44 protein-coding genes, 1 tRNA gene and 5 pseudogenes (1 of these 50 running past the window's edge) are annotated in these 57671 nt (G+C 36.4%); 21 read left to right on the forward strand and 29 right to left on the reverse strand.

Annotation, left to right across the window (positions count from 1 at the left end; translation table 11 throughout):
• Nucleotides 1–179: 179 nt before the first annotated feature.
• A complete protein-coding gene (locus ACFINX_RS06810; RefSeq protein WP_375668538.1) occupies nucleotides 180–1316 on the reverse strand; it encodes a tyrosine-type recombinase/integrase in 1137 nt (378 codons plus the stop codon).
• 194 nt (nucleotides 1317–1510) lie between these two features.
• On the opposite strand from ACFINX_RS06810, the gene ACFINX_RS06815 reads away from it, so the two are divergent.
• The 3 genes and pseudogenes from ACFINX_RS06815 to ACFINX_RS06825 all read left to right on the forward strand — a co-directional run bounded on the left by ACFINX_RS06815 (nucleotide 1511) and on the right by ACFINX_RS06825 (nucleotide 3631).
• A complete protein-coding gene (locus ACFINX_RS06815) occupies nucleotides 1511–2197 on the forward strand; it encodes a phage antirepressor KilAC domain-containing protein (protein ID WP_375668548.1) in 687 nt (228 codons plus the stop codon).
• Nucleotides 2198–2339: 142 nt separating this feature from the next.
• A complete protein-coding gene (locus ACFINX_RS06820; RefSeq protein ID WP_015857131.1) occupies nucleotides 2340–2588 on the forward strand; it encodes a hypothetical protein in 249 nt (82 codons plus the stop codon).
• Nucleotides 2589–2590: 2 nt separating this feature from the next.
• Nucleotides 2591–3631: pseudogene (locus ACFINX_RS06825) on the forward strand (tyrosine-type recombinase/integrase).
• An 82-nt stretch (nucleotides 3632–3713) separates the two neighbouring features.
• On the opposite strand, the gene ACFINX_RS06830 reads toward ACFINX_RS06825, so the two are convergent.
• Nucleotides 3714–3788: transfer RNA gene (locus tag ACFINX_RS06830), tRNA-Gln, on the reverse strand.
• Nucleotides 3789–4660: 872 nt separating this feature from the next.
• On the opposite strand from ACFINX_RS06830, the gene ACFINX_RS06835 reads away from it, so the two are divergent.
• Nucleotides 4661–5263, forward strand: coding sequence for a superoxide dismutase (locus ACFINX_RS06835; RefSeq protein ID WP_375668539.1), 603 nt, complete (start codon nucleotides 4661–4663; stop codon nucleotides 5261–5263).
• Nucleotides 5264–5345: 82 nt separating this feature from the next.
• Here the strand turns inward: ACFINX_RS06835 and ACFINX_RS06840 are convergent, their stop codons facing one another.
• Nucleotides 5346–7439, reverse strand: a complete 2094-nt coding sequence (locus ACFINX_RS06840; protein ID WP_375638056.1) for a S9 family peptidase — start codon at nucleotides 7437–7439, stop codon at nucleotides 5346–5348.
• Between the two features lie 855 nt (nucleotides 7440–8294).
• On the opposite strand from ACFINX_RS06840, the gene ACFINX_RS06845 reads away from it, so the two are divergent.
• Entirely contained in the window at nucleotides 8295–8732 is a 438-nt protein-coding gene (locus tag ACFINX_RS06845; protein ID WP_012754848.1) for a MucR family transcriptional regulator, read from the forward strand.
• A gap of 98 nt (nucleotides 8733–8830) precedes the next feature.
• Here ACFINX_RS06845 and ACFINX_RS06850 read toward each other — a convergent pair whose 3' ends face one another.
• Nucleotides 8831–9241 carry a SufE family protein gene (locus ACFINX_RS06850; RefSeq protein WP_375611146.1) on the reverse strand — a complete coding sequence of 137 codons (411 nt, stop codon included), beginning with the start codon at nucleotides 9239–9241 and terminating at the stop codon, nucleotides 8831–8833.
• A gap of 108 nt (nucleotides 9242–9349) precedes the next feature.
• Nucleotides 9350–9725, reverse strand: a pseudogene (locus ACFINX_RS06855) (DUF5330 domain-containing protein).
• 1050 nt (nucleotides 9726–10775) lie between these two features.
• Here ACFINX_RS06855 and ACFINX_RS06860 point away from each other — a divergent pair.
• Nucleotides 10776–11609: a peptidoglycan-binding domain-containing protein gene (locus ACFINX_RS06860; RefSeq protein ID WP_375668540.1), complete on the forward strand. Its 834-nt coding sequence runs from the start codon at nucleotides 10776–10778 to the stop codon at nucleotides 11607–11609.
• 906 nt (nucleotides 11610–12515) lie between these two features.
• Here the strand turns inward: ACFINX_RS06860 and ACFINX_RS06865 are convergent.
• From ACFINX_RS06865 to ACFINX_RS06880, 4 genes are all read right to left on the reverse strand, one after another.
• On the reverse strand, nucleotides 12516–12644 hold the full coding sequence (locus ACFINX_RS06865; protein WP_375668541.1) for a hypothetical protein: 129 nt from the start codon (nucleotides 12642–12644) through the stop codon (nucleotides 12516–12518).
• Nucleotides 12645–13366: 722 nt separating this feature from the next.
• Nucleotides 13367–16033, reverse strand: coding sequence for a pyruvate, phosphate dikinase (gene ppdK, locus ACFINX_RS06870; protein ID WP_375668542.1), 2667 nt, complete (start codon nucleotides 16031–16033; stop codon nucleotides 13367–13369).
• Between the two features lie 174 nt (nucleotides 16034–16207).
• Nucleotides 16208–16864, reverse strand: a complete 657-nt coding sequence (locus tag ACFINX_RS06875; protein ID WP_375611143.1) for a DsbA family protein — start codon at nucleotides 16862–16864, stop codon at nucleotides 16208–16210.
• A gap of 82 nt (nucleotides 16865–16946) precedes the next feature.
• Complete coding sequence (locus ACFINX_RS06880; RefSeq protein WP_375638055.1) at nucleotides 16947–17447, reverse strand: DUF721 domain-containing protein; 501 nt, start codon at nucleotides 17445–17447, stop codon at nucleotides 16947–16949.
• 203 nt (nucleotides 17448–17650) lie between these two features.
• On the opposite strand from ACFINX_RS06880, the gene mutY reads away from it, so the two are divergent.
• Nucleotides 17651–18709: an A/G-specific adenine glycosylase gene (mutY, locus tag ACFINX_RS06885; RefSeq protein ID WP_375620664.1), complete on the forward strand. Its 1059-nt coding sequence runs from the start codon at nucleotides 17651–17653 to the stop codon at nucleotides 18707–18709.
• Between the two features lie 755 nt (nucleotides 18710–19464).
• Here mutY and ACFINX_RS06890 read toward each other — a convergent pair.
• Nucleotides 19465–20553, reverse strand: a complete 1089-nt coding sequence (locus ACFINX_RS06890; protein ID WP_375613050.1) for a site-specific DNA-methyltransferase — start codon at nucleotides 20551–20553, stop codon at nucleotides 19465–19467.
• Between the two features lie 372 nt (nucleotides 20554–20925).
• Between ACFINX_RS06890 and ACFINX_RS06895 the strand changes: the two genes are divergently transcribed.
• The 7 genes from ACFINX_RS06895 (at nucleotide 20926) to ACFINX_RS06925 (ending at nucleotide 31773) form a co-directional block, all read left to right on the forward strand.
• The gene (locus ACFINX_RS06895) at nucleotides 20926–21621 is read left to right on the forward strand and encodes an HAD family hydrolase (protein WP_375620663.1); all 696 of its coding nucleotides are present in this window, start codon (nucleotides 20926–20928) and stop codon (nucleotides 21619–21621) included.
• A gap of 1995 nt (nucleotides 21622–23616) precedes the next feature.
• Nucleotides 23617–23973 carry a hypothetical protein gene (locus ACFINX_RS06900; RefSeq protein WP_375668543.1) on the forward strand — a complete coding sequence of 119 codons (357 nt, stop codon included), beginning with the start codon at nucleotides 23617–23619 and terminating at the stop codon, nucleotides 23971–23973.
• A 189-nt stretch (nucleotides 23974–24162) separates the two neighbouring features.
• The gene (locus ACFINX_RS06905) at nucleotides 24163–24525 is read left to right on the forward strand and encodes a hypothetical protein (RefSeq protein ID WP_375628296.1); all 363 of its coding nucleotides are present in this window, start codon (nucleotides 24163–24165) and stop codon (nucleotides 24523–24525) included.
• Between the two features lie 209 nt (nucleotides 24526–24734).
• The gene (locus tag ACFINX_RS06910; protein ID WP_375613017.1) at nucleotides 24735–25097 is read left to right on the forward strand and encodes a hypothetical protein; all 363 of its coding nucleotides are present in this window, start codon (nucleotides 24735–24737) and stop codon (nucleotides 25095–25097) included.
• A gap of 637 nt (nucleotides 25098–25734) precedes the next feature.
• Nucleotides 25735–27132 (forward strand): threonine synthase, encoded by a 1398-nt coding sequence (thrC, locus tag ACFINX_RS06915; RefSeq protein ID WP_375668544.1) that lies wholly within the window; start codon nucleotides 25735–25737, stop codon nucleotides 27130–27132.
• 83 nt (nucleotides 27133–27215) lie between these two features.
• Nucleotides 27216–28490 (forward strand): M16 family metallopeptidase, encoded by a 1275-nt coding sequence (locus ACFINX_RS06920; protein ID WP_375611135.1) that lies wholly within the window; start codon nucleotides 27216–27218, stop codon nucleotides 28488–28490.
• 397 nt (nucleotides 28491–28887) lie between these two features.
• Nucleotides 28888–31773, forward strand: coding sequence for an EAL domain-containing protein (locus tag ACFINX_RS06925; RefSeq protein ID WP_375620659.1), 2886 nt, complete (start codon nucleotides 28888–28890; stop codon nucleotides 31771–31773).
• Between the two features lie 42 nt (nucleotides 31774–31815).
• On the opposite strand, the gene ACFINX_RS06930 is transcribed toward ACFINX_RS06925, so the two are convergent.
• On the reverse strand, nucleotides 31816–32400 hold the full coding sequence (locus tag ACFINX_RS06930; protein ID WP_375613019.1) for a YqgE/AlgH family protein: 585 nt from the start codon (nucleotides 32398–32400) through the stop codon (nucleotides 31816–31818).
• Nucleotides 32401–32471: 71 nt separating this feature from the next.
• Here ACFINX_RS06930 and ACFINX_RS06935 point away from each other — a divergent pair, with 71 nt between their 5' ends.
• Entirely contained in the window at nucleotides 32472–33350 is an 879-nt protein-coding gene (locus tag ACFINX_RS06935; protein WP_375628302.1) for a protein-disulfide reductase DsbD domain-containing protein, read from the forward strand.
• Between the two features lie 26 nt (nucleotides 33351–33376).
• Here ACFINX_RS06935 and rnhA read toward each other — a convergent pair whose 3' ends face one another.
• From rnhA to cyoE, 4 genes are all read right to left on the reverse strand, one after another.
• Entirely contained in the window at nucleotides 33377–33844 is a 468-nt protein-coding gene (gene rnhA, locus ACFINX_RS06940) for a ribonuclease HI (RefSeq protein ID WP_375613021.1), read from the reverse strand.
• A 5-nt stretch (nucleotides 33845–33849) separates the two neighbouring features.
• Nucleotides 33850–34809 carry a homoserine kinase gene (locus ACFINX_RS06945; protein ID WP_375613022.1) on the reverse strand — a complete coding sequence of 320 codons (960 nt, stop codon included), beginning with the start codon at nucleotides 34807–34809 and terminating at the stop codon, nucleotides 33850–33852.
• Complete coding sequence (ispH, locus tag ACFINX_RS06950) at nucleotides 34809–35864, reverse strand: 4-hydroxy-3-methylbut-2-enyl diphosphate reductase (RefSeq protein WP_375611130.1); 1056 nt, start codon at nucleotides 35862–35864, stop codon at nucleotides 34809–34811. Before ispH ends, ACFINX_RS06945 begins: the two co-directional genes overlap by 1 nt.
• Nucleotides 35865–36046: 182 nt before the next feature.
• Entirely contained in the window at nucleotides 36047–36982 is a 936-nt protein-coding gene (gene cyoE, locus ACFINX_RS06955) for a heme o synthase (RefSeq protein ID WP_375613023.1), read from the reverse strand.
• A gap of 344 nt (nucleotides 36983–37326) precedes the next feature.
• Here cyoE and ACFINX_RS06960 point away from each other — a divergent pair, with 344 nt between their 5' ends.
• Nucleotides 37327–37866: an invasion associated locus B family protein gene (locus tag ACFINX_RS06960; RefSeq protein WP_375628307.1), complete on the forward strand. Its 540-nt coding sequence runs from the start codon at nucleotides 37327–37329 to the stop codon at nucleotides 37864–37866.
• 110 nt (nucleotides 37867–37976) lie between these two features.
• Nucleotides 37977–39401: a metalloprotease TldD gene (gene tldD / locus ACFINX_RS06965; protein ID WP_375668545.1), complete on the forward strand. Its 1425-nt coding sequence runs from the start codon at nucleotides 37977–37979 to the stop codon at nucleotides 39399–39401.
• 558 nt (nucleotides 39402–39959) lie between these two features.
• Here tldD and ACFINX_RS06970 read toward each other — a convergent pair.
• From ACFINX_RS06970 to ACFINX_RS07005, 8 genes are all read right to left on the reverse strand, one after another.
• Nucleotides 39960–41213: a class I SAM-dependent RNA methyltransferase gene (locus ACFINX_RS06970; RefSeq protein WP_375638051.1), complete on the reverse strand. Its 1254-nt coding sequence runs from the start codon at nucleotides 41211–41213 to the stop codon at nucleotides 39960–39962.
• Nucleotides 41210–41953: a TlyA family RNA methyltransferase gene (locus tag ACFINX_RS06975; RefSeq protein ID WP_375613026.1), complete on the reverse strand. Its 744-nt coding sequence runs from the start codon at nucleotides 41951–41953 to the stop codon at nucleotides 41210–41212. Before ACFINX_RS06975 ends, ACFINX_RS06970 begins: the two co-directional genes overlap by 4 nt.
• 16 nt (nucleotides 41954–41969) lie before the next feature.
• The gene (dxs, locus tag ACFINX_RS06980; protein WP_375631585.1) at nucleotides 41970–43877 is read right to left on the reverse strand and encodes a 1-deoxy-D-xylulose-5-phosphate synthase; all 1908 of its coding nucleotides are present in this window, start codon (nucleotides 43875–43877) and stop codon (nucleotides 41970–41972) included.
• A 240-nt stretch (nucleotides 43878–44117) separates the two neighbouring features.
• A complete protein-coding gene (locus tag ACFINX_RS06985) occupies nucleotides 44118–44372 on the reverse strand; it encodes an exodeoxyribonuclease VII small subunit (RefSeq protein WP_375611123.1) in 255 nt (84 codons plus the stop codon).
• Between the two features lie 7 nt (nucleotides 44373–44379).
• Nucleotides 44380–45483 carry a 3,4-dihydroxy-2-butanone-4-phosphate synthase gene (ribB, locus tag ACFINX_RS06990; RefSeq protein ID WP_375668546.1) on the reverse strand — a complete coding sequence of 368 codons (1104 nt, stop codon included), beginning with the start codon at nucleotides 45481–45483 and terminating at the stop codon, nucleotides 44380–44382.
• A gap of 15 nt (nucleotides 45484–45498) precedes the next feature.
• Nucleotides 45499–46587: a chorismate synthase gene (gene aroC / locus ACFINX_RS06995; RefSeq protein ID WP_375613029.1), complete on the reverse strand. Its 1089-nt coding sequence runs from the start codon at nucleotides 46585–46587 to the stop codon at nucleotides 45499–45501.
• A gap of 148 nt (nucleotides 46588–46735) precedes the next feature.
• Nucleotides 46736–47554: an enoyl-ACP reductase FabI gene (gene fabI / locus ACFINX_RS07000; protein WP_273787904.1), complete on the reverse strand. Its 819-nt coding sequence runs from the start codon at nucleotides 47552–47554 to the stop codon at nucleotides 46736–46738.
• 127 nt (nucleotides 47555–47681) lie between these two features.
• On the reverse strand, nucleotides 47682–48587 hold the full coding sequence (locus tag ACFINX_RS07005; protein WP_375668547.1) for a DnaJ C-terminal domain-containing protein: 906 nt from the start codon (nucleotides 48585–48587) through the stop codon (nucleotides 47682–47684).
• Between the two features lie 326 nt (nucleotides 48588–48913).
• Here ACFINX_RS07005 and pdxH point away from each other — a divergent pair, with 326 nt between their 5' ends.
• Nucleotides 48914–49537, forward strand: coding sequence for a pyridoxamine 5'-phosphate oxidase (gene pdxH, locus ACFINX_RS07010; protein WP_375611119.1), 624 nt, complete (start codon nucleotides 48914–48916; stop codon nucleotides 49535–49537).
• Nucleotides 49538–49774: 237 nt separating this feature from the next.
• On the opposite strand, the gene ubiA is transcribed toward pdxH, so the two are convergent.
• Entirely contained in the window at nucleotides 49775–50779 is a 1005-nt protein-coding gene (ubiA, locus tag ACFINX_RS07015; protein WP_375611118.1) for a 4-hydroxybenzoate octaprenyltransferase, read from the reverse strand.
• A gap of 90 nt (nucleotides 50780–50869) precedes the next feature.
• Here ubiA and purD point away from each other — a divergent pair, with 90 nt between their 5' ends.
• Nucleotides 50870–52144, forward strand: a complete 1275-nt coding sequence (gene purD / locus ACFINX_RS07020; protein WP_375638048.1) for a phosphoribosylamine--glycine ligase — start codon at nucleotides 50870–50872, stop codon at nucleotides 52142–52144.
• A 1086-nt stretch (nucleotides 52145–53230) separates the two neighbouring features.
• Here the strand turns inward: purD and ACFINX_RS07025 are convergent.
• The 3 genes from ACFINX_RS07025 to ACFINX_RS07035 all read right to left on the reverse strand — a co-directional run bounded on the left by ACFINX_RS07025 (nucleotide 53231) and on the right by ACFINX_RS07035 (nucleotide 56277).
• Complete coding sequence (locus ACFINX_RS07025) at nucleotides 53231–53758, reverse strand: DUF6101 family protein (protein WP_375638047.1); 528 nt, start codon at nucleotides 53756–53758, stop codon at nucleotides 53231–53233.
• 144 nt (nucleotides 53759–53902) lie between these two features.
• A complete protein-coding gene (locus ACFINX_RS07030) occupies nucleotides 53903–55312 on the reverse strand; it encodes an FAD-binding oxidoreductase (protein WP_375611115.1) in 1410 nt (469 codons plus the stop codon).
• Between the two features lie 2 nt (nucleotides 55313–55314).
• Nucleotides 55315–56277: an L-threonylcarbamoyladenylate synthase gene (locus tag ACFINX_RS07035; RefSeq protein ID WP_375611114.1), complete on the reverse strand. Its 963-nt coding sequence runs from the start codon at nucleotides 56275–56277 to the stop codon at nucleotides 55315–55317.
• A 277-nt stretch (nucleotides 56278–56554) separates the two neighbouring features.
• Here ACFINX_RS07035 and ACFINX_RS07040 point away from each other — a divergent pair.
• Together ACFINX_RS07040 and ACFINX_RS07045 are read left to right on the forward strand one after the other, a co-directional pair.
• Nucleotides 56555–56835 (forward strand): annotated as a pseudogene (locus ACFINX_RS07040) (type II toxin-antitoxin system RelB/DinJ family antitoxin).
• A 9-nt stretch (nucleotides 56836–56844) separates the two neighbouring features.
• Nucleotides 56845–57117, forward strand: coding sequence for a type II toxin-antitoxin system YafQ family toxin (locus ACFINX_RS07045; RefSeq protein WP_375668549.1), 273 nt, complete (start codon nucleotides 56845–56847; stop codon nucleotides 57115–57117).
• A 60-nt stretch (nucleotides 57118–57177) separates the two neighbouring features.
• On the opposite strand, the pseudogene ACFINX_RS07050 reads toward ACFINX_RS07045, so the two are convergent.
• Nucleotides 57178–57395: pseudogene (locus tag ACFINX_RS07050) on the reverse strand (hypothetical protein).
• A gap of 146 nt (nucleotides 57396–57541) precedes the next feature.
• Nucleotides 57542–57671 (reverse strand): annotated as a pseudogene (locus ACFINX_RS07055) (hypothetical protein) (it continues 72 nt past the right edge of the window).

Genomic DNA, 57671 nt, shown 5'->3' on the forward strand with positions numbered 1-57671 from the left:
AACAAATCATAACTATTTATTAACCACATTTTGGTTCATTTAGAAAGATGTTTTATTCATAGAAAACAATATTTTATTATACAATTTCTGATGTGATACGTTATGAGTCTTATTGAGAGAGAATGAGAGAGAAGAGAGCTAAAGTTATCCACAGATCATGGGGTTATTCACCCCATATCTTAAGATTGACCCGTGACATATGCCGCCCATTTATCCATATAGACACGGCGCTGTTCTAGATAGTCAGTGCGACGATAGGCACGTTCTACTTGCCCTCCGACTGTATGACTTAGAATTGTTTCAGCAAGCCAATCGCGTAAACTAGAACGAAAACCATGCGGGCAGGCTTCAAGTCCAGTCTGTTGCATATATTGTGACATGTTATTCTCACCGAGAGGACTACGATTTCTAATAGAAAAAAAGAAATCATTGCGAGAGAACAAGCGCGCTTGTTTTAAGATTTCTAATGCCTCTGATGATAAGGGCACACGAAATTCTGTTGTAGCATCACGCAAACCTTTCATATTTTCAGCAGGGATAGTCCAGATATCTCCATCAACTTGATCTTTATGAATATGACACAAAGGATTGGTACGAACCCCTGTCAGAATAAGCAAACGCAAAGCTAGTTGTGTTAAGGTTGATGCTTCGCAAAGTGTTTTATAAAAGGTAGGGACCTCTCTCCAATCCATAGCTGGTAAATTTTGTGTTTTATGACGTTGTTTACCTAAGAGCGCGCGTGCTTTTTCTGTTGCTTGTAAATCAACATCTAACCCTAATGCAGCCGCATGTTTGAGACAAAGATTAAGACGGGTAAGAGCTCTATTAGCTGTTCCAGCTTTTGAATGCCAAATAGGGGCAAGAACATTGCGTATCTCTGTTTGTGTAATCTCAGAAACAGGCAGACAGCCTAATTTAGGGAGAATATGTAGGCGTAAAGGTGCAAACCAATTCCCATCTTTACCATCCCCTTTTAACTCAGATTTCCGACTTTCAAAAGTATCTAAAGCAATATCTTTTAAGTAATGAAGATTGCTTATTGCCTCACGCTTTTGTTTATCGCGTTCTTTAATAGGGTCACGACCTTCGTGCAAAACAGAACGCCATTGATTTGCTAATTCACGGGCTTTTTTTAAAGAAACATTTTGCAACGCACCCAAGCCCATTTCACGGCGCCGACCATGAATGGTATAGCGATAAATCCATTGAGCACCTCCATCTTTACGCTTATGAAGTAACAAGCCGGCACCATCATTATATTTGCCAGCTCCCAATGTTGCGACAGATCTTGCGTTAAGACGGTTCATAAGAGCCATTTTTTAGTCCTTTCTTGTATAAATTTTACCCACACACCAGCCCCGCTTTTGACGTGCAAGCAAGTGATATGAATTGATTCAATCTGAGAGGGTTTAGAATAAGAAAATCTTACTATATTCAGTCCTCTCATTCAATATGCAAAACAGTGAATTATCATTATAAATCAATGTGTTGAACAGTAAATGCACGTGATCTGCATGCATTCTTAGAGGCAAAACGTGACTTTTCCAATTGGATTAAGGACCGTATTACCAGATACAATTTTATAGAAGGACAAGATTTTATAAAAACACAAGATTTGCGGTCACCAAATTTGGCGAGCGCAAAATCTAGAGCTGTTATCGCAATTAATTACCATCTCACTTTGGAAATGGCAAAAGAACTTTCCATGGTAGAGCGTAATGAAAAAGGTAAACAAGCCCGTCAATATTTTATTGAATGTGAACGGCGTGCAAAGAAACCTTTAGACCTTGCAAACGCGTTAGAAGACCCTCTCTTTGTGAAAAAACTGCTTTTAGAAAGCGTCACACAATTAGAGACTTTAAAAAGTGAAGTGAGTACCCTTAAACCAAAGGCAATGGCTCTTGAAAGCTTACAGCGTCATAATGGACTCTTCAGTCTTACAGAAGCCGCTAAAATACTCGAGATGCAACCAAAACAGTTCATTCTCTTCTTACAGAAAAAAGGTTGGGTTTACAGACGAGCAGCAGGTGGAAATTTGCTTCCTTATCAAGACAGAATCCAAAAGCAACTTATGGATTGTCCAACTATCACACTTCAAACCGCAAATGGAATAGAAAAGGTCATTCCTTGCGCAAAAGTCACAGCAAAAGGAATTGGTGTGCTGTCTCAAGAGCTTAAAAGACAAAGCATGCATTAAGAGCAACAATTATGGAAAAGAAATACGAACGACTAATCTTATAGTATCTCTATAAGCCGTTTCTAACACCGAAAAACCAACTTTTAAACACCAGCGTGATTCACGCCACGGGGGAATTACATCTCAATGAAGGGGAATAAACATGCCACACCGCCCACCTACTATCACGCAACCAGCTATTGCTCGTGCTTTAAGAGAAGCTAAAAAACAAGGATGTGAACTCATAGAAATCAAACCTACAGGGGAATTATTAATTCATATCAATAAAACCATAACACCAACAACGACAGATAATACTTATAGCATTGACGATTTTCCACCACTTGAAAACGAGCAAGAAGACTACGAGACCAGCAAAAGTTGCCCCTCTGTCGACGGTATAAAGTTTTAGCCATGCCAAAACGCCGTCCGCCGCATCTTGTTCGTGAACGTACACGCCATGGTAAAGTTATATGGTATGTACGTATTGGTCATGGACCACGGTTTCGGATTGAAGGAACCTATGGAACGCAAGAGTTTGTTGATAATTATACGCTGGCTATTAAACAAGCTCAAAATGGCTCCTCCAAAACAAAGAGGCGTACCAGACTCACAGAAGGGTCTTTCGATTGGTTGTTGCATCAGTATTTACAAAGCATGCAATGGCATAATCAATCAGAATCTACTAAAAAAGTTAAATATCGAATTCTGAATAATGTTTCTAAACATATCGGTGATCGTGCATATAAAAGCATAAACAAACAACACATTCTTGAAGCCGTAGATAGAAGGCGAGAGACCCCCGCGGCGGCAAAACATTTTTTGACCTCTTTAAACGGTCTCTTTAATTGGGCGGTTGATAATGCCCTTTTAAATAGAAATCCTGCTTTTAATATAAAGCCGCCAAAATCCTTTAACGCAGAAGGGTTCATACCATGGTTAGAAGAAGATATTGACAAATATTATCATCGCTGGATGCTAGGAACGCATGAACATGTATGGATTGACGTCCTTTTGTATACAGGTTTACGTCGTGGTGATGCCGTTCGTATCGGCTGAAAAGATATCACAACAGATAATATTATTCATTTAAAAACAGAAAAGAGCCAATTTAAAACAGATGTTTTTCTCCCGATTTTGCCAGAACTCGCAGAAACACTTAAAATTTGACCTATTGGAGATGAAACATTTATCTGCGGTAAAGAAGGTAAAAAACTGACCAAAGAAAGTTTTGGTAATCTGTTTCGTAAAGCTTGTAATGCAGCAGGTATTAAAAAATCAGCGCATGGATTGCGAAAATTAGCAGCAACACGTGCAGCAAATGCTGGTGCGACAGTTTCGCAAATGAAAGCGCTTTTTGGCTGGACAGAAGATAAAATGGCATCCCTTTATACCAAAACAGCCAATAGAAAACGACTTGCAATAGAAGCAATCAAAAAACTTCAAAAAAGTTAGGGATAGGTGGAAAATAAGTTAAAAGAATCAACGGAATCAAAATTCCCGAACTTTTATATAACCTATTGATTTAATTAAATATTGGCTGGGGTACCTGGATTCGAACCAGGGAATGCCGGTACCAAAAACCGGTGCCTTACCGCTTGGCTATACCCCAAAAAAACACGCTTTATAGCAACTCTTGCACCTTATAGCGATTCCTGTGATTGAACGCAATATTTGAAAATCAAAGACCTTACTTTTTTATCATAAAATTTCTGAGTCTTGTATGGCATTGCCATCGATACAAATTCGTAGCAGAAACTGATATACAGTTGTGATTTTAATATAAGTAGGAACCATTTATCCATCAATTATTTTACTCTTTGTATTGATTTTCTAGGAACAGAAAATGAAAATCTTGCAGTTTACTCATGTATCTAATAAATTTGCATATGATTTACTTTTCTTGATATATTAAAATCCCATCTTGCTCAATTAAAAAAAACTGTCTCCACATTGGCAACCGGTAAGTGTATGATAGTGCTGCTGTGCTCTTGCATTAAGCATAAAGATGGTAATGTCCACTAATTTTTACATTATATTATTCATGGGTAGCACCATAAAATAAAATCAAGCACATTGAAAAATATTTCCTAAAAAATAACACTTATTATTCTGTTGAAAACATTATGATACACCCATAAACTGGAAGAGTTTTGCAAAAATTAAAAACATTTTATATGGTATTTGAAAAAATAGAGATACAAAAACAAGGAATAATAGCTATTTCCATTTACTTTTTATTCAAAAGATAATGATATTTATTACCCACTCATAGATGTAAAAAATCTTCAGAAGCAATCTTTATGTAGACCAATATCCTTTTTGATTGATGAATATACATTTCCTAAAAGCTTCTTTTACAAAAAGAGAGACATTAAAACTATTTCATACAAACTAGGTATTCAACATTTGCTTTTAAATGCGGTAAATGGCAAATTAGGCTTATGAAATAAGCTTAACAATTAGAATCGAGGAGATTTTTAAATGGCTTTTGAATTGCCCCCGTTGCCTTATGATTACGATGCCCTTTCGCCTTATATGTCACGCGAAACGCTTGAATATCATCATGATAAGCATCACCTTGCTTATCTTACCAACACCAATAATTTTGTGAAAGAGTTAGGCTTAGAAAATGAAAGCCTTGAAGATATTGTTAAAAAAAGTTTTGGAAAAAATATTGGTTTGTTTAATAATGCAGCACAGTATTACAATCATAACCATTTTTGGCTTTGGATGAAAAAAGATGGTGGTGGTCAAAAACTTCCTGAAAAGTTAGCAAAAGCTATTGACGCTGATCTAGGTGGTTACGATAAATTCCGCGCTGATTTTATTGCTGCTGCTGGTGCCCAATTTGGTGCTGGATGGGCGTGGGTTGCTGTTAAAGATGGCAAGCTTGAAATTATGAAAACACCTAATGGTGAAAATCCCTTAGTGCACAATGCTCACCCTATTTTGGGTGTCGATGTGTGGGAACATTCCTATTACATTGATTATCGCAATGCTCGACCGAAGTACCTCGAATCCTTTGTAGACCATTTAATTAATTGGGACTATGTTTTGAAACTTTATGAAGAATGTGAATTTTAAACTGTCTCAATAATTTTTTAGTGTATGAAAGTCTCTATAATCCAATAAATTATCGGAGACTTTCATACAGAGATATTATGGATTAGCAAAAGTCTTTTCCTGCTATCTTTAGAATATATGCATAGATATAGGCAACTTCTTCTAGCTTTGAAAAACGTCCAGCTGCACCAGCGTGCCCTGAATCCATATTAATACGTAATAAAATTGCATTATCGTCTGTTTTTAGGTCTCGTAATTTTGCCACCCATTTTGCAGGCTCCCAGTAAGTTACACGAGGATCTGTTAATCCTGCCATCACAAGTATAGGGGGATAGTTTTGAGCTTTGACATTATCGTAAGGGGAATAGGAAGCAATAAGCTTATAATCTTCTTCTGATTCAAGAGGATTCCCCCATTCGGCCCATTCTGGAGGAGTGAGTGGCAATGAAGCATCTAACATTGTCGCTAAGACATCAACAAAAGGCACATTTGCTACGATCCCAGCAAAATCCTGTGGAGCTATATTGGCAATGGCTCCCATCAACATCCCCCCTGCTGAACCACCATGAGCAATCAGCCGGTCGTGAGAAGTAAATTTATTGTTTACAAGATAACGCCCACAAGCAATAAAATCTGTAAATGTATTGTGCTTAAAGAGATGCTTTCCTTTCTCATACCATTCTACTCCCTTTTCTTTTCCTCCGCGAATATGAGCAATGGCATAAATAAAACCTCTGTTCACTAGAGAAAGTACATTACTATTGAAACTGGCAGGAATAGAAATCCCATAAGCACCATAACCGTAAAGCAGACAAGGCGCACCACCATCAAGGGGAGTGTTTTTGTGGTAAAAAAGTGAAATAGGAATCTTCTCACCATCGTCTGCTATTGCTGTAATACGTCGTGTTACATATGCATCTTTATTATGCCCAGAGGGAATTATTTGCGTTTTTAAAAGCATTCGTTTACAATTTTTCATCTCATAATCAAACACTTGATCAGGTGTTGTCATAGACGAATAGGAAAAACGAATAGTTGGACTGTTATATTCTGCAACTCCTTGCAGACCTAAAGAATAAGCCTCTTCAGTAAAAGCGATGGAATTAACTTGTTTAGTGGTACGTTCCATTACTTTTATACGTGGAAGCCCCTCAAAACGTTCGATCCAGACAAGAAAATCTTGATAAGCATCATGGGATAATATTAGGCACCCAAGCTGATGTGGGATAAACTCAGACCAATTTTCTGATTGTGGAGATGTATATGGCGCTACCATAATTTTGAAATCTTTTGCATTATCTAAATTGGTTAGAATATAAAAGACATCACCACCCTCTGTAAGTAAATATTCAATACCTTTTTGTCGTTTCCGTACACATTGGGGAACAGTAAAAGGCGCCTCAGCAGGAATTAACCAGATCTCGGATGTTTCATGATCATGAATATTAATATAAATAACATCATTAAGCTTAGAACCGCTTACATCTAAGAAAAAACCTGGATTGTCTTCACGAAAAATAAGCTTATCTTGTGATTGATCTGTGTTTAATTGGTGATAATAGAGCTCTGAAGGTCGGTGGTTTTTATCCATCTTAGTATAGAAAAAACCTTCAGACCTAGCATCCCATACAATTTGACCAGATGTATCAGTAATTATGTCCGTACAGTCAGATAATGTCTCAAAATTACGAATTTTAGCTGTATAGAACTCTGATCCTTTGTCATCATAGGTCCATACCACATGTGTATGGTCAGGAGATTCTTGAACTGAACCAAATTTAAAATATTCTTTGCCTTCTGCCAAGACATCACCATTAAGGTACACGTTTTTTTCTCCGCCATTCCTTGGTGTCCGAAAATAATGTGGTTGTTGGCCTCCGGTAACATAAGAGAATCCGTAAGCAAAAGGGCCATGTTTTATAGGAACAGAACTATCATTCTCTTGGATCCTGTTTTTCATTTCGGTAAAAAGCAAATCTCGTAATGGTTTTGTATCAGCCATTTGAGCTGATTGATAAGCATTTTCTTTTTCAAGATAATGTCGAATATTGGGATCAAGACAGTTAGGATCTTTAAAAACATCTTGCCAGTTAGACGCACGTAGCCAATGATAGGGATCATCACGAAAAATACCATGATATATTTCCTTATGAGTGATTCTAGATGCTTTGGGAGGAATTGCAAAAGTGCGAGTCATACACAATCCTATATTAAAATATGTTAATAGCTTCGTTTATATGTTAGAATCACAATGATTGATGCAAGTGTAAAAACCTATAAGTTCTATTCACTTGCAAAAATAGCACCATGATAATTTTTAAAACTAATACCTTTCTGTTCATTACATATCACAGCTATTGTTTTCTAGGGATATAACACCACTTTTATAATGAAAGTGACTGGTAAAACAATTAAACTATTAGAAAAAGAATTGATTTTTTTTGAAACAGTATAATCGCATAATTTTACAGAAAGGAATAAATATATCTAAAATATTATTATTACTGTATAAAAAATAAAAATGTCCTATCTCCTTTTAATGAATAGTTTTATATTATAAATAATACTATTATGTCATATTTATAATATATCATGTTTTTTATTATTAAATTTTATAAATATAAATAATAAAAACAAATTTAAAACTTATTAAACATAAACTTACTAAACTATAAGTATTCAAAACAAAATATAATAATTTATATATTATATTTTTATAATTAGTAATTTTATTTTTACGTTCTCAAAAAAAATAAATAAATTTTATCATATATTTTTTTATATTTGTGATGTATTATATATTATGTATGATATGTTATAGGGTAAAAATATATTTTAGCATGTAATAATTTCGTTTTTCTTATTGTATATTATGACAAAAAATAGGTATTTATTTGATTTTTTTGTGTTTTGGCAATTTTATAGAATAATTGAATTGACAAAAAAGATTTTTGTACAATATGAAACTCATGTGCATGAGATCTTTATATCATGAGTATATGCACTATATCTCGATTTTGAATTACTCAATTTTAAATTAAAGGAAACAAGAATGGAACATCGTGCAGTCTTAGAGACTGAAAGCAATTTAGTTATTACATTGGTTGCTGATATTGTTGCTGCCTACGTGAGTAATAATTCTATTCGACCGACTGAAGTGCCAAGTTTAATTGCTGATGTCCATGCTGCTTTTCGTAAAGCAGGGAATCTAGAGTTAACAGAAGTCGAAGTTGAAAAACAAAGGCCTGCCGTTAATCCGAAGCGTTCAGTATTTCCTGATTATCTCATTTGCCTTGAAGATGGAAAGAAGTTTAAATCTCTAAAGCGTCATCTCATGACACATTATGGAATGTTGCCAGAGGAATATCGTGAAAAATGGCAGTTAGATAGTTCTTACCCTATGGTGGCGCCTAATTATGCAAAAACACGATCGGCTTTGGCCAAAGAAATGGGGCTTGGACGCAAAAGCAAACGGAAAAAAACTAAATAATCTTATTTTGCGAAAAAATGGTTTCGTGTATAAAGTTGATTTTAGTATACATGTTTTGTGTGAAGCTTTTGTATATATAGCAATTTCTACCAAGGGGATTACATATAGCTTTCGTTACGAATCCGTTTAATCATTGATTTCAAACCATTTGATCGTTGTGGTGTAAGATTTTCATTTAAACCAAGTTTTTCAAAGAGCTCTTGAGCATCAGAATTGCGAATTTCAGAAGCTTTTTTGCCTGAATAAAAAGCAAGAAGTATGTAAATGAGTCCACGCACAATATGAGCATCGGAATCACCTTGAAACGTCAATATTGGATCTTTTGAGTTATTACGTGAAGATAGAAGCCACACTTGGCTAACACAACCAGGAACTTTGTGAGCATCGTTTCGAGCGCTTTCTGGAAAAGGTGGCAATTCATAGCCAAGCTCGATGACATAACGATAACGATCTTCCCAATTATCCAAAAGCGAAAAGTTCTCTATAATATTACCGATTGTTTCCGCCATTATTTTAGTCCTGTTTCGTTTGAATAATCATTCTTGAATACACTTATAAAAAATAAATATTTATTCTTCCTAACATAAATAACACGAAGAACGTTAAAAATCCTTATTTCAAGATAACATTGCATGGTTTTGTAAGAACTCTTGTATTTCGATTTTGTAAGAAACATTAGGGGAAGTCTCTGATATCATTTTTGTTTCCTAATATGTTCCCTAAATATTCATAAGCAGCTCTTGCACCGTAATATGCGCGCTCACCAAGTGAACTTAAAAAGGATTTTCCTACTTTGCAGGTTTTTATATTACGGTCACAAAATGCGCCTAAGTCATTTAAGGCTTCCTTAAAAGCAACAATCACATCGCTCGTTGTTGTCTCATTATTTTGGGGGCTAGAAGAATGGTTACTGCTTGGATCTGCTACAAAAAATGAAATAATGACAAAAATAAAAAATAAAAAAAATGATAATTTGATTAAAAAACGTATCATGGACAATCAATGTACCGCAGTGGTAAATACAATAAAAGAAGCATTTTATACACTGTTGCTTTATAAACAATTTATAAAATGTGCTTTTTATAAAATTGAGTATTCATGTATTGGATCTATATCATTGGCTTTTTTATAAATATGGCACAATTCCGCTGTATAAAATGGGATACATTGTCTATTCAGTAAAAAATTAACATCAAAATTATACACTTACAAGCTGGTCATGTTAATGAACATACTATGATAAAAAATGAGAGAGATAATCGTGTTGTGTACATAATTATTTTAAATAATAGTCCACCATCTTAGCTTAGTTGAAAAAGCTAAAAAGAGTAAACTCTGTTATTCTGACTCTAGTGTCGATAAAATATTTATATTATCTATAAAATTTTTACTGGAATGTTATGAAAATAGTCAACCTGTCAATAAAAACATCAAAAAATAACTGCATCTCTTATGATTACATCTCAAGCCAGTTTTTTCTATAACATTGTAAACATCAATTTAATTAATACTTATGAAAATTATTTAATAGAAGGAATTTATACCAAAATATAATAATATTAAGAGATAATTATTATTACCAAACCGTTTATGGATAAGTAACCATCTATATGTAAATTATAAAGAATAGATAATGATTGTCATCTTTTTAGCGTTATAGGCAAATATTTTCAATTTTATTTTAAATAATAGGCAAACATATGCCCCAAAATGAAGAATAACGTGGCATTATTGTTTAGATAATTATATGTGATAATGCAGTTTGCAAATACCAAAATGATCTTGAATGCTAATCATTTGGTGCTCTCTTTATACACATTAAAGATTTGTATAAAATAAAATGAATAAACGTTGATAAGAACTCTTGTTGATTTATCAACTTATAAATTGATATAATGAAGCCGCTCATTTTAGGAGCTTGAAAGGAAAAATCAATAATGTCAATGCACTTCTCTCTGGCTGGAAGTAAAAACTGATTCATATTCGTTTCCTAATTTATATTTGTTTCTTTGTAAAAAATAAACGCAACTGAAAATAAAAGTAATGGCAACAAAACGAAAGACCTACCGAAAAAAAACTGTAAAACACCGTAAATACTATAGTAGTATTGTTATAACACTTCTTCTTATAATTTTTCATTTTATTTTTTGGAGTGCAAAAACTCTTTATTTCTATACACGAAAAAATACTTTATTTTTTGTTGGATCTTTTCTTTTTAGCATTAGTTTTTTATTTATTTCATTTAATGCTTTATTTTCGCAAATGACAACGCATCAAAATATTTTAACTCAAATGAAATTTTCCTCTGTTCAAAGTATAGGTAAGAGCTCTACTTTATCGGAAAAAGAAGAAAAATCACAAGAACTCTCCCGTGTAACTTCTGTACATTCTCAAAGTCATAAGCACACAAATTCACCTTTACCCTCTCAATCAGCAAGCATGCTGGAAAAGCAAAAAGAACTAGCAAAATTAGGACTTTATGATGGACCATTAGATGGACTGGAAGGACCTAAAACACGCCGAGCCATCACTTTATGGAAACAGCAAACTGCTCAGAGAATGCAAAAGAATGTTCTATCTAATCCCGCAGCAGATGAAATCGCGATATTAATTAAGCAAAGCGAAATAGAAACAAACAATACAAAAAATATGACACACTTAAAAGAAGCTATTTTAGAGCCTTCTGTTGAAGATATTATACAAGTGCAAAAAGCTTTACATATTTTTGGGAATGAGGAGGTTATTGTCACAGGAATAGAAGATCAAAAGACGATAGAAGCCTTAAAACAGTTTCAAAAAACATTTGATCTTCCTGTAACAGGTAAAATTAATCACACAATTTTAATGAAAATGCGTGAAATTGGTTTATTAAATTGAAGCTAATCATAATAATCTCTTAATTTATAATGATAATTCATCTTTCGTTTGTTTAATGCTCCCCTCAAACATTCCTTCATCTCAAGCCCTCTTATTTTCAATCAATCAGAATGGTTTTCTTACACATTACATATTGAGCCGTATAATTTTCTTCAAAAAAACCACAACCGATTGCAGAAAAAAGAATATTGCAAAATAGCAAACGCGCTTGTTCTAGCATTTTTATTGCCTCTGATGATAAAAGGACACGAAATTTTTGTAGTATCACGTAAACCTTTCATATTATCGAACCACGAATTGTCCATATATTATCGTCAATTTGATCTTTATAAATATGATGCAAAGAATTTGTGCAAACACCTTTAAGGATAAATAGACGTAAAGCTAATTGTGTTATGGTTGTTGTTTTGCAAAGTGTCTGATAAAAAACCGGCACTTCTCTCTAATCTATTGCTGGAAAGTTATGTGTTTTATGACATTGTCTTCTTAAGAGAGCGTGTGCGTTTAGTATTGTCTATAAATCAACATCCAAACTTACCGCAGCAGTATGTTTGAAAAAAATGTTAAGACAGTTTAGTACTTCTCTCAGCTATTATAGCTTTTATATGCCAAATGGAGGCAAGAATATTGCGCATCTCTGTTTGTATAATCTCTTAAAACAGGAAAACAGCCTAATTTGGGAAGAATATGAAATTTTAAGGTAAACACCATTTTTCATCTTTGCCATTTCCTTTTAATTCAGCTTTACGCCTTTCAAAGACATCTAAAGCAATATCTTTAAAATAACGGAAATTACCTATTGCCTCATGCTCTTACTTTATCACATGTCTTTTTGGTCTCACTCCCCCTCACCTAAAACAAAATGTCCCAAACGGAATATACTTGGATTGCCATTCACGGGCTTTCTTAAAAAACATCTCTAAAGCACCCAAAACCACTTCGCAACAACGCCCATGAATAATAATAGTAGTCCCACTGCACGCGCCGCGCATCATCTTTACGCTTGTGAAGAAGCAAGCCGGCACCATTACACACTGTACCTACCTTCAATTTGTGACAGCTCTTGACACTTGAGACGTTTCATAAGAGGCATATCCTTGCTTTATTTTTTTATCTACAGACGCTCATCCCGCCTGTAACATACAAAAAACATGGTTTTGATTGATTCATTATAAAAGAAGTCGAAATAAGAAGATCTTATGATATTTACAGCTTTCATTCAATATGAGAAATAAAAAATTATCTTTATAAATCAATATATTGTGTAACTTTGATATTCCTTTATAAATGTAAAGATGGGAGTGCATAATGGAGTTTATAAATTTTGGGAAGATTTTTATAAACTTACGGGGAGTTTTACATAATCCCCATTCCACGAATATCAATGTAAAATGGGGCATCCATTGAGAAATGTCTATCTCAAACAGCATGATGCGCAAAAAAAAATGCATTTATTTGGAGCATTCTATTTTGCGTGAGGAGCTCATTCCCCTATAAAAAAGCAAACGCGTAAATTGACTGCACAATAACACGTTTCTCTCTATCAAGAGGTTCGCCAATAAAAAGTGCATTAATAATACATCTTTGTCTATCCTGTGCTTTATATTTTCTCTCATAAACCTCTAAAAAAACACTTTCTCGCGCAACACAACTTATCGTGCATTTTAGAAGCATTTTTATTCCCTTTATTAAAGAAAATAAAAGAATATATAAAAATTTATTTCAGTAATAACGATACAACAAAAAATATTAACCCATTACATCCTTTTTGCTATTGCGGCCTGAGCTGCTGCTAAACGAGCAATTGGCACTCGAAAAGGAGAACACGAAACATAATCTAGGTTATTTTCTTCGCATAAAGCAATAGAGGCAGGATCGCCTCCATGTTCACCGCAAATTCCCAATTTTATTTTTGCACGCTTTGAGCGTCCACGCTGTGCAGCAATGGTAATAAGTTCCCCTACTCCATCACGGTCAATAGACACAAAAGGATCTTGCTCTAGAAGACCTTTTTGAAAATAGGTTGCCAAAAAAGGAGCAGCATCATCACGGGAAATCCCAAAAGTAGTTTGTGTCAAATCATTTGTTCCAAATGAAAAAAATTCAGCAGTTTCAGCAATTTCATCTGCTCGAAGCGCTGCCCTTGGAAGTTCAATCATCGTCCCAACCATATATTGAATAGTGCTTCCCTTTTCTTTCATCACTTCCTCAGCAACCTGATCAATACGCGCTTTTACAAAATCGAGTTCAGATTTAAGCGCAACCAATGGCACCATAATTTCAAGCATAACAGGAGATCCAGATTTTTTGGCAGCTTCTGCTGCTGCTTCAAAAATCGCCCGCGCTTGCATTTCTGCAATTTCAGGATAAGTAATAGCTAAACGGCATCCTCGTAATCCAAGCATAGGATTAAATTCGTGTAACTGCTGAGCACGTTCAGCAAGCACTTCAGCAGAAACCCCCATAGCTGTTGCAACATCAAGAATTTCTGCTTTCGTTTTAGGCAAAAATTCATGGAGTGGCGGATCTAACAAACGAATGGTAACAGGTAAACCACACATAATTTCAAATAGTTCACTAAAATCTGAACGCTGCATTGGCAAAAGCTTATCTAGTGCTTTACGACGACCACTTTCATCATGACTTAAAATCATTTCACGCATGGCAACAATACGTTCTCCAGAAAAAAACATATGCTCCGTACGGCAAAGACCAATACCTTCAGCCCCAAAAGAACGCCCCATACGGGCATCAGATGGCGTCTCAGCATTGGCGCGAACTCTTATACGTCGCATCCCATCAGCCCATTCCATTAATTTTGCAAAGTCTCCGCAAAGCTGAGGCTGCAACATTGCAACTTTCCCTTTGAAAATTTCTCCACTTCCACCATCAATTGTGATAACATCACCTTTTTTTAAGCTTTCTCCTGAGGCAAACAACGTATTTGTGTTATAATCAATCCGCACACTGCCAGCACCAGAAATACATGGTTTTCCCATCCCCCGCGCAACAACAGCAGCGTGACTTGTCATACCGCCACGCGTTGTTAAAATTCCTTCTGCAGCATGCATACCATGAATATCTTCTGGGCTTGTTTCTACACGGACCAAAATAACTTTGCGACCTTCCGCCGACACAGTTTCTGCCTCTTCTGAAGTAAAAACAATTTCACCAGTTGCGGCTCCAGGAGAAGCAGGTAAACCACGTCCTATAACAAAACGTTCTGCTTTAGGATCAAGTGTTGGATGCAAAAGTTGGTCCAGCGACTTTGCATCAATACGCATCACAGCCTCTTCACGGTTTATTAACCCCTCCTCAACCATTTCAATTGCCGTCTTGAGAGCCGCACGAGCCGTGCGTTTTCCTGAACGAGTCTGAAGCATCCATAATTTACCTTTTTCAATGGTAAATTCGAGATCTTGCATATCCCGATAATGCTGCTCAAGATTCTGCGCAATCTGACATAATTTCAAAAAAGCCTCAGGCATAATTTTTTCTAACGACGGTCTATTTGAACCAGCAACAATACGCGCACTTTCTGTAATATTTTGAGGCGTTCGAATGCCCGCCACAACATCTTCCCCTTGCGCATTAACTAAAAATTCACCATAAAGTTCTTTTTTCCCTGTCGATGGATTGCGTGTAAAAGCAACACCTGTTGCCGAATCTTCTCCCATGTTACCAAAAACCATAGCTTGCACATTAACTGCCGTTCCCCAACTTTCAGGAATGCTATGTAAACGGCGATAAGTAACTGCACGTGCTGTCATCCAACTTGAAAAAACGGCTCCAATTGCCCCCCATAACTGTTGTTCAGGATCTTGTGGAAAAGGGGTTCCTAATTTTTCTTCAACATAGGCTTTATAAGAAATAATAACATTCTTCCAATCATCTGCTGTCATTTCTGTATCAATAGTGTAACCATTGCATGCTTTTACTTCATCAAGAATCTCTTCAAAATACGAATGGTCTAGCCCCAAAACAACGTTAGAATACATTTGGATAAAACGCCGATAACTATCATAAGCAAAACGTTCATTATTGGCTTGTAAAGCAATTGCTTTTACAGTTTTATCATTCATGCCAAGGTTCAGCACTGTATCCATCATCCCTGGCATAGAAGCCCTAGCCCCTGAACGAACAGACAGCAAAAGTGGTCTTTGTTCATTCCCAAATTCACGTCCTGTTTGTTCAGCAACGTATCTTAGTGCTTGCTTAACAGATTCCTGTAGCTCTTCTGGATATGATTTGTCATGGGCATAATAAAAATTACAAACTTCTGTTGTCAGCGTAAATCCGGGTGGTACGGGCAAACCAAGATTACTCATTTCTGCCAAATTAGCCCCTTTACCTCCGAGAAGGTTACGCTCACTTGCACTTCCTTCTGCCTTTCCATCTCCAAAACTATAAACCCATTTTTTCACTGTACAAATCCTCCCATATCAGCTTCAAAACATCATTCAACCCAGGCTCACTTAAAAGCAATGATTTGATTCAAAATTGGCTCAACGATATCGCTTCATAAATGCATAATATTAATCCTTCCAAAAGAGATAATGACCAAAAGTATCACTATCCATCTTCTGGAAGATTAAGATTCAGTTTTTTAGAAAACTATCAATCACCGAAAAAAATTCTTCTACTTTCATGGCACCTTCATATTTACTACCATTAATAAAGAAAGTAGGTGTTGCTGTGACACCAAGCTCTTTACCGCGTTCAAAAGATGCATTTACTTCATCTAAAATGGACTGATTTTTCAAACACGCAGTAAAACTTTCATCTGTAAAACCAGCCATTAAGCCAATTTTCTTCAATGGTGTTAGAGCATTTTTTCCGAAAGCCCATTCATTTTGTTTTTGAAATAAAACTTCTATCAAAGGAAAATAGCGATCTTCCGGTGCACACCGTGCCAACATAAAACCTGCTGTTGCCCGAGGATCAAAAGCATATTCTCGGAAAATAAGTTTTACTTTTCCTGTTTTGATATATTTTTTACGAATTTGGGGAAGTATATCATTATAAAAATGCGCACAATGGGTACATGTCAACGAAGCATACTCAACAATGACGACTGGTGCATCCGCCTCTCCCTCAAAGCGATCCTTTACTTTACCCGATTGGAGAAGCTCTGCCATATCAACAGTTGCCACTGATTTGGGATCACGCGCTAAAGCAACTGTTACACTGTTTTGTACAATCGTTATGAAGAGAAAAATTATCCCGAAAGATAAAAAAGAACGATATTTTACCATAAATAATACTTTTCTGTTGTTATTAACGAATAGGAATCCAATGCTTTCTCATATATTAAAGAAAAATATATAAAATATCTTTCTATTTATTATTTTTTTCCAAAAAAATGCAACAGCCAAGTTGATAAAGTGCTTGGTGCAAACTTTTATCTTCAATTCCTTCAAGCATTTTTTCCACGCATTTTTTGTCTTGTTCACTCAAAGGCGGTTTTAGAGGCAAGTGATTCATAAAAACCGACATACTCCTTTGCTCAATCTTGATGCGATCAATAGCAATATAGCCAAAAAATCCGTTAATTCTATGAAGTAATTCCTCTGTTTCATGCATCAATTTTAACGCAGCAAATCCTTCACATGCGACAACAAGTGTTGCTGGCTGAAAAACTTCATCTTGATCTGCACGACGTTTCCAAATAATTTTAAGCGGCATTGTATGTTCACTGATATCATAGCCCGCAATCTGTGGCCAATGTTCTATAAGCGCTACATTAAGCCCTGTCCGTTTGCGTAAAACTGGATCAAGTATTTTGTATACCGCCTCAGAAAGAGAATAAAAGATACGTTTTTTAAGTTGTTTTCTCATTTTTAGATCATTGTTCAACCGCTTACTAAATTAAAATCATTTGTTTCATCTAAAAATTTTTGCCTCCTCAATTTATGAAATATCAACAAAATAAAAAGCCTTTTCTCACCAGAGCCTTGACAATAAAAGAGCAAAAAACATGAATTACAAAATAAATAATTTTTTCTTTTGCATTTTATATCTCCCTATGCTTGAAAGCAATCATGTATGAAATTTCTTCGCACCTCCTTGCTTGGTACGATCAAAATCACAGACATCTTCCATGGCGGATTACCCCCGAAAAGCAAAAACAAGGTATCCGTCCTGATCCTTATCAAGTTTGGCTTTCTGAAATCATGCTTCAACAAACAACCGTTGAAACAGTTAAGCCTTATTTTAAAAAGTTTCTAAAACTATGGCCTGATCTTTCCTCTTTAGCAAAAGCCTCCCAAGATGATATCATGAAAGCATGGGCTGGACTTGGTTATTATTCACGCGCACGTAATCTTAAAAAATGTGCGCGACAGCTTGTTGAAAACTACGCGGGACAATTTCCACAATCTGTAAAAGAATTGCGAACTCTAGCCGGTATTGGAGATTATACTGCCGCAGCCATTGCTGCGATTGCTTTTAACCACCCTGTAGCAGTGGTTGATGGTAATGTCGAACGTGTGGTAGCGCGACTTTTTGCTATCACTTCAATATTGCAAAAAGCAAAAGTTGAAATTAAAGAAAAAACACAAAAAATTACTGCTTTAAATCGTCCTGGTGACTTTGCTCAAGCAATGATGGATTTGGGAGCAACAATTTGTACTCCACGCAAACCATCTTGTTATACCTGCCCTCTTCAATGTTTATGCAAAGCAGAAAAGATGCAACAACCGGAGTCTTTTCCAGTTAAAGCCCCTAAAAAAGAACGCCCTTCAAAAACAGGTATTGCTTTTGTGGTCCTTAATAAAAAGAAACAAATTTATTTGGAAAAACGACAGACGCAAAAGCTCCTTGGTGGAATGACCCAAATTCCTAACAATATTGGCATAAACAACGAAAATGGGCTACAAAACGCACCCTTTACTGCCAATTGGCAATTCAAAGGACAAATTACGCATGTTTTTACTCACTTTTCTCTAAAACTTGATGTTTACTATACCGAAGATGTTCATGAAATGAATTGTGAAAATGGTTGGTGGTGTAACATTCAACATCTTGCCGAAGAAGCATTACCTACTGTTATGAAAAAAGCCATTTCCGTAGCACTTCCCAATTCTTTTAGATTTAAATAACCTTCCCTATTCATAAAAATGTTTTCTAATGGAGACTTTTGTATCTCTAGCGATCATTTATTAATCTGTAAAAGAAAAATTTTAAAAAATGAAATAACCAATTTTTTCTACAGACAAAAATTAAGGAGCGATAGAAACGCTTAGAAGCTTTAGATTTAAATTTCAGGATCTATCCTTTTTTCGCTTATGACGGAGCAAGTTAGCACCATCGTTATATTTACCAGCCCCCTCAACATCCCTTGGTACGTGAAACGGATTATAAGAGGTACTTTTAGTTCTTTCGTTAACAATTTTTATTCACACGCCAACCCCGTTTATGACATGCAAGAAAGTAATTTTCATCGATTCAATATGGAACAAATTTGAAATAAGAAAACTTGACGATATTCCGAGGGCAATTCGATATGAGTTGCGCTAAATTATCTTTATAATCAATATATTATATGCACTTTACAGATGTACGTATTCAAAAAAGCACTTAATTTTGAACTTCTGAATGAACTTTTTAATTCTGATATTTCATTTTTATAAGCTTATATTGAAATTTTACTGTTTTGGAACTAAAATGAGAACATAGATTGAAAATTTCTCATTTTAATTTCTTCTAAAAGAAGCATAAAATACTCGCTTGTCGCTTACAAGCGAGATTTAGTGTGTCAATAAAAAACATCTAAGAAAGGCTAAAACACCCTCACGTCCATCTCAATCAAGATCAGGTATATTGGTGGTCAATAGAATGAAGCGATCAGCTTAGTTCATAAAACACCCGTTTTTAACATTTGTGAACGTATGATCATTCTTAAATGATCTATGGACTTCAACCGTCCATTTTCCTCATAATACCAAAAGGTCCAACCATTACAACTCTGCGAATCTTGAGCCTTTCTTCCCATTGCGTGAATTGAGCCCGCTTCACCACCATGCATAATCGTACCATCAGCTCTTACAATAGCAGATACTTGCTTCTTACGATCATACAGAACTTCTCCAGGATAGAGTAAACCTGCTTCAAGCAAACTGTTGAATGCTACGCGCGGTTCTGCTTTTTTTCTATCCAAAATCGCTAGTTCTGGTTGCGCTAAAGGTTGAACCGCCGCAATTCTCTCACATGCTGCATCGATGTAATCTTGCTCGCGTTCAATCCCAACAAAATCACGCCCTAAAAGCTTGGCAACAGCACCTGTTGTTCCCGAACCAAAAAACGGATCGAGAATAACATCACCAGGTTTACTAGAAGCCATAATAATACGCGCTAATAACGCTTGCGGTTTTTGTGTTGGATGTAATTTACGCCCCGAATCATCCTTTAAACGTTCAGCTCCAGTGCAGAGAGGGAAAAGCCAATCTGAACGCATTTGTAGATCTTCATTTGCCGCTTTTAAGGCATCATAATTAAATGTGTACTTTTTATCTTTTTGATCTCGCACGGCCCAAATAAGCGTCTCATGAGCATTTTGAAAACGGCGCCCTCGAAAATTAGGCATCGGATTATTCTTGCGCCAAATAATATCATTAAGCATCCAAAAACCTAAATCTTGTAATGCCGTCCCAACCCGAAAAATATTATGGTAAGATCCGATAACCCAAAGTGTTCCGTTGGGTTTTAGTACACGACGACAAGCAAGCAACCATGCACGAGTAAAAGCATCATAAGCAGCAAAACTCTCAAACTGATCCCATGCATCATCAACCGCATCAACAAGCGAATGATCTGGACGGTATAAAGCTCCATCCAATTGCAAATTATAGGGTGGATCCGCAAAAATCATATCAACAGAATGTTTTGGAAGTTTTTCTAAAACGGAAACACAATCTCCTTTAAAAATTTTATTGCGCCATGGCATTTGTGAGGGAGTACGAAGAAAATCTTTTTGAAGCTGAATAACTGTCATGAAAAACCCAACGAAATTAACTGAATTTGCCCTATAATCAACCAAAATAGTTTATAGGCCCGCATTACCAATCTATATTTACAAAATAGCGTAAACGTATCGTTAAAGTTCTACAAAATTGATGATTGTTTTTGTTTTTTTAGTAAAAAAAAACTTTCATATGAATGAAACCTTAATTTTCTTTTTTTCAATGTACTGTTCCCATATCTTTTATTTCGTAAAAGAATTAAGAATCATTTTCAAAGCGTATTTTTATGAAATAAGATCTTCTCAATATCGTTTTCATGAAAGTTGTCCATCTCGTAACATGTAAAGGAATATCTTATGCCTCAGATAGATCTTATTATTTTTGATTGTGACGGAGTTCTCGTTGACTCTGAATATCTTGCAGCAAAAATTGGATCTCAATTGCTCAAACAAACAGGATATGAAATATCACCCGAAGAATTGAGTGAGCGTTTTGCAGGGCTTATCTTTCGCGATATTCTTAAACACGTTGAACAGGAAACAGAAAAACCTATTTCTGCTCATCTCATAGATCAAATGACTAATATTTTTCGTACACAAATAAAAACTAAATTACGGGCTATTGATGATGTAAGAGAAGCTGTAGAAATTATCCAAACACGCTATCCCTACTGTATCTGCTCTAATGCAAAAAGCGTAGATATAAAAGAGATGCTCACCACGGTTGATCTCTATGACCTTTTTGAAGGTAAAATATTTTCAGCACCTGAAGTTGGAACAAAAAGAACGAAACCGGCCCCTGATGTTTTCCTTTTTGCCGCACAACAATTACAGGCAGAGCCCCAAAACACTATCGTTATAGAAGATTCACTTCATGGTGTACACGCAGCCATAGCAGCAGGCATGCGTGTCATCGGCTTTACGGGAGGATCACATAGCTATCTTGGCCACTCTAATGCACTTGCAGAAGCTGGTGCAGAAACAGTTATTGCAAAACATGCTCATTTAGGAGAAGTCTTAGAAGCAATGGCAGTATGGCGAGATCTATTATAAAAAATCTCTTGAATATATCAATTTGTAAACTCTTGTAAGAAGCATTTTTATTCAAATGTCCTGCTCTTCTCGCTGCTCCTTTTATAATAACTTCAATAAATGCGTAATTCACGACACGGGTGAATTGCATCTCAATGTGAAGGAAAAATATAGCACCTCATTGAAATCATAAGTCTGTTAACCATTGCACGTACTTAAAAAAAAGCCAAAAACAGGGGTGCCAACTCATGAAAATTAAACCCTGCTTATCTATCTCAACTCCGATATCCCACTCCCAACCTCAGCAGCTCATCCTGATAAATTATTATATTTGTCAAAAATAGGAATATTACGATGCCTTGCTCGATAAGATGTGAGAATTGCTAGCCTCTTTCATCTGATCAAAAAAATCACATACTATGGTAAAATTGTAAGGGATGTGCCTATTGATCATGGAAAAAATATTAAAATTCGCGGAATCTATGGAACACAAGACTTTATTGAAAATGACAAATGCGTCCTTGTTGAGTTACAAAGGCTTATATTTACTCAATCCAAATCTCATAAACTTGTTGAAGGCTTATTTACTTTGCTGCTTAAATAGTATTTTAACAGCATCAATTGGTACAACCTCCCTAAGATTACAAAAAACAAAAAGAATACACTCTTATGAAGATGTGCATTTTATAAAAAATATTTCATACCAAGTAATTTACAGACAATATATTGATTTATAATCATAATTTATCATGATTCAAATTAAGCAAAAAAACCGAATATTGTAAGATTCTCTCATTTCAAACCTAGATATGCTGAATTAAATAAATAAAGAAATAAAAATGCCTTTTAATGAATCATCTCAAAAGGCAAAAATTGTAGCAACATTAGGAGCGAGAAAAGTGTATGGCAATGCCATCTTTCTTCTTTATAAACGTCAAAAATTCTGATGCCCTAAGAATTTTATATTATGGGGGCTTTATCATCATATCTATCATTGCAAAATAGGCTTGAGTACCTTGAGAACGGTTTCTTTAAAAAAGCACATAAATATGAAACATATAATCATGTTAAACAAGCGACAGCGATACCAATAGTTGCTTAAAATTTTCCGAAAGCACTTAATAGCCTTTTTAAATAAGCAATGAAATCAGATCTTTTCAAAAGTAATCCACTTTCTAAAAATAAAAGCGGCTTTTCAGTTTGGAAAGAAGAAAGTGTTGAAAATATTATCTAATGCTGATCTTTCGGCACTCATAAATATGTCTAAATTATATTCTTCTATACACTGCCTTGCATCATAGTAATATGCTGTTCACATTGGCGATAAAAAGATAATATCATTTATCTCTATCCAATTCGAGCTCTACTTTACACTATGAGAAAATTGTACATTTTTTAGTATCTATAACATATTATTATCTATAAGATAAATGTATATATTTAATAGTAAATTAAGCAGTATTATTCTGCTATAACGATGCAATTAAATAACCATTGAATAATAATTTAATAATATCTATAGAACACACATTCTACAATAATGACTATCTATAATAAATACTATAAATAATAAAATTTTAGCGTGTCCATTCATATTTTAATTGTTAATAATATTTTTATAACCACATCATAATTTTCATTTTTTCTATTATACTATCGATAATAAATAATTTTTTATATATTTAATATGTAAAAATTTTGATCAATTTTATTATCTATAAATGTATTTAAAAAATATATTAATGTCATTTTATAAAAATTATACGATAACCATATGTTATTTTATATATAACACATAATAAAATATTGTATAAAGTTTTTAAAAAATATAATTTGTAATTATGACTGTTACTTTTTTACAATAACGTTTATAAAAATTATAGTTATATTTTTATATGTATTTTTATTATTGACTAAAAATACATATTGAACTATATGGCTTGTATATAGTGTGATATACATAAACATTATGTATATTTCTTACATATATAACTTAAAAATATTTGAGGTAAAGTTATGGTAAAAATATTTAAAAATTATATTTTAAGCATTTTTATAGTGAGCACTTTTTTTATTTCACAAACTGTAAATGTTAATGCAAACTATTTGAAAAACGATACTCCAAAAGAGGAATTTTCTGTTTTCCCAATGGAACAAGTAAAATATGCGAAATCCGATGTAGTTTCTACGACTGCTTTCTATGCTCCGTCTGTAAATTATCAAACAGAACATGGAACAATAGGTGAAGGAAAATTTGAAAAGGTCGTTGAGCCTATGACTATAGGAATGGGGCTATTGTTTACTGGACATGTAATGAGCTTTATAGGATCGATAATAAGTTGGATAAAGGACATAGTATTGATGTTCAAATAATTCAACCTCGTCTAGAACTCTATAATAATAGCTTTATTATGTGGCTATAATTCATTGTAAATAATTACATAATGAAGCTCATTATGCTACAAAATATAAATGTTGTAGATTACATCCAAATATCCAAAGTATAAATTAAGTATAAATTTACGCATATATATTGAATAGTATAAATATTTGAGGTAAATTATGATTAAATTATTTAAAAATCATATATTAAGTATTTTCATTATTTCTGCCTTTTCTCTTTCTCAGGTTGTAAATGTGCATGCAAACTCTTTACAAAATAGTACTCATCGTGAGAATATTTTTGTTTCTGCAATAGAACAGAAAAGAAAGGATGCAGTCCATACCGTTTCTCTCTATAGACCTAGTCTAAATCGTGGAGTGGGTAATGAAGCTACTATTGAAGGAAAATTTGAAAAGGTTGTTGAACCTCTTACACTCGGGGCTTTTGGTATGGGGATGGCACTTGGATATGCATCAAGTACGATAGGCATGTTTTTAGGATGGATAATAAGTAAAATAATATTGTATTTTAAATCTCGTTAAAATTGAAATTTCATCAGAATAAGACCTTCTCATATGAAATATAAACTATGAACATATTCCGTGTTTATCCATTGTTGATGACAAAAACTAATGAATTATCACACTAAGAGTGAAAAAAGCTTTAAATGCTTCTGTTTCTCTCAATGTGCACTAATTCTGCCGATGCATCTATTCAATTCAGATTAAAATAAAAGTATTGGTGGTAAACTATGATTAAAGTATTGAAAACTTACGTATTAAATATTTTTATAGCAGTTGCTTTTCTGCTTTCACAAGTTATAAATGTTCATGCCAATCATTTGAAAAATGATACTCAATGGGAAACTGTCTCTTTAATAGAACAAGGAAAGAAAAAAGCTATCGATATAGCTGCTCTTTATGTCCCAAGTTTCACTCATAAAGCAAAAAGTGAATCTGCCTTTGAAGGAAAATTTGAGAAAGTGTTTGAACCAATTACGCTAGGAGTTTTTTCTACAGTAGGAGCTTTGGGTTTTGGATTCTTGACTGGATCTGTTATGGCCATATTTAGCGGGATAATCGGATGGGCAATAGGAAAAATTAAAGGCAAATAATTCAAAGATACTTAGTTATTTTTTTCTATTTAAAATGAAAATACTTTACAGCCTGCTTCCCATCATTTAGCAGGCTGTTGTATGTTTTCTATGGATAAACTTTAGGTTACCATACTGTATAGCACAAATATAATATCTATTATTATACAAAGTGATAAATTAAGCTAAAAAAGATTATTCAAAGTATAGATTTGCGCACGAAATGCCATAAAATTACCTTATAAATCTTCCAATGTGAGTTCTGAGATGTATCATTTTAACATTCAGTTTAGCAGATTTAATTGTTACAAAGTATTAAGAGCATAAAATAACTATGAATGATTGAGTTTTATACAAAAGTTCTTCAATAAATACCATTCTATCTATTTAATTTTATTATTTAAGAAGGTGTACAAGTGAAGATACGTTGTAAAATTTAAGTGAATGAATAATAGAGAAAAAAAATTTGACTGTAACAGATTTTCTGTGAACATTTGGCGTTTATATCTCAAAAATAAAAATGCTTAAGGCTATTTCCTTTCATTATTGAATTAAAAAGAAGAAAAGAAGCTCTATCCATTTAATAATTTAAATATTATGAAAAACGTGAAATAAATAACTTCATCAATTTGCCAGAAATAAAAAAAGGATAAGACTTATGGAATATATCAGCACGAGAGGTGAAGCTCCTGCTTTAAGCTTTACGGAAACAATCATGACAGGGTTGGCAAGTGATGGGGGACTTTATTTGCCAGATAAATTTCCTCAGCTATCATTTGATGCGTTACGAGCACTTCGTGGTCAGTCCTATACAACAATTGCTAAAACTATTCTGTGGCCCTTTGTGAATAACGAAATCGAATATACAGCTTTTGAAAATATGATCGCTGAATCTTATGCAACCTTTCACCATCCAGCAATCTGTCCGTTACGACAAACTGGAGCAGATGAATTTATCCTTGAACTCTTTCATGGTCCTACTTTAGCTTTTAAAGATGTAGCAATGCAGTTTCTTTCTCGACTGATGGATTATGTTTTGACTGAAAAAAATAGATGTGCAACGATTATTGCTGCAACATCAGGTGATACAGGAGGAGCTGCAATACAGGCTTTTGCTGGAAAAGAACACTCAGATATTTTTATTTTATTTCCTAAAGGACGTGTATCGCCTGTTCAACAACGGCAAATGACAACCAATCATTGTTTCAATGTTCATGCCATTGCCATTGAAGGAAATTTTGATGATTGCCAAGCTCTTGTCAAAGCAATGTTTAATGACCACAATTTTCGTAAAAAAAGAGCACTTTCAGGTGTTAATTCTATAAATTGGGCGCGTATCATGGCGCAAATTGTTTACTATTTTTCATCTGCACTTTCTTTAGGAGCACCTGATAGAGCTGTTTCATTTACTGTTCCTACTGGAAATTTTGGTGATATTTTTGCAGGTTATGTCGCAGCCCGTATGGGATTACCCATTGCTCAACTGGTCATCGCAACGAATGATAACGACATCCTTGTACGTACATTGACCAGTGGTACTTACAAAACACAACCAATAGTCCATACAACATCACCTTCTATGGATATTCAGGTCTCTTCTAATTTTGAACGTTTGCTCTTTGAAAGTGGCAATCGTGATCCAATGTGGATTCGCAATGCAATGGAAAACTTGAAAAAAACGGGTCTCTTTACTCTTGATGAAAAGCAACTCAAAAATATTCGTTCCCTATTTTCCGCTGGAAAAAGCAACATGGCTGCAACAGCTCAAACAATTGATAGTGTCTATAAGGAAAGTGGCTATCTTGTTGATCCACATACAGCGGTCGCTCTTCAAGTAGCGCGTGAAAACAAAAAACCGCATATTCCAATGATCGTTCTTGCCACGGCTCATCCAGCTAAATTTCCTGATACTATTAAAAGCGCTTGTGGCCTTCATGCTCCATGGCCATCTCATCTCAATGATGTAATGAAACACGAAGAACATTTTATAAATCTTGCTAATGATGAAAAAATAGTAAAAGATTATATTTCTTTAAAATCGCGTGCATCTTATTAAAGTTAGCTGCATTAATTTAAATCAAGAATATTCTGATACCCTTACAATGAGGTGTTTAGCTTATTTAATGGAGTTGTAGATACATGGATGTAGATATATGTCGCCTTAGTAATGGTTTGACTATCGCCACACATACAATGCAACAAATTGATAGTGTTGCCCTCGGAATATGGGTTAAAGTGGGCTCACGCAATGAAACCTCTACACAGCATGGTATTGCTCATCTTCTTGAGCATATGGCTTTTAAAGGAACCGAAAACCGTACTGCTTTTCAAATTGCAACCGATATTGAAGATGTTGGCGGTGAAATCAATGCTACAACCAGTATTGAAACAACAGCTTACTTTGCACGTGTACTTAAAAGCGATATCCCACTTGCTATAGACATTTTAGCCGATATTTTAATGCATTCAAAATTTGACGACGATGAACTAGAACGAGAAAAACAAGTAATCTTTCAGGAAATTGGTGCTGCCCATGACACTCCTGATGATATTGTTTTTGATCACTTTACAGAAACAGCCTTTCGTCATCAATCCCTTGGACGCTCTATTTTAGGAACAGCTAAAACTATTCAATCATTTACATCTACTGATCTCCATGATTTCATCAATAAACAATATAGTGCAGATCGTATGATTGTCGTTGCTGCAGGAGCTGTAAAGCACGAAAGTTTCTTGCGAGAAGTTGAAAGTCGTCTTGGTACTTTTCGCTCCCATTCAACCGCACCTCTTACTAATCTTGCAAATTATGTCGGTGGCGACTTTCGTGAATATCGCGATTTAATGGATACACAAGTTGTTCTAGGGTTTGAAGGGCGTGCTTATCACGCGCGTGATTTTTATGCAGCTCAAATTCTTTCTATCATTCTTGGTGGTGGTATGTCTTCACGTCTTTTTCAAGAGGTAAGAGAGAAACGTGGATTATGCTATTCTATTTATGCTTTTCATTGGGGATTTTCAGATACTGGGCTTTTTGGTGTTCACGCAGCTACCGGACAAGAAGGGCTCAAAGAACTTATTCCTGTGATTCTTGATGAACTTTCCAAGGTCAGCAAAAATATTCACGCCAACGAACTGCAACGAGCACAAACGCAATATCGTGCAAATCTGACAATGTCACAGGAAAATCCCTCTAGTCAAGCACATCTCATTGCTCGCCAAATACTCCTTTATGGTCGACCAATTCCAATATCGGAAACAATTGAACGCCTCAATCTCATCACTCCTAAAAGATTAACTGATTTAGCACATCGTCTTTTTACAAACTCCACTCCAACACTAACTGCTGTCGGACCTGTAGGACCCCTTATAAATTTTGATGATTTAACGTCAACTCTTTCATACAAGCTAAAGTAAAAACTTCTTTTCAATGCAACATCACAATAACGTCACATATTTTATCATAAAATTTACCACAAAAGCTCTCCTCATTAAATAAGTTTTGGAAATATTGGGCAAATAGGCGTACAAAACTACCCAATTCATACTTCATGTGATAAAGATTCTAATAAGTGAAGGTATATCCGTGAAATCTGAAAATTCATGGTTTAACTTTGCCCTTTTAAAATATAAAACTTCATTCGCTTCAGGTTCCATTGAAGCAAATGGGTGTGTGGTCTATTTGTATATAAAATCACATAACTTAAGAAAAGTGATAACAATTTATTATGTAAATAAATTATAAAAGGTGGACGTTTTTTCTCAAAAGTCGAAATGAAAATTAAACATCCTAAAATATTGAGAGTGGGACATTGTGAAGAGTTTGCGTAAAATAATTGACATCATTTTCATTGTAGTCGTTAGTTCTTTTGTCCATCTTACATCAGCACAAGCAATTGAACCAGTTAAAATTTCTTCTCAAGATGCTGCTCTTGATCTCTCAAAAGCAATTGAAATTCACCACACAAACAACTCTATTTTTCAAACAAGTACAGCACCAGGACCAGATGGTATTGTATGGCGTATTGAAGTGCAGGCAAAAAATGAAAAATTTTCCGGAAATTGGGCAGTTTTTTCTCTTGCAAATCCAACAGATGAACAAGTTGATCGTCTCATCGTTGCCCCCCATTACCGCATGGCACGTTCTGGATTTTTTTGGCCAGACCTTGGATCATCAAGGATTCAATCCATAACGCCAAGCGAAGGTTTTTCCCTCGATCGTCAACTTAGTGCAAACTCTGATATCTTTCGTATTACCCTTAACCCTGGTGCTGTTATTACATTTGTGGCCGAACTTAACTCTGCAAATCTACCGCAAATCTATTTATGGCAACCTGAAGCTTATAAAGATGCAATTAATTCTTATACGCTTTATCATGGTATTCTTCTTGGGATATCAGGTCTCTTAGCGCTTTTGTTAACTGTTCTCTTCGTCGTCCGTGGAACAGGGCTGTTTCCTGCAACAGCGGCAGTTGCTTGGGCTGTGCTTTTTTATATTGGTATTGACTTCAACTTTTTAAATAAATTCTTTGCAGTTACACTCACAACCCAACCAATCTGGCGTGCTGGTACAGAAGTAGCACTTACTGCTACACTCTTCATTTTTCTTTTTACCTATCTCAGCCTTAACCGCTGGCATTATCATTTTAGTTACGGTGCTATCGCTTGGACCATTGCGTTTTGCAGTCTAGGAGCCTTTGCTATTTATGATCCCATCAGAGCAGCTGGAATTGCGCGTTTGTCTTTTGGCCTTACCGCTGTGCTTGGTATAATATTAATCATCTATTTCTCAATCAGAAGCTATGACCGCGCCATTATGCTTATTCCAACATGGTTGCTCATTAGCTTTTGGTGTGTTGGAGCCTATACCTGCATAGCTGGACATTTAAACAATGATATTATCCAGCCAGCATTAGCGGGAGGATTAGTGCTCATTGTTCTTCTCATAAGCTTTACTGTCCTGCAACAAACTTTTTCTAATGACGCTTTCCATGAAGGAATATTTTCCGACCTTGAACAACAAGTACTCGCAGCAAAGGGAGCTGGAAATATTATTTGGGATTGGAATATTGAGCGTGATCGTATTGTTGTACATCCAAACATGGCAACCCTTTTTGGTACTGAAATTCATAACCTCAATGGACCTATGCGCAACTGGATTTCAGCCTTGCACCATGATGATCGTGAACGCTTTCAAGCCGTATTGGATATCATTCTTAAAAATAAAAAAGGGCGCATTGATCAAATTTTTCGGCTTTCTTCCGGTGGTGGTTATTATCATTGGTTTTCTCTTCGTGCACGTCCGGCTATGCAAAAAGATGGAAAAATCACACGTGTCATTGGAACCATTGTCAATATTACTAACCATAAAAAATCCGAAGAACGCTTATTGCATGATGCAATCCACGACAGCTTAACTGGACTTCCTAACCAACAAATTTTCTTTGATAGACTACAAAATTATACCTCTTTAGCGAAAGCAAATATCAAAATTAGACCAACTGTCTTTATGATTGATTTTGACAATTTTCGCCAAATTAATCGCAAATTAGGCATAGCAGTTGGGGATACTGTACTGCTTATAATCGCACGTCGTTTAAATCGTCTCATTAACTTTCAAGACACCTTATCGCGTCTTTCAGCAGACCGCTTTGCAATTATTTTACTCAGTGAAACCGAACCACAAAAAATTGCAGCATTTGCAGATCATTTGCACAAAACAATTTCAGCACCTATTTCACTTTCAGAAAATAAAATAATCCTTTCAACCTCTATCGGATTGGTTACATGGAGTGAAAGCCGATCGACGGCTAAAGATATTTTTAATGATAGTGAGTTAGCGATGATTCGCGCAAAACAAATGGGTGGGAACCATATTGAACCTTTTCGTCCTAATTTTCGCACTTTGGGTCTCGAACATAATACTCTGGAGAAAGATGTTCATTATGCCATAAAACGTAATGAGATGAAAATCCTCTACCATCCTATTCTTAATTTATCAGACGGACATATTATTGGTTTTGAAACAATTGTAGAATGGCATCATCCCACTTATGGAAATTTAAATGTCTCTGATTTCATAAAAATCGTAGAAAATGAACAAATTGTTATGGATTTGTCACAATTTATCATCGATAATGCCATTATTGATCTTATAAATGTACAAGAAAAGTTTTCCCAACAATCTTTCTTTATTTCAATTAATTTACCAAGCGCAGAAATGATTCATCCTCGTTTTATCAGTCAATTGCGTGCCGCTTTGCTTCGCCATCCGCTCCACAAAGGGCGTCTGATGATTGAAATATCTGAATTTGTCTTAAGAAATAATCCTGAACAATCAGCGCACTTTCTTGAACAAATTAAAACACTTGGAATGAATCTCGCACTCGATAATTTTGGAACAGGTTATTCGTCTCTGACCTATCTCGTACGTTATCCATTTGATATGGTTAAACTTGATCGTTCACTTATCTCAATCGACTCTCTTAAGAAGAAAATTGTTCTAAAGTCTATCATTAATATGGCAACAGATCTTAATTTGCAAATTATCGCAGAAGGTGTTGAAAATGAAAAAGAAGCAATCTTCCTCCGTCAAGAAGGCTGTAAATATGTTCAAAGTACACTTGTGACGAAACCGATTGCCATAGAAGAATTAATTACGCTCGTTCAGAGCCATTTCCCTTATAAAATAAAAACATAAGGGATAAAATAACGTGTAAAGTTAAAAAGCTTAGAAAAAACTCTACGCGTGTCCCATTTCAGAAGCAAGATAAGTTGGATCGATACCCATGCGTGTTAAACTTTTATCATACTTGCAGCTTAAATCGCTTTCAAAAAGAAAACTAGGTGATGTAGAACTGATTAGCCAACCATTTGTAGAAATTTCTGCCTCAAGTTGCCCCGCTTTCCATCCAGCATAGCCTAATGCGACCAGTGCATGTTGCGGACCTTGTTCGCAACTGATCGCTTTTAATATATCAATTGTCGCAGTAAAACAGATCTTATCCGCAATAAAAACAGTTTCTTCACAAGCATAATCATCTGAATGAAGGACAAAACCACGCGAAGGATCAACAGGACCACCATAGCGAACTGGAAACTGTTTTATTGGTTCAGAAAGACTTTTTTTTTGGCCACTGTCTATGATTCCTAAGTGAAGCAAAAGCTCTGGAAAATCAATGTGATGCAATTGATTGAGAATGATGCCCATCGCACCGGCATCAGAATGCGCACAAATATAAATAACAGAACGAATAAAGCGTTTGTCATTCATCCCAGGCATTGCTATGAGTAATTGTCCACCTAAAAAGCCATTACACCGCTTCATTAATCTGTTATTCTCCATAATTGACATGATAAAAATTTGTTCATTTAGCACACTAGGAAAATAAAACTCCAATGAAAAAAAGTTATATATTTACAAATTTACAAAATATCGCAACTTTCTTTTATAAAAAGCTTTTAGTTACTTTAAGCTTAACATTCATAGTTTTAGAATTACTTAACATTCCTGTAAATGCTCAAACAGAACAAAAACTCCAGCTTTTCGCAACATCTTGGTATGAATCAGATGGTGGTCGTATCCGATTAGCGATCACTGAACCTTCTCTTTCTGGAATAAGAGAAGGCATTATTGAAATTGAGCTTAAACCAGGATGGAAAACTTACTGGCGTAATCCAGGTAATTCTGGCATGGCACCATTTTTTAATTTCAACCAACAGATTTCTTATGAAATCTTTTATCCTACTCCACAGCTTTTTGAAACAGAAAATGATTGGTCATTAGGTTATAAAGATAAAGTAATATTGCCCTTCAATCTTTCTGGTTCAAGCAAAAATTTAAGTGGTGCTTTCACTCTTGGATTATGTCACAAAATCTGTCTTCCATTTACTGTTAACTTTGATTTTTCGCCATCTGCTCTTAAAAATAAACAGCTTCCTGCTTCCTTCTTAAAAAAGGCGCAAAATTCTTTGCCCCGCATGACGCAGAATGCACTAAAAATAAGTGCTGAAAAAAATAATAGTACCCTTCTTATAAAAATACAAAATAACAACAAAACCACTCCTTCCTCTCTCTTTTTAGATGGAGGAGAAATGCAAATTGGAGCAGCAAGAAAAGTCAGTGATAACGCAGAATATACACTCTTCAGTGCTCCACTCTATTTCACACCAGAAGAAATAAACCAAAAAATTTTTTATACAGTTGCTTTTAAAGATCACGCCTTAAGTGGAACATTCATATTCCATACGCAGCCAACCCCTCTTGCGTCTCCGTGATAAAAGAAAAAGCTCTCAAAAAGCAATTATGCTGGAAAACGTCCATTTTCACGATATTGAGTAATTGCTTTGCGAGCAAGGGCATCTGCGCGTTCATTTTCTGGATGTCCCGCATGCCCTTTTACCCAGTGCCATCTAACTGTATGACAAGAACTAGCATCCTCAAGAGCTTGCCATAGCTCCATATTTTTAACAGGATTTTTTGATGCAGTGCGCCAATTATTCTTTTTCCAATCTTCAATCCACTTAGATATACCGTTACGTACATAAACTGAGTCTGTATAAAGATCGACCAAACAGGGCTCTTTAAGCGCCTTTAATGCACAAATTGCCGCCATGAGTTCCATTTGATTGTTTGTCGTATGGATCTTACCGCCATAAAGCTCCCGTTCATGACCATTCCAGCGTAAAATTGCTCCCCATCCTCCAACTCCAGGATTCCCTGAGCAAGCACCATCTGTATAAATTTCAACGACTTTTTGTTGAGTTGCCATAAAATTTAAAAACCTAATTCACTTAGCGAATTTACATTACTGAAAAAACAAAGCTTGTGCCAATACTCCCATGGATCTTTCTTAATAACAAAGCTATTAGGCGGTGTATTAAACCAATCATATAGACGTGTGAGTAAGAAACGTAGAGATGCACCACGAGCTAATAAGACCATCTTGTCCAATTCTAAAGGGATCAATGGTCTTATTTTTTGATAATTTTCCAATAACTTACGTGCTTTGGTAAGATTATAGGAATGATCAGGCTCAAAGCACCAAGCATTTAAACAGATCGCTAAATCATAAGCAAAAAAGTCATTACAAGCAAAATAGAAATCTATCATCCCAGAAAGACGATGATTCACAAAAAAAACGTTATCATTAAATAAATCTGCATGAATAATGCCTATTGGTAAATTACATGGCCAATTTTCCTGTAAAAAAGCCAATTCCAACTCAATTTTTTGTCCAAATTCTTTTAACAATGCATCTTCTTTGGTTTGACAACGTTGCCACAATACCTTCCAATCCATAACAGAAAGAGTATTTTTACGACTGAGTGTAAAATCCTGTCCTGCTAAATGTAATTGTGCTAACCCCGTCCCCACTTCGCCACAATGATCTATATTGGGCTGGCGGATCCACTCTCCTTCCAGAAAAGTAATAATAGCAGCAGGACGTCCTGCTAGTTCACAGATCATCATTCCATCATTTTGAATAACAGGTTGAGGACAAGGAATTCCACGCTGTCCTAAATGCTGCATCAAGCGACAAAAAAAAGGTAAATCATCTTTTGAAATACGCTTTTCATAAAGTGTTAAAATAAATCGCCCTTGTGTTGTCTCTAACATAAAATTAGAATTTTCAATCCCCTCTTCTATACCTTGATAAGACAAAAGTGATCCTATTGCATAACGTGTTAAAAACACTTTTAAATCATTTGGGTGAATATCTGTATAAACGGCCATTATTCTGCTTTCGTTGTAGACATGTCTGTATTCTGATTTTCATTTTTTGCATTATTTGCTTGACCATTAACGAAAGCCATATCTTGAGACGTTAAAATGACGTCGCGTAATTCGCGACTCACTAAAAATTTTTCCGTTTCTACCACTGTTTCAGCTAATTCTATTGTGACATCATAACGCTCACGAAATGCTGAAATAATTTCATCAATAATAATTTCAGGAGCCGAAGCCCCTGCTGAAAGACTGACTATAGAAAGAGATTTTAGGTTTTCAAAATTAATTTCATCAGCGCGCTGAACTAAAATAGCTTGCCGCGCACCAGACTTTTCGGCAACCTCTACTAAACGTCGTGAATTAGAAGAGTTTGGTGCTCCAACAATCAAAAACAAATCACTCCCCTTTGCCGCTGCTTTAACCGCATCTTGTCGATTCGTTGTAGCATAGCAAATTGATTCAGCCGCTGGTGCTGCTAATGTAGGAAAACGTTGTTGTAATATATCGATAATTCCTGCAGTATCTTCAACAGAAAGCGTTGTTTGTGTAACAAATCCTAATTTATCTGGATCATTGGGTTGATAATGCAAAGCATCTTCTATCGTTTCAATAAGCGTCACAACCCCTTCTTCAAGCTGTCCCATTGTCCCTATCACCTCAGGATGACCAGCATGACCAATCAATATAACATGACGACCATGACGTTGATGTCGTATCGCTTGTTTATGAACTTTCGAGACCAACGGACATGTTGCGTCGAGATAAAACAAATTATAGTATCGTGCTTCTTCTGAAACAGATTTTGGTACACCATGAGCAGAAAAAACAACTGGTTGATTGCGATGTTCTTCTGGAATCTCATTAAGTTCTTCGACAAAAACAGCACCCCGTTGCTGTAATCCCTCAACTACGTAGCGGTTGTGTACAATTTCATGACGAACATATACTGGAACACCATATTTTTTTAATGCAAGCAGAACAATCTGGATAGCACGATCAACCCCTGCACAAAATCCACGTGGACCACAAAGACGTATCGTTAAAGGGGGAAGTCCAGACATAAATCATCCTTAATCTCTATAGTTTTAGCTATATATTCAAACAACCTATTATTATACATGAATAAGCAATGTAAAAAAACGTGCAATATCATCTTTTGCATAAGAACACACTCTATCGTGTTTTCTTACAGCATTTTCTTGAAGAAAAGCTCTTTTAAAATTTGCTCTTTCATTTTACGCAACTAAAGAGCGATAAAATACCAAACAAGAGATTCAATCAAAAGAATTCCAAAGATAGCTGCCAAATAAAGTAACGAAAAGAAAAACGTTTTTTTGGCCATCAAAATAGTTTCATTATGTGTATCAGCTTTCCATAAACGATAGGCAAAATAAATAAAGATAATGCTTAAAATTGTTGAAAAAATACCATAAAAAATTCCGCCAAGACCAGTAAAGCAAGGAGCAGCAGCACACAATGCCATCAAAACAGTATAAAATAAAATCTGTTTTTTTGTTGAATGTTCACCTCGTACATTAGGCATCATAGGGATACCTGCAGCCTCATAATCAAGAGATGAAAATAAAGAAAGAGCCCAAAAGTGAGGGGGGGTCCACATAAAAATGATTAAAAATAATAAAAAGCTATCAATACTCACTGTCCCTGTTGTCACGGCCCATCCAATCATTGGTGGAAAAGCCCCAGAAGCACCACCAATAACAATATTTTGTGGTGTGATACGCTTTAACCAAATTGTATAGATAACGACATAAAAGAAAATCGTAAACGCAAGAAAAAATGCCGCAAACCAATTAATGAAGCTCCCCATAACCAATACCGAGAGCATAGAAAGAACCATGCCAAAAATAAATGCCTTTTGGGAGCTGATTTTACCCATGGGAATAGGACGCTTTTTAGTCCGTTCCATCACAGCATCAATGTCAGCATCATACCACATGTTCAGTGCTCCCGCACCACCGCCACCAGCAGCAATACATAAAATTGCTAAAAAACCATACCACGGATTGATAGGAACAGGCGATACAAGCAAACCAACCAGAGCCGTAAAGACCACAAGAGACATAACACGTGGCTTTAATAATGTGATGTAATCACCAATACCGGATTTTGGTGGCGTTGATTTACCATTCACAACCGATAACTCTTCTGAAACTGACATTCCACTCAAAGCCCTTTTCCATTTCTGTCATTCACAAATCCAATATTATCTGACAAATATTATCTAGCGTATGGAAATGACCCATTAAGACCAATCGTATTTTTGAGAAAATATGAAATATCTCTTTCGCACGTATCCCCTAAAAGTAAATGGAAATATTGGCAATAAAAATACATTTTTTCAATCAACGTTCTCTCCACATTACAAATGTATCATAAAAATATATCATATGAATTAATATATTTGGGTAAATACTGATTTTGTGTTATGGTTTTTTATGGGGAATTCATTTTTTTATGTAAATCTATGCATGGTTGTGGGTGTTGAGTCGGATAGGATTTTCTGTGATACTTTATAAATTACTCAAAAAAACTTTTTTTATTGGTGCTGTTCTTTACACGCTTTATAGTAGTTTTATCAGTCATGCATTTGCACAAACACCCTATGCACAAGATGTCCCTGCTCCGCAAACCTATGGTGCATGGACAAAAGTGTGTTCTCTACCACCAGGTACACCTAACATACAGTGTGAAGTTGTACAAAACGTTCACACACAAGGGCGTCAAGATATTACCTTGCGCGTTACATTTTATAAACTTCCTCAAAAGCAAGGTGCTTTGATGCGTGTTTTTGTTCCGATTCGCGTTGAATTACGTCCTGGCGTTGGAATTAAAATTGACGATAAAAATATGGGCAGAATGGAATATCGTCGTTGTCTTGGTGATAATTGTGTTGCTGAAGCCTTTCTTAAAGAAGACATATTGCAGCTCTTTTTAAAAGGAAAAATGGCAACCTATTTTATCTTTACAACTCCGGAACAAGGGATTGGAGGTTTTGTTGACCTTCATGGTCTTGGCGACGCCTATGCAACCTTACCGACATGAATGAAATCAATACATTTTAAACAATCAAAATCTCATCGTATATTTTGAAAGATTCTTAAAATTAGATTGATAAAAATCTTCTGAGCCCCCATAAAAATAGGATAATTCTTATGAAATCGCTGATTGATCATTTTGATATTGCTTCCTCTAAAGTGCAATCACTTATACAGGAAACACTTCATCATGCTGATGATGGTGAGCTTTACCTTGAATACACAGAAAGCGAAGCTCTTTTATTTGATAATGGACAGCTTAAAAACGGCTCATTTCATCAAGATATGGGATTTGGACTACGCGTTGTTGCTGGAGAGGCTACTGGATATGCTCACTCTAGTGAGTTATCAGCTGCTGCACTCAAACGTGCCAGTGAAGCTGCTAAAGCTGTTACCTATAATAATCATGCAGGGACTTATAGCATAGCACCTCAACAAACAAACAAAAGGCTTTATCAACCGCATAATCCCCTTGATGCTCCATCATTTGAAGAAAAAAGTGCTCTTTTGCAAAAAATTGATGCCTACTTACGTGCTAAAAATGATAAATTGCATCAAGTGACTGTTTCTCTTTCCGGCTCGCTACAACATGTTGAAATTTTACGTGCAGATGGTTATTTGGTTCGTGATATTCGTCCCCTTGTGCGACTTTCTATATCTGTGGTCGTAGCTGAAGGCAATCGACGTGAAAATGGTTTTTATGGGTGTGGAGGGAGACAAGCATTTAACCAATTTATTCATGAAGACAATTGGAAGAAAGCTGCAGATGAAGCCTTACGTATGGCTTTAACAAATTTAGAAGCAGAAGCAGCACCTGCTGGATCTTTTGATGTTGTCTTAGCCAACGGATGGCCTGGTGTTATGCTCCATGAAGCCGTAGGTCATGGTTTAGAAGGTGACTTTAACCGTAAAAAAACATCCGCTTTTGCTGGACTTTTAGGACAACAAGTTGCAGCAAAAGGTGTTACAGTTGTTGATGACGGAACAATTCCACAATGCCGTGGCTCTCTCACTGTTGATGATGAGGGGACCCCTTCAGGATATAACGTTCTCATTGAAGATGGAAAGCTCGTTGGTTTTATGCAAGACAGGCTTAATGCACGGCTTATGGGAGGTAAATCAACTGGAAATGGACGGCGTGAATCTTATGCTTATGCACCAATGCCACGAATGACCAATACAATCATGCTAGGAGGAGATAAAACACCTGAAGAAATCCTTTCTTCACTTAAAAGTGGTATCTATGCTGTTTCATTTGGTGGAGGACAAGTTGATATTACTTCTGGAAAATTCGTCTTTGAATGTACTGAAGCATACCGAGTAGAAAATGGTAAAATTTGTGCACCAATCAAAGGGGCAACTCTTATTGGAAATGGACCGGATGCTATGAAACGTATCACAATGATTGGTAATGATAGTAAACTAGATAATGGTATTGGTATGTGCGGAAAAGCAGGGCAAAATGTCCCTGTTGGTGTTGGTCAACCTCATCTTCGAATCAATAATATGACAATCGGTGGAACTGCGCTTATAGAGGAATAAGCTTGCTCATTCCTTCCCAGTATTGCCTCCTTCTCGTCTATTATGACCATTTTGTGAGGGGGAGATTACAATGAATTGATTTATAAAGATAATCTAGCGTTATTCATATTGTATTAGAACCTTGAATACCGCAAGATTCTCTCATTTTAAATCTGTGTCTGTTGGATCAATCAAAATCATTCGTTTATACGTTACAGGCGGGGAGAGTTATATGGATAAAAACTGTACAAGAAAAGACTAAAGATTCCTCTTATGGGCCGTCTCAAGTACCAAGAGTTTTAAGAAACATTAGGGGATGGCAAATATAACGACGGCACAGGCTTATTCAGACACATCTTTTTCGTAAGATATTAGTCTTTTGTGTGTTTTTTTTGTGTGGGGTAACTTGTCTTTTATATTTCATAATAAAAAAGCTTAAAAGAAAAAAGCACTTTCTACATTCAGTGCTCTTAGCTCAACGAGAAAAAGGTTATTATTATAGATAAATTTTGGAGAAATTTTATAATAATACACAGGTCAACTTTTAAAAAATCTTCATAGTATTAAAAAACTTTCAGGCTAAAGTTTCCAACCTTTCTTTTTTTTCTTTTTGCTCAAAACAGCAACAACTTCGACATGTGGTGACCATAAAAATTGATCAATCGGTATGATTTTTTCTACTGTATACCCCCCTGCAACAAGAAGAGATAAATCACGAGCAAATGTAGTAGGATTACAAGAAATTGCCACAACACGTGATACTGTTGTCTTCGCTAATTCACGTACTTGTTGCTCTGCACCAGCACGGGGAGGATCAAAAACAACACTCTCAAAACATTCAAGTTCCTTTACAGAAAGGGGATGTCGGAAAAGATCACGTTTTTCACAAGTGACCGTTTTTAAACCAGTCGCAAAACGTGCTGCTGTATTTAGATTTCTTAATGCATCTTCATTATTTTCTACTGCATGAACATTCATCTTTTTTGCCATACGCAAGGTAAATGTTCCTACCCCTGAAAACAAATCAACAGCATTCTTTGCTTTTTTTAAATGAGTCAAAATAATATTGCCCATTATATTTTCAGCTTCACAAGTTGCTTGCAGAAAACCACCAGAAGGAAATTCAACACGGACATCTCCAAAGTAAATCTCTGGTTTTTCTCGTTCAACCAAAACTTCACCGTCAACAGATAAACGTATAATCCCATATGAAAGAGCAGCACTGATCATTCTCTGACGAAGTGATTCATGGTGTATAATGCAACCGCTTAAAGCAACATCTAAACCATTTTCAACACATGTTATCGTAACATGAAACCGTTTGGCAGAGCTCTTTAGAAAAGCACAGAGCTCTCTGATATTATGCAACTGAGAAATAAGCTCTGGACGGCTTACTGGGCATTCCTCAAGAGCTACAATCTCATGAGAGAGATAACGGTTAAAACCAACTTTTTGCCCCTGTGGGGTCATGGATGCTGTTAGAGTAATCCGCCGTCGGCTATAAGGTTTACATTCTATTAAAGGCGCAACAACATTATTAAGTCCATACTTTTTAAGCGCCTCAACAACCAATTGTTGTTTCCATACGCGATAAGCATCCATATGCCAATGCTGAAGAGTACACCCTCCACATTCTCCAAAATGCTGACAAAGAGTATCAATGCGTTCTGATGATTTTTCTTTTAATGTTATATATGTTGCATATTTTCCATGAACAGTAATTTCAGCACACTCTCCTGGTAAAGTAAAAGGAACAGAAACGAAGCCGTGAGACGTCTTAGCAATACCATAACCATTTGCTCCGATATGATCGATTATGACATTGTCATTCACTCTTGTTTTTCTCCGAATAGTAAATATTCCACGTTGCCATCACCACCTGTAATAGGGGAAGAAATTAAACCTTTTGCACTCCACCCTGTTTGTGTATTTAACCAAACAAAAAGCGCCTCAGCAGTTTCTTTAGCACTTGATGGACTTAATATTCCTCCCTTACTAAAGTGTTTACGACCAACCTCAAACTGAGGCTTTACCAGTAAAACAGCTTGGGCACCCTTCTTGGCTAAAGACAACACGGGAGGTAACGCAAGTTTGAGCGAAATAAAGCTAACATCTGAAACGATAAGATCAATTTCTCGCCCACCTAAATGTTCCTGTTTAAAATCTCTGACATTCAAGCCTTCTAATAACGTTATAGCACTGTTGCCCAATAAACGTTTATCAAATTGATGATGCCCAACATCAACGGCAATGACATGATCTGCTCCACGTTCTAAGAGAACTTGCGTAAAACCACCTGTTGATGCACCAACATCAATGGCTGTCACTTTGTCCGTTACAATTGGAAATGCATCAAGTGCAGCAATCAATTTTAACGCTGCCCGAGAAACATAATTCTGCGCTGGATCACAAACGGTAATCTCTGCATCATCAAAAACGATTTGCCCAGCTTTAAAAACGATTTCTCCGTTAACTTTAACAGTTTGGCGCATAATTGCATCACGTGCGCGTGAACGTGTCGTAAAAAAGTTTTTTTCAACTAAAAAAATATCGAGTCTTTTTCTGGAAGCCATCTCATACTCGAATTTTCTATCCTGTTCGAATCTCGCGTCCCAAAACAGCAAAAACCGTGTTTAAAATACCCATAGCGTCAAGTCCGACACGTGAAAGAACTTTTTCTGGTGAACCATGATTCAAATATTCATCAGGAAATTTTAGTGTACGAACTTTCAAACCATGCTCTAAGAGCCCTTCTTGCGCTAAAAATTGTAATATGTGCGCTCCAAATCCACCGATTGCCCCTTCTTCAATTGTCACCAATACCTCATGCTCACGTGCCAAACGACGCATCAAATCTTTATCTAAAGGTTTTGCAAACCGTGCATCTGCAACCGTTGTAGACAATTCTTCAGCCTCCAACGCATCAGCAGCTTGCAACACTTCTGACATCCGCGTTCCAAAACAAACCAAAGCGATTCTATTTCCTTCACGCAGAACGCGCCCTTTTCCAATTTCTAATAACTCACCACGTTGCGGTAAATCTATACCAATCCCCTCACCACGCGGATAACGAAAAGAAATTGGTCCCTGATCATAAGCTGCAGCTGTACGCACCATATGCATCAGTTCAAGCTCATCAGAAGGTGCCATAACAACAAACTCAGGAAGAGTGGCCAAAAAAACAATATCAAAACTTCCAGCATGTGTTGCACCATCTGCCCCCACAAAACCTGCTCGGTCAATAGCAAAACGTACCGGTAATTTTTGAATTGATACATCATGAATAATTTGATCATAAGCACGCTGTAAAAAAGTAGAATAAATTGCAACAAAAGGCTTATACCCTTCACAAGCAAGTCCTGCCGCAAAAGTTACGGCATGTTGCTCAGCGATACCAACATCAAACATTTTTTCAGGAAATTTTTTCGCAAAAGAATCAAGGCCTGTCCCTGTTGGCATCGCTGCTGTTATGCCAACAATCTTATCATCATGGCGAGCTTCTTCTATTAAAGCTTTAGAAAATACCTTGGTATAGGGTAGAATATTACTTGATGCTTTTACCTGTTTTCCTGTCGTGACATCAAAACGATTAACACCATGATATTTATCAGACGAGGCCTCTGCAGGTGGATATCCCTTTCCCTTATGGGTTACAACATGCACCAAAACAGGACCATTAGGATATTCACGAACATTTTTAAAAACAGGCAATAAATGCCCCAAATTGTGCCCATCTATGGGTCCAACATAATAAAAGCCAAGCTCATCAAATAAAGTTCCCCCAACCAAAAGGCCACGCGCAAATTCCTCTGAACGACGAGCTTTATCCAAAAAAAACTTTGGCAATTTTTCGCTCAACATCTTTACGCGTTCACGCAAATGACGATAAGAAGGACGAGACACTAATCGTGCAAGATGTGCACTCATAGCACCTGTAGGTGGTGCTATAGACATATCGTTATCATTAAGAACAACAATCAAGCGTGCATTCAAAGCACCAGCGTTGTTCATGGCTTCATAAGCCATGCCCGCAGACATTGCACCATCACCAATGACAGTTATGATATTGCGTCTTGTCTCTGCTTTCAAAGCACTTGCCACTGCCATACCAAGCCCCGCTGAAATAGAAGTAGACGAATGCCCCGCTCCAAATGGATCATACACACTTTCTGAACGTTTTGTAAAACCAGATAATCCGCCCTCCTGACGTAATGTGCGAATTTTTTCTCTACGCCCCGTTAAAATCTTGTGTGGATAGGTTTGATGACCAACATCCCAAATAATCCTATCCTCTGGTGTATTAAAAATATAATGTAATGCAACAGTGAGCTCAACAACACCAAGTCCCGCCCCAAGATGACCACCTGTTACAGAAACCGCATCAATTGTTGCGGTCCGCAACTCATCAGCCAACTGTACCAAATCAGACTCAGGTAATGCCCGCAAATCTTGCGGAAAACAAACACGGTCAAGCAATGGTGTTAAGACCTGAGACAAAAAAAATCCTTCCTATTATCTTAACTCAAGAAAACACAATGATAAAAATATATCTTCTCTACTCTTTTATTTACAGTTTTGCATCTTTTTTACTGAAAATGCTCTTTTCTATTTGAGATGAGCTATAATTTCCTCATTTTTAACTTATTTTATAAAAAAGAAATCAATAAAACTTTCTGTTTATAAACTAAGGTTATTGCTTCTCTTAAGTCCCACAATAAATATCCAAAAAGATTTAAATTATTTAGCATCAAGTGGTTCCACTCCTTCTGGAAAACCTTCTTCTGAAAGCTGGATTTTTTCAACTTTAGCTTCAGCAACTCTTAAGAGTTTTTCACAATGCTTTTTAAGCGCTTCACCGCGTTCATAAATATCAATGGATTGTTCCAAAGGCACATCGCCACGTTCCAAATTTTCGACAATAACTTCAAGTTGCTTAAGCGCTTGCTCAAAGCTTAAGGTCGTAATATCCCCCTCTTGTATCTCTTTTTTCATATGAACCTCAAAAAATATCTGTTCTGGATATACGAACTCCAAAACCTTCCAAACCTACATAATGATGCTCTTTAGAAGCATAAACAATAACAGAGCCTATTCCTAAATATTTTAAAATTTGTGATCCTAAACCAATTTTGCGCCATTCTTCTTCGCGTGCAATCGCCTGCACATGGTTTTCTGAACTGTTTCTTGTCATGTTTTGAATACCAACAGTTGATTGTATAACAGATCCTTCACGCAAATAAATAAATACGCCACGTTTTTCTTTTTCCATCATACGCCGCATTATCACCATAATATCTGAAGTTTGACAAAAAACGTCACTTATAATGTTTTCATGATGTAAATGCACAGGAATATTCTCACCCTCACGGACATCACCAAAAACAATTGCAATATGCTGAACGACTTCCCAAGGGAGTTGATAACTTTGAACAATAGCGGGACCTACGAATGTTTCAATAGGCATTTCTCCAACATGCTTGATCAATATTTCCTTACGTTGGCGGTAAGCAATTAAATCTGCAACCGTTATAATATGCAACCGATGTTCTTGCGCAAATTTCATAATCTGATCGCCATGTTTAACGCTTCCATCATCATTAACTAACTCACCGATAACACCAACCGGCGGCAAATTAGCTAATTTACATAAATCAACAGCGGCCTCCGTGTGACCTGAACGCATGAGCACTCCCCCTTCATGCGCAATTAAAGGAAAAACATGCCCTGGACGAACAAAATCATCCGCACTTGCATTTGAATTCGCAAGATTACGTACAGCTAATGTACGGTCATGTGCTGAGATCCCTGTTGTTATGCCGTGTTTAAAATCAACAGTAACCGTAAATTGCGTCCCATGTGCAGAGTTATTATCTGGTACCATAGGAGAAAGATTAAACCGTTTTGCTTCTTTTTTTGGCATAGGTGTGCACACAATACCTGTTGTGTGACGAAGAATAAACGCCATCTTTTCTTCTGTACAATGCGCTGCAGCAACAGTTAAATCACCCTCATTTTCACGGTCATCATCATCTGTCACCACAACAATTTCACCGCGTTCAAAAGCTTTAAGTGCAGAAACAATTTTTTTTTCATCATACGCCATTGTTCACCTTTTCAATCACCCAACTTGACCGCGATGTCTTAGATAATGGTCAGCAATAGCACAAGCAACCATCGCTTCACCAACAGGAACGGCACGAATCCCAACACATGGATCATGACGTCCCTTTGTTATAACGTCTATATCATGACCATCAACATCAATGGAACGACGAGGTGTTAAAATTGATGAAGTAGGCTTTACAGCAAAACGCGCAACAATTGGCTGTCCACTCGATATTCCCCCTAAAATACCTCCCGCATGATTTGATAAAAAAAGCGGTTTTCCATCATTTCCCATTCGCATTTCATCCGCATTTTCTTCTCCCCTCAAGCGGGCTGCCGCAAAACCATCACCAATTTCCACACCTTTTACCGCATTAATCGACATAAGTAACGAGGCAATATCTTGATCAAGCTTTGCGTAAATAGGGGCTCCTAAACCTGCCGGAACATTTTCTGCAACGATCTCAACAACCGCACCAACAGATGTCCCCTCTTTACGGAGTTTACTGATATAGTCACTAAAAATTTGAACCATCTCTGCATCAGCTGTAAAAAAAGGATTATTATCGACCTCTGACCAATCCCAACGATCACGATTAATATTATGAGGACCAATTGCTATCACTGCTCCTCGTACAATCAAACCAGGAACGATTTTACGAGCAAATGCACCTGCTGCAACACGTGCTGCCGTCTCCCGTGCCGAAGCACGTCCCCCGCCTCGAAAATCACGAATGCCATATTTAATATCATAAGTATAATCCGCATGTCCTGGACGATACTGATGAGCAATTGCTCCATAATCTTGAGAGCGTTGATCTGTGTTTCGAATCAACAGAGAAATTGGTGTACCTGTTGTCACCAATGTCGTTCCATCGTCTTGAACAACAACTCCTGAAAGGACCTCTACTTCATCTGGTTCTCGGCGCTGCGTTGTGTATTTTGATTGTCCTGGCTTGCGTTTATCAAGATAAGCTTGAACTTCTGCAAGAGTAAAAATAATTCCAGGTGGACAACCATCAATGACACAACCAAGAGCAGCACCATGACTTTCACCCCATGTTGTTACACGAAACAAATGACCAAATGTATTATGCGACATGAAAAAAGATCCATTTCTCTGTCAAATATATACGACGATAACGTATGTTGTGTGCTATACACAAAACAGCTCTTTTCTCCCAAATACTCTTGGACACCTTAAATTTGGTCAAATTACTGCTGTCTAATAAAATCTTATAAACCAAACTTTATTCTTTAACGACAGAAATGTCTGGGGCATCAACTGCCTTCATACCTATGATATTATAACCCGAATCGACATGATGGACTTCACCGGTAACAGAACGAGACAAATCTGAAAGAAAATAAAGTGCAGAATCACCAACCTCTTCAATTGTTACCGTACGACGTAATGGAGCATTATATTCATTCCATTTTAAAATATAACGAAAATCACCAATACCAGAAGCCGCTAACGTTTTAATTGGTCCAGCAGATATAGCATTAACACGAATATTTTGGGGACCTAAATCTACCGCTAAATATTTCACGCTCGCTTCAAGAGCGGCTTTGGCAACCCCCATTACATTATAATTGGGAACAACCTTTTCTGCACCATAATAGGTTAGTGTCAAGATTGAACCACCATCTGGCATCAATTTTTCTGCACGCTTCGTTAGAGCTGTTAGGGAATAAACGGAAATATTCATGGTCATCATAAAATTTGATTCGCTGATATCAATATAACGACCACTTAATTCATCTTTATCAGAAAAACCAATAGCATGAACTAAAAAATCAAGTTTTCCCCATTTCTTCTCTATTTCTCTAAAGACCGTATCAATAGAGACACTGTCAGAAACATCACAATGTCCACAAACAAATCCCTTTAATTCTTCAGCCAAAGGCTCGACACGCTTTTTCATTGCTTCACCCTGATAGGTAAAAGCAAGCTCTGCCCCTGCGCTACTTGCCGCTTTAGCGATTCCCCAAGCGATGGAGCGATTATTGGCCAACCCCAAAATTAAACCACGCTTACCGTACAATAAACCATTACCCTTAGCCATCAGCACTGCCCCATTGTTACTTAAAATTAGTATTATTCACCTGCCTATGACACAGGTCAACTTTTTCTTCAAGCAATTGGTTTAAAATCAAACAAAAACTACGCTTTTATATATAAAATTTTTAAAATTAATCTTGTTGCATTTGCAAAAACTGTTCTAGTGCGGCGGTATTTTCATCTCCCGGCAACATAATGCGAACATGCACATAAAGATCATCTCTTGTACCATTTTTTAAACGAAGCCCTTTCCCTTTCAACCGTAAAACGCGATCAGAACTTGACCACGCAGGAATCGTTAAAACCACACGCCCCTCCAACGTCTCAACTTCTTCTTTTGCTCCCAAAACAGCATGTTTAAGAGAAACTGGTAAATCAAGATGGAGTGCTCTTCCTTCAACCCGAAAACGAGGATGTTTTTGAATCTGAATGGTTATTAACGCATCACCTGCTTGCCCGTGAGGTACCTCTTCTCCCTGACCTTTTAAACGAATAGTCTGTCCGTCTTCAATATAATCTGGCAGTTTAATTTTTAACTTTTTTCCATTTGGAAAAACAGCTTCCACCTTTTCTGCGCCAACCATCTGCTCTAATGTTATGGCAAGATTAGCACGAACATGTGCTCCTTGTTGGGGACGGTTATAGTGTGTGGAATTCGAAAAGCTACCACCTCCTCCAAACAGATCGCGAAAAATATCACTCGCATCAAAACCTGCACCACCTGAAGAGGAAAAATCAAATCCCTTTGCTCTTCCTGAAAAGGGATTTTGTTTATTGCTAAAATTTTCACCAGCACCATAGGCTTGATAAAGCGGTTTTCCTTCCATATCAATTTCACCGCGGTCAAATTGTGCCTTTTTATCTTTATCACCTATAATTTCATAGGCTTGATTAATTTCAGCAAATTTCTCTTTAGCCTTTGTATCATCTTTATTATGGTCTGGATGATATTTCTTCGCTAATCTTCTAAATGCCGATTTAATCTCTTGCGATTTTGCGGTACGTGCCACACCCAGAATCGTGTAGGGATCACGCATATTGCCCTCTTTTCAATTTCTTCGTTTTCAAAATATCAACTGATACGTTGTTCAATATCCCTTATAGCTTCATCAGTCTATTCTAAAGAATAATTTCTTCTTTTCTCTTTATATGTCTATCAATAAACTAAAATACCAGATAAAATGAGACATTTATTTAATATAGCTCCTTGTAGTCTATGCTAAAGTAAAAAATAATTATACTACCATAGAAATACACGATAGCATTGGCTTTTTGAAAATAAGAAAAAATAGTACTGTAACGTCTTGATGATAAAGTAAATGAGAAAATGCCTCACCCATGCTCACTGATATTTGGAGAAACTATGAGCACAAAAATACCAACAGATGATCATTTTATGAAAATGCAAAAACCTTTTGAACTTTTCGCAAAGTGGCTTGAAGAGGCAACGATAAGTGAAATAAATGATCCGAATGCTATGGCATTAGCAACAGTTGACGAAACAGGACTCCCTAATGTTCGTATGGTTCTCCTCAAAGACTACAGTCCCCAAGGATTCGTCTTCTATACCAATTATGAAAGCTGTAAAGGACAAGAAATTTTAAAATCAATGAAAGCATCCTTAGGTTTTCATTGGAAATCACTCCGTCGTCAAGTCAGAATTAGAGGAATCGTTGAAAAAGTAAGTCAACAGGAAGCCGATGCCTATTTCCAATCGCGACCACGTGGTAGTCGAATTGGTGCATGGGCCTCTAAACAATCTCAACCTTTAGACAATCGTTTTGTGCTCGAAAAAGCAATTGCTCAATATACTGCGCGTTATGCTCTAGGCAATATTCCACGACCACCTTATTGGTCTGGGTTTCGTGTTAAACCCCTTTCTATAGAGTTCTGGTGCGATCGCCCATTTCGTTTACATGATCGTCTGCTTTTTACACGGGATTGTGTTGAACACAGCGATTGGAAAAGACAAAAACTTTATCCCTAATCCTTCAAGCTTCATCGTTATGAAGATTTTTTCTTCGCAACAATTAAACAAATATTTTTTATTCGAAAAATTCTAAAAGAAGATGATTTATTTTATTTAAATAGAAGAATTTTATTTTCACTGTAAAGGTTAATTGGTGATATTTTCTACTGTATTGCTTAAAAGTAGATTAGCAACAAGCTTATTAAAAAAAACATACTGTATTCAGTAGAAACTATGATTTTAGCTAACTTATTTTTAGACCGCAGGATAAAATATCATCCATATACCCCCACATACTAAACCAGCAAAAATCACAAAACCAATAAGCGAATTAGATTTGAAAAGCCTAAGGCATTGTGAACTATCATCTATATCAATGACTTTAATTTGAATAAACATATGGATGCTTGCCACAAAAATCCCCAAAAAACTAAGAACAGGAACTCCAGCTAAATAAAATGCTAGACTAACGAACATCACAAAACCACCATACAAAAATACTAAAGCACGCTTGGTTGCTTTACCAAAAAGAAGAGCCGTAGAACGGACACCAACAGTAATGTCATCTTCTTTATCTTGATGTGCGTAGATTGTGTCGTATCCTATGGTCCACAAAATTGATCCCACATAAAGCAAGATTGGTGCCCAGCTTAAACTTCCAAAGACAACAGCCCACCCCATTAATGCCCCCCAATTAAATGCAACGCCTAAAAAAAACTGCGGCCAATATGTTACGCGTTTCATAAAAGGATAAAATGCAACAGCTATCAATGACGAAATACCTAGAAAAAAACTAAACCTATTAAATTGTGATAAAACAACTAAACCAACTAAACATTGCACAAGTATAAAAACTCTTGCTTGCAACCGACTCACATGACCTGTCGGCAATGGGCGAGAACGTGTCCTTTCTACCTGAGCATCAATTTTATGGTCAATAAGATCATTCCAAGTACATCCTGCCCCTCGCATAGCAATAGACCCCAGAAAAAAAAGAAAAAGATACCAAACCCAATGAAGAAACATTGATAAAAGAGTATCGTAATGCATGTTATAAGAGAAAAAAGCCATTGTTGTTGACCAAAAACAAGGCCACATCAACAATTGCCAACCGATAGGCCGATCCCAACGCGCCAATTGCGCATAAAACCATAAAGAACGGGGAAGGAAGCTGTAGACCCATTGTTTGGAAGATGCATCCATAACCCGTCCTTGGCTATCATAGGACTGAACATGCGCGATATTTTTATTTTTTTTCATCAAATGATTTACCTTTGGTCTTGCGATAGAGACATTTCATTCTTATGAGAAAGGGATGAGATTAATTATCTTTTATGAGAGGAGCAAGCAATGAATATTCTTCTTATTGGCTCAGGTGGACGAGAACATGCTTTAGCATGGAAAATAGCAGCATCACCACTGCTAACAAAGTTATATTGTGCTCCTGGAAATCCTGCAACAACAGAATTTGGTGAAAATATTAATTTGAACATTGATGACCATCCCCTTGTTATTGATTTTTGTAAAGCACATTCTATTGATCTTGTAATTGTAGGACCAGAAGCACCCTTGGTGGCGGGTATAACAGACTCTCTTAATAGCGCTAACATCTGTGTATTTGGTCCTACTCAAAAAGCTGCTCAACTAGAAGGTTCAAAAGCCTTTACAAAAGATTTATGTCGGAAGAATAACATTCCTACAGGAAGTTACCAATGCTTTAATGATGCCTCTAAAGCTAAAGCTTACATTCAGCAACAAGGTGTTCCCATTGTTATTAAAGCTGATGGCTTAGCAGCTGGCAAAGGTGTCGTGGTTGCAACAACTATGGAAGAAGCGTTTAACGCAGTTGATGCCTGCTTCAAAAGTACATTTGGAGATGCAGGAAACAAAATTGTTGTAGAATCTTTTCTTGAAGGTGAAGAAGCAAGCTTCTTCTGCCTTTGTGATGGTAAAGTTGCTCTTCCTTTTGGATCTGCTCAAGATCATAAACGTGTAGGTGATGGGGATACTGGAGCAAACACCGGTGGTATGGGTGCTTATTCACCAGCGCCCATCATGACCCAAGAAATAGTGAATCGTACTCTCAAAGAAATTGTTGAACCAGCTTTAAAAAGCATGAAAGAAATGGGCGCCCCCTTTAAAGGTATTCTCTTCGTCGGATTAATGATAACGCAAAAAGGACCCGAATTAATTGAATTTAACGTACGATTCGGTGATCCTGAATGTCAAGTTTTAATGATGCGCCTCAAAGATGATATTTTGCCAATTTTTCTTGCTGCATCTCAAGGAAAACTTGAAAATAAGCCTCTTCGGTGGTCTGAAAAAACAGCTCTCACCGTTGTTATGGCTGCTAGTGGTTATCCAGACTCTCCCCAAAAAGGTACTGTTATCCGTAACGTTGATCAAGTAAACACTCTTCCCGATGTGAAAGTTTTTCAAGCTGGTACAGTGTTGCGTGATGGAGAACTCATTGCAAATGGTGGACGTGTACTCAATATAACTGCAACAGGAAAAACGATTACGCATGCACAAAAACGTGCTTATGAAGCTGTTGATTGTATTGATTGGCCAGAAGGTTTTGTTCGTCGAGATATCGGATGGAGAGCCGTTGCGCGAGAAAATTAAATCCTTTGAATATTCTTTTTTTACGATTTTCTTATTTTATATAAGAGCATGATACAAAAATTTTCTCACTGTTTTACGTTGACCATAACTTTGAAAAAATAAGTGTGCTTTCCTTTGAACAATCAAATACTGTAAATAGGATATCTACTCATGATAAAATAGGAAAATTTTCTGAATCTGAAGATGTAATATAAAATAATCATTTTACTGTTGTCTTTACTTTAAACGCATTTTCTCATCATTTTTATAAACACTTTCTTTCTTATAAAATCCTGAGGAAAAACGTATATACTATCATTCCTTTTATTTATCGCGTTTTTAGTGAAATTCCGCTTTTACGAAAAATAAAATGCCCAAAAAAGATAGTTATGTTATTCACATACAAATTCTTAAACAATATCTCTCATGCTTATCATTCCCATTTTACGACACTACCTGCAAATAGTATAAATCCATTCTGCCAGCTTTCTGGAATAAAAATAAAAACCTATACCATCATTGTATTTTCCAATTCTCAATATTACGATAACCCTTTCTATCTAAATGATTTTGATTATAAAAGAGAGATGAAATAAGAATATTCTGCAATATTCAAAGCTTTCATTCAACATGGAGAAATGATTTATAAAAAAAAATTCAAAAACACTTCCAGTAATCTTCTGGTGTTTTTAATAATGTGGCAAAAACCCAAAATTATACCGCAAAAAAACAGTTTCTATTGTTATGAAAACCGTTTTTACCTCTCTGAAAAAAGCGTTTTATATCATCGATTCCTGCTGCCAATGTATGGTGTCAAAAAACTCTCATTTACAATCATTGACTTTCTCTTTGTTTTCAAGAACCAAAAGTCACACCAAATCCCGTCTGTAAAGGTCTGAATTCTCATTAAGCGGGTTCCTCTTGCTTCCCACTCATATGCTGCACTTACACAAAGACCTACAAGCAAACTTAAGAATATTCGCCATATCTTCTAACAACACTTCATGTGTGAAGTTTACATGCCTTATGTTACCTCCCCAAACAACGATGTTTTACAGCACAACAAGATAAATGCTGACGGTCGTACAAAAATGAATGCATGTTAATTTACTGGAGTGCAATTCGATTCGCAATCACCAAACGCAAGCCTAACGGATTGCTATAACGAAGTAAAAAATGCTTTTGTTTAGAATGTGCTGTTGTACCAAAAAATCGATGTAAATCAGAACGATCTTTTACAACCAGAATGCGATTATCTTCATTGATCATAAGCATGGGAAGGCCATAAGTATCCGCCCATAACCGCCAATCCAGAAGAACATTATTCAAATCTCTGGAAACCAAAAGCGGTATACAAGCTTCCTCATCGGCATGAAGTAATTCTAATGAAACAGCTCTTTCTCCTGAACGCGTTTTTACGGTACGTGCTGCAATTCCTTGAAAATGATAAGGGGGTATTAAATGCGATAAGCTTGAAGGCATATCCGTTTTAAAAGAAACACCACGCTCATTTAACGAACAAATAACCTGATTACCCGTTTTGGATGAAAAATATGTCGTCGTTTGTGGCAAATGGCACGGATCTAACCGAAATTCAAGCACCGCTTTTGCCTGATTAAAGCATTGATTAGCCATATACATTATCCCAATTTATCTTAAATAACATACACCCTTTAGCAGCTTTTTCTCATTGGATTATTAAAAGTTTGAATAAAAAACAACTGGTTTCTTTTTTGGTTATTAAAATCTAAACAAAAATGCATGATCACCATTCTTGAATTATAATACTTTTCCAGGATTCATTATCCCTAAAGGATCGAGTGTTTTTTTAATCCCTTGCATAATATCCAATGCGACAGGCGATTTAAAAGAACGAAGTTCTTCGCGCTTAAGCTGACCAATTCCATGCTCAGCAGAAAATGCACCTCTATAGTCCACCACTAAACTATGAATGCGATGATTCATTGTTGACCATAACTGCAAAAACACTGTCGTATCAGCTCCTACAGGTTGTGTAATATTATAATGTAAATTTCCATCGCCCATGTGTCCAAAACAAATCACCTGTGCTCCTGGAGCAATATCTTCAACAATGAGCGCTGCCTCAGCAATAAAATCAGGAATAGAAGCAAGTGGGATTGCAATATCATGCTTAATGGACCCTCCTGCTAACTTTTGTGCTGATGATATACTTTCTCGTAATTGCCAAAAAAAATCTTGCTGTTTTAAAGATTGCGCAACAACTGCATCTTCTATCACCGCGTTCTTTAAAGCTTCTTCTAAAATAGTACTCAATACCGATAACGCCTCATCATTGCCTTGCAACGATGAAATGTTCATTAATACATACCATTCATGTTTCCGCTGAAGAGGAGGCTTCTCACACATCTTATAATCTAAAGCCATTTGCAAACTGGGATTTCCCATGAGCTCAAAACCTGTCAACATCCCTCCTCCATATTCTTGAGCCAGAGATAAAAACTCTAAGGCCTTCGCCGGACTATATAATCCCACCAAAGCAACAGCTTTTCCTTTTATTTTTGGAAACATCTTCAAAACGGCTGCGGTTATAACTCCCAATGTGCCTTCTGCACCAATAAAAAGATCTTTTAAATCATAACCGCTATTGTCTTTTTTAACAAAACGCAAATCATCTAAAATACGCCCATCCGGTAAAACAACTTCTAAACCAAGACAAAGATCACGCATATTGCCATAAGCTAAAACAGCTGTCCCTCCAGCATTCGACGAAAGATTTCCTCCTACTTGGCAAGAACCTTCAGATGCCAAAGAAAGAGGGAAAAAACGACCTGATTCATCCACTTTTTTCTGTAAATCCTGTAAAATAACACCAGCCTCTACAACAACAAAATTTCCCTCAAGATTTATAGCTCTAATCTTATTTAATCGCTCCATGGATAAAAGAACGCTCCCTCCTCCTTCATCTGGTTGTTGTCCCCCCACAAGCCCTGTATTTCCACCCTGTGGCACAATCGGTGTGCGCGTTTTGCTCGCTAACTGCATAATCGATGAGACCTCTGCGCAAGAAGATGGACGTAAAAGTAAAGGTGTTTTTCCATGAAAAAGCCCACGCTCTTCAAGCAAATACGGTGCAATCAAAGCTTGATCCGTTATAGCATGCTTAGCACCAACAATTTCCCTAAACCCTTCAATTAATTCCTGCTCCATGTTCATTTCTCCTTTGGAGCCGCAGCCCGTATAAGACGATCATTGATAGCCTCTCCTAATCCGTATGATGGAATAGGTTCTACTGCGATACATCTCACTTTAAATGAATCTAATTCCTTCATATATTGAAATAAATGAGAGGCTGCCTCTTCCAACTTTCCATCTTCGCTAAGGTTTAAAATAGAAACGGCATTTTCAGCCCCCATAACACGCTTTGAACCAAATGCTAAAAGCGCTTCACCATTTTCCACCTTTTCTACATTCAAACGAACCGTAGCATTGGGAGCATAATGCGATTTTAACATCCCAGGAGCTTCAATCGCCGCCCTTTGATCTATCCGTTTTAAAGGCTTCCCCACAACCTCTTCAATTTTATCAGCCGCAAGCCCCCCTGGACGCAAAAGATAAATATTTTCACCACAAATTTTAATAATCGTTGATTCCAGCCCTATTTTAGCAGGTCCTCCGTCCAATATCAAAGGAACAGATTCCCCCAAAGATGCAAAAACAGCCTCAGCTGAAGTAGGGCTAAGACGCCCCGATTGATTCGCACTAGGAGCAGCAAGTGGACGGCCAAAATGTTGTACCACTTCCGCAAAACGACTGTCTGGAAAACGAACAGCCAAGGTATTCAAACCAGAGGTTGTTAAAGGATGGATATTATGCTGTTCCTTTAAAGGCAAAACCAATGTCAAAGGCCCTGGCCAAAATTCCTCTATTAATTGGCGTGAAAGAAAGTCAATTTTAACATAACGTTCCGCCATTTCGATGCCGCTAACATGCGCAATAAGAGGATTAATTTGTGGACGACCCTTTGTAGAGTAAATAGAAGAAATTGCCCTCCCATTGGTTGCATCGCCCGCTAATCCATAAACAGTTTCCGTTGGTAACGCTACTAACTTCCCTTGTTCAAGAAGCGCTATTGCCTCTCTTATCGAAGCACTATCGAGTGGTAGAATCGTCATGACACATCATTTCTATAACACTCTTTTAGTGATATTATGCTCTTTTTTATTCATATATCACATTGATTTATATGTTTTTTTAAGTATGGGGTTCATAAATAAAGGTTAGGGAATAGGATTTTCCAATATTCTTCTACAAAACATATCTTATTCTTCTAACTTTCTCTAATAATTTTTTGAATTTTGCTAAGTTCTCTTGTGAAAAGCTATTGTTGAAACTCTTGACATAGACTTAACGTGCAGTACATTGCACTACAATTGAATAGGGGATTTAGAAATGGGAAAAATTCAAGCCCGCATACCTGATCAAGTTCAAGAAATTGCAAGTGCAGTTATTAAGTCTACGGGTTTAACTGTATCGGATGCAGTACGCATGTTTATGACCCGCATTGCTAGAGATCGAACATTACCGCTTGGATCTTTCAACCAAATCCGGAAACATTACGAGCTATCGAGGATGCCGAAATGGGATGCGTCGAACGTACATCATTAGACAGCTTAAGGACCATGATACGCGAAGATAGAACCGAAATGCGTAAATCTGAAAAGAAAACCTAAGCTTGCTATATTGTCTATACGCGTTCATTCCGGTCTGACCTTAAACGTGAAAGCAAAGGTAGGTATGCTAATACACTAGAGAAGGATTTGCTGCTTGTAGTCAAAGCGTTAGCGGAGAATGAACCGCTAAAAGCGCATTGGAGAGATCATGCGCTAACAGGTCAATGGCGCAATTGTCGTGATTGTCATATCAAGCCAGATTTAGTTTTGATCTATCGAAAGCCAGATGCCAAAACACTAGAGCTTTTACGACTTGGTTTGCATTCTGAACTACGCTTATGATTGGATCTCCAATTCATAGTAAAAAGAATTTTTCGTAGTTTTGCTTGTATGTCAGTTTTTCTAATTTTTTGAGAACCATTGTTTTAAATGTGCGAAGATGTTGTCTATTGCATCCATGAGGCGTGCAAAATCAAGGATAAGCAAAAAAAGAAAAAATGCTATCCACTTCATCAAGCGAGACATCATTTTCACGCTTTGATAGGTGATGATCATTTCTTGAAGCATTTCTTTTCTACTTCTGTAATTTCTATATCGTCTTGTGTTTTTTTTCTAACCATGTTTCCACCCACACAAGCGTTCACCTAGATTATTGTGCTTTAAGATCTCTCTTACTAAATTGGAACTGATGGTGTTCAGATCTTGCTGGCTTAAATAAATAGGTAACCAACCAACACAAGAAGAAGCATATTTATTTGTCGCGCAATCAATCAAAGAGAGCAGCACGCACATCAGCAGCACTTTTTTGATTAACTTCACTTTCCACCGCCAAACGTGTTGTGGCTGCTTTTAAAGCTTTTTCTGTTTGCTTTTGTTGTTCTGCTTTTTTTCCAAGA

Source organism: Bartonella sp. AP36NXGY, from assembly GCF_042195865.1.
GTDB lineage: Bacteria > Pseudomonadota > Alphaproteobacteria > Rhizobiales > Rhizobiaceae > Bartonella.

Coding starts and splice junctions, on each gene's coding strand:
- ACFINX_RS06810 (WP_375668538.1), bottom strand. CDS start 1,316: ATGGCTCTTATGAACCGTCTTAACGCAAGATCTGTCGCAACATTGGGA.
- ACFINX_RS06820 (WP_015857131.1), top strand. CDS start 2,340: ATGCCACACCGCCCACCTACTATCACGCAACCAGCTATTGCTCGTGCT.
- ACFINX_RS06835 (WP_375668539.1), top strand. CDS start 4,661: ATGGCTTTTGAATTGCCCCCGTTGCCTTATGATTACGATGCCCTTTCG.
- ACFINX_RS06840 (WP_375638056.1), bottom strand. CDS start 7,439: ATGACTCGCACTTTTGCAATTCCTCCCAAAGCATCTAGAATCACTCAT.
- ACFINX_RS06845 (WP_012754848.1), top strand. CDS start 8,295: ATGGAACATCGTGCAGTCTTAGAGACTGAAAGCAATTTAGTTATTACA.
- ACFINX_RS06850 (WP_375611146.1), bottom strand. CDS start 9,241: ATGGCGGAAACAATCGGTAATATTATAGAGAACTTTTCGCTTTTGGAT.
- ACFINX_RS06860 (WP_375668540.1), top strand. CDS start 10,776: ATGGCAACAAAACGAAAGACCTACCGAAAAAAAACTGTAAAACACCGT.
- ACFINX_RS06875 (WP_375611143.1), bottom strand. CDS start 16,864: ATGGTAAAATATCGTTCTTTTTTATCTTTCGGGATAATTTTTCTCTTC.
- ACFINX_RS06880 (WP_375638055.1), bottom strand. CDS start 17,447: ATGAGAAAACAACTTAAAAAACGTATCTTTTATTCTCTTTCTGAGGCG.
- mutY (WP_375620664.1), top strand. CDS start 17,651: ATGTATGAAATTTCTTCGCACCTCCTTGCTTGGTACGATCAAAATCAC.
- ACFINX_RS06890 (WP_375613050.1), bottom strand. CDS start 20,553: ATGCCATGGCGCAATAAAATTTTTAAAGGAGATTGTGTTTCCGTTTTA.
- ACFINX_RS06895 (WP_375620663.1), top strand. CDS start 20,926: ATGCCTCAGATAGATCTTATTATTTTTGATTGTGACGGAGTTCTCGTT.
- ACFINX_RS06900 (WP_375668543.1), top strand. CDS start 23,617: ATGGTAAAAATATTTAAAAATTATATTTTAAGCATTTTTATAGTGAGC.
- ACFINX_RS06905 (WP_375628296.1), top strand. CDS start 24,163: ATGATTAAATTATTTAAAAATCATATATTAAGTATTTTCATTATTTCT.
- ACFINX_RS06910 (WP_375613017.1), top strand. CDS start 24,735: ATGATTAAAGTATTGAAAACTTACGTATTAAATATTTTTATAGCAGTT.
- thrC (WP_375668544.1), top strand. CDS start 25,735: ATGGAATATATCAGCACGAGAGGTGAAGCTCCTGCTTTAAGCTTTACG.
- ACFINX_RS06920 (WP_375611135.1), top strand. CDS start 27,216: ATGGATGTAGATATATGTCGCCTTAGTAATGGTTTGACTATCGCCACA.
- ACFINX_RS06930 (WP_375613019.1), bottom strand. CDS start 32,400: ATGAAGCGGTGTAATGGCTTTTTAGGTGGACAATTACTCATAGCAATG.
- ACFINX_RS06935 (WP_375628302.1), top strand. CDS start 32,472: ATGAAAAAAAGTTATATATTTACAAATTTACAAAATATCGCAACTTTC.
- rnhA (WP_375613021.1), bottom strand. CDS start 33,844: ATGGCAACTCAACAAAAAGTCGTTGAAATTTATACAGATGGTGCTTGC.
- ACFINX_RS06945 (WP_375613022.1), bottom strand. CDS start 34,809: ATGGCCGTTTATACAGATATTCACCCAAATGATTTAAAAGTGTTTTTA.
- ispH (WP_375611130.1), bottom strand. CDS start 35,864: ATGTCTGGACTTCCCCCTTTAACGATACGTCTTTGTGGTCCACGTGGA.
- cyoE (WP_375613023.1), bottom strand. CDS start 36,982: ATGTCAGTTTCAGAAGAGTTATCGGTTGTGAATGGTAAATCAACGCCA.
- tldD (WP_375668545.1), top strand. CDS start 37,977: ATGAAATCGCTGATTGATCATTTTGATATTGCTTCCTCTAAAGTGCAA.
- ACFINX_RS06975 (WP_375613026.1), bottom strand. CDS start 41,953: ATGGCTTCCAGAAAAAGACTCGATATTTTTTTAGTTGAAAAAAACTTT.
- ACFINX_RS06985 (WP_375611123.1), bottom strand. CDS start 44,372: ATGAAAAAAGAGATACAAGAGGGGGATATTACGACCTTAAGCTTTGAG.
- ribB (WP_375668546.1), bottom strand. CDS start 45,483: ATGGCGTATGATGAAAAAAAAATTGTTTCTGCACTTAAAGCTTTTGAA.
- aroC (WP_375613029.1), bottom strand. CDS start 46,587: ATGTCGCATAATACATTTGGTCATTTGTTTCGTGTAACAACATGGGGT.
- fabI (WP_273787904.1), bottom strand. CDS start 47,554: ATGGCTAAGGGTAATGGTTTATTGTACGGTAAGCGTGGTTTAATTTTG.
- ACFINX_RS07005 (WP_375668547.1), bottom strand. CDS start 48,587: ATGCGTGATCCCTACACGATTCTGGGTGTGGCACGTACCGCAAAATCG.
- pdxH (WP_375611119.1), top strand. CDS start 48,914: ATGAGCACAAAAATACCAACAGATGATCATTTTATGAAAATGCAAAAA.
- ubiA (WP_375611118.1), bottom strand. CDS start 50,779: ATGAAAAAAAATAAAAATATCGCGCATGTTCAGTCCTATGATAGCCAA.
- purD (WP_375638048.1), top strand. CDS start 50,870: ATGAATATTCTTCTTATTGGCTCAGGTGGACGAGAACATGCTTTAGCA.
- ACFINX_RS07025 (WP_375638047.1), bottom strand. CDS start 53,758: ATGGCTAATCAATGCTTTAATCAGGCAAAAGCGGTGCTTGAATTTCGG.
- ACFINX_RS07030 (WP_375611115.1), bottom strand. CDS start 55,312: ATGGAGCAGGAATTAATTGAAGGGTTTAGGGAAATTGTTGGTGCTAAG.
- ACFINX_RS07035 (WP_375611114.1), bottom strand. CDS start 56,277: ATGACGATTCTACCACTCGATAGTGCTTCGATAAGAGAGGCAATAGCG.